The organism is Pseudosporangium ferrugineum (assembly GCF_003002065.1).
In the GTDB taxonomy this organism is placed as follows: domain Bacteria; phylum Actinomycetota; class Actinomycetes; order Mycobacteriales; family Micromonosporaceae; genus Actinoplanes; species Actinoplanes ferrugineus_A.
In genome coordinates, this window is sequence record NZ_PVZG01000004.1 from 451446 (window position 1) to 496243 (window position 44798).

The window sequence follows — 44798 nt, forward strand, 5'->3', positions numbered from 1 at the left end:
ATCAGCCGGGCCCGCGCCAGGACGACCTCCCGGGCCAGCCAGCGCGGTGTCCGCGGTGCCGCCCTCCGGTCCACGTCGTCGAGAAGCTTCGCCGCACCGCGCAGCTCGCCTCGCGCCTGTAACCGCCGGGACTTGACCAGGGCGAACGCGGCGTCGGTCAGGGGGTCGGCGTGGGGGTGCCGCTGATCGGCCACGCGCAGATGATGGCCGGCTCCGTCGACGTCGTACCGTTCCATCGCCACCCATGCCAGCACGACATGAGCCGTGACCGGCCGGCGTGCCGGTTCGAGGCCGGCGAGCCCCGCGAGCTCGACGGCCTCGCCGGCCAGGCGTTCGGCGTGCCGGAGCCGTCCCCGGTACGCCTCGATGACGGCCAGATGCTCCAGACATTGAATGCGTGGATATCGGCAACCGGATGCCTCCTGGGCCACCGCCCTCGTGAAGGCCACGGCCGCCGCGTCGACCGAACCCCTGCGGCTCTGCGCCCTGCCGACGGCGGCCATCAGCAGGACCGTCAGCTCCCGGTGCCGACCCGGTTGATCGGGCGGTACATGAGCCAGCGCTTCCTGCGCCTCGGCGCGGCAACCGAGCACCTGCTCCTCCGTGCCATGGGCGTCCGCCAGCATGACTCGCACGAGAATGTCGGCGAACGCCAGGGCGGTGCCGGTGCCGAAGCCGTCGGCGCTGTCCGTGCGGGCCCGCCGCAGATGTTCGGCACAGTCCTCGAAGGATCCGTCGGCCAGTGCCAGCGCGGCGGCCACCAGGGCCGACTCGGGAGCCCCCCGGTCCGGGGGAAAGCCGTTCAGCAGTGCACCGAGCCGTCCGGTCCGGCCGCCGAGCAGCACGTCAGCGATCGCACGATGCTCCACGACGATCGCGGCGGCGGCATCCCAGTCGGCCGCCTTCACCGCATGCCCCACGGCCTCGGCGGTCTGCTCCCGCTCGGCGAACCACGTCGCGGCACGGGCGTGCAACGGGCGTAGCCGCTCCGGCGCGACGCACAGCAACTGGGCGCCCAGGAGCTCGGCGAAAAGCCGATGGAAACGGTAGACCGCCGAGAATTCGGCGGCTCGCTGGACGAACGCATTGCGCCGTTCGAGCTCGGCGAGAATTCCCCGCGCGTCGGTCCGGCCCGTCACGGCCTCCGCCAGGTCGGCGGTGAAGGTGTCCAGGACGCTGACTTCCAGCAGGAACGAACGGACGTGCGCGGGCTGCGCCCGCAATACCTCGTCGAAGAAGTACTCGGCGATGGTGGCTTCGTTACCGGTGATCGTGTCGACCAGATCGTCCGCGTCCTGCCGGCCCTGCAACGCCATTGCGAACAGCCGCAGACCCGCCGCCCAGCCCTCGGTGTGCGCGAGCAGTGAGGACAGCTTCGCCGGGCTCAACTGCACGCCGTGCAGCCGCAGCAGTTCGGCGGCCTCGTCGGCAGTGAAGGCGAGGTCCGCACTGCGAATCTCGAGCAGCCGGCCGGCGAGGCGATAGCGATGAGCCGGCATCGGCGGATCCCATCGGCCGATCAGCACCAGCCGCAGGAGGGAGGCGGTATGGCGCAGAACGAACTCGAGTTCGGCCGCCCACTCGGTGCCCGTCAGGTCGGAGACTCCGTCGAGCACCAGGGTGACGGGCCTCCGCAGGCGATTCAGCTCGGCCGCCAGCCGGATGAGGAAGGACCGGTCCGCCGGCGCCGGCACCGGGGACGTCGCGAGCGAGGGATTGATGTCCAGGCCGGCGTGGCGTAACGCCTCGACGACGACGGTCCAGAACGGGCACGCCCGATCGTCGTCCTCCAGGGTGATCCACGCTACCGCGCCGGCCGCCGGCTCATCGGCGACCCAGGAGGCCACGAGTTGCGTCTTGCCGCTGCCCGGCGGGCCGACGACCATCGTCACCGGCGCATTGCTGAGGCGCAGCCGGTCGCGCAGCCGTGGCCGGGACACCCGGAACGGCGGGCGGTCCGGTATTTCGAACCTGGACCGGAGCAGCGGATCGTCGATGGTCGCCTGGCCGATCACCGGGATGGCGACGGAGGAATCAGCACGCACGGGAACCCCTTCCGTGGGGCCAAACAGGATTACAGCCTCGGGCCTGGCGAATATCCGGCGCATCCTCCGGATCGGATAATCCGCCCGGTCGGCGCTGCGGGAAAGATAGCGCGCAATTGGGACCTATCGCGCCACGCCGGCAGGTCGAAGGGCCTACCGGGTTCATCCGGAAGGTATGAGGCACGGCCGGCGACGCGGCGGCGACACTGCCGGAGGACCCGCCTGGAGGGAAGCACGATATGACCGGTCACGCCCGTCCCGCCCCAGCTCAGGCGCCGGCGCCAGCCGGCGCGGCCCGGGCCGCGCCGCGCTGGCTGGCCCGGCTCGCCCTTCTCGCCGCCGCGGCCGCCACCGTCCTCGTTCTGCTCGTCGGCATCCTCAAGGGCATCGTGCTCCTGGCGGTCGCGGTAATCGGCACGGCGGTGAGCCTGGCCGGCGCCTGGTGGTTCCTGACCCACCGGGGCCCGCGCCGATGGGCCGCCGGGACGGTGACGGTCCTGGGCCCGCTGACGGTGGCGATCCTGTTCGCCGGCCACCGGCTGATCGGCGTCGTGGCGGCCTTCGCGCTGCTGTGGACCGTTGCGGTGGCGGCCGGCAGGCGGGCACTCACCCTGTCCGGTGCGACGTCCGGTCCGGTGGAGTATGAGGTCCCGGCGCCGCTGCGCCCGTACCTGATCATGAATCCGCGGTCCGGTGGCGGCAAGGTGCAGCGGTTCGGCCTGGCCGAGCGGGCCAGGGCGCTCGGCGCCGAGGTGGTCCTGCTGGGCGGGCCGCCGGAGGCGGACGTGGCCGACCTGGCCCGAGAGGCGGTACGCCACGGCGCCGACCTGCTCGGCGTCGCCGGCGGCGACGGCACCCAGGCGCGGGTGGCCGCCGTCGCCGCCGAACACGATGTGCCGTTCATGGTGATCTCCGCGGGTACCCGGAACCACTTCGCGCTCGACCTGGGGCTGGACCGCGAAGACCCGGCCCGCTGCCTCGACGCCCTGGAGGACGGCGTGGAGATCCGCGTCGACCTGGGCCGGGTGGGTGACCGCACGTTCGTGAACAATGCCTCGTTCGGGGCCTACGCGGCGATCGTACAGAGCACCGCGTATCGGGACGACAAGATCGGCACTGCCCTGGACCTGCTGCCCGGCCTGCTCACCGGGCCTTCGTCACCGCGGCTGAGCGTACGGGTCGGCGGCATCTCCCTCGACGGGCCGCAAGCCGTGCTGATCAGCAACAACCCGTACGGTTCGGGGGACATCGCGGGGCTGGGCCGGCGAGCCCGTCTGGACGGGGCGATGCTGGGCATCCTGGCGGTCAAGGTGCGCGGTGCCGCCGACGCGACCGCGCTCGCCCTCGGCCGGCGGCGCGCGTCACGCGCGCTCACCGTGCTCACGGCCACCGAAGCAGTGGTGGACGTGGACGCGTCGTCGGTACCGGCCGGAATCGACGGCGAGGCGGTCACGGTGCCCGCCCCGGCACGCTGCACGGTCCGTCCGGGGGCGCTGCGCGTGCGCGTCCCCCGCGACCGCCCCGGCGTCCTGCCGCCCGAACTCGACTGGGTCCGCCTGCGCCGTCTGGCCCTGTCCACCAGCCACGGCTGATGCCGCGCGCACCTTCGTCACCCGTCGCGGCTCTGGCAGCACAGCAGCTCGAGTTCGACGCCGCACCGATCGAGCCGGTCGAGCAGGGCTCGAAGCTCCTCGTCGGACAGCCGGCCGCGAATGGTCGTGCGCCGGGTCGCCGTCACGCACCGCAGATCCGCGAATGCGGCCCGGAGCGCGGGTCCGAGCAGGCCTTGTACGTGTATCTCGTATCGGACGTCCATGGCGGCGAACTCTCCAGACGTGGTCGATCCGCTGTGCGTACAAGGCCGATGGTCCTCCGATCGGAGGGCATACAGGTCATCCATGACGGGTGGGCGAACGAGACAGACCTTCGCGAAGGATGTTGCCCGAACACCCGAATCCGTGATGCCCTGCCGTGGGGCGCGATCAAGACAACACGCCGTTCTTCCCGCCCCCTTGCTGAGCCATCCGCGACGAGACCCCATTTCTCGACGCGACCAGCGCGATGGTGTGACGCTCCCTGCGCGCCAAGCAGCGGAGCGTGCCACAAGTGGAGTTGAGGAGGCAGAATGGTGCGGCAGGATGGCGATCCGACATCTGTGGGCGGGTTCCGTGTCGCCTCCCTCGAGCCGGTGCCGGCCCCGCCCAAGCCGGCCCGCGCCCAGCCCGGCCGGTCGAACCTGCATCGTCCCCGTCTGACCGACCTGCTCGACAGCGGCGCGAGCGGGATGGTGACGCTGGTCAGCGCGGGTGCTGGGTGGGGCAAGACGACGCTGGTGTCGGCCTGGGCGGCGACCCGGCGGGAACCTGTGGGCTGGCTGACGCTCGAGAGCCACGACAACGATCCGCGGGTCTTCTCCGCGCACGTCGTGGCGGCGCTACGCGCGGCCTCCGGTGCGGCGGACGGATGGCCGGCGGCCCAGCGTGACGCCGTGCTCAACGACGGCATCGGACGGATCCGCGCGCTGGGCCGGATGCTCAGCCAGCTGCCGTTGCCGATGGTCCTCGTCCTCGACGACTTCGACACGATCGACAATCCACGGCTGCTCCGGGAGCTGGGCGGCATCCTGCGGGTACCCCGCGATCCCTTCCGGCTCGTCCTGATCAGCCGCACCGAGCCGGCGCTGCCGCTGCACCGGCTCCGTGCGGCCGGCGAGCTCAGCGAAGTCCGCACGCATGATCTCGCCTTCACGGCGGACGAGGCCGTCGACCTGCTCGCCGCCCAGGGCGTACGCCTCCCAGCGGAGGAGATCGCGCTGCTGGTGCGGCGGACCGAGGGCTGGGCGGCCGGCCTGCAGCTCGCGGCGCGGTTCATCACCGGCCCGGACGGCGGCTCGGTCGCTGATTTCAGCGGCGATGTGCGACCGGTCGACGAATACCTGTCGGAGGAGGTGCTGGCACGCCAGAATCCGCGCTTCCGTGCCTTCCTGCTGCGAACCAGTATCTGCGAACACCTCTGCGGCGACCTGGCCGACGCCGTCACGCAGGACTCCGGCGGGCAACGCATCCTCGAGGAACTCGAGCAGGTCAATCAGCTCGTCGTCCGGCTGGACTCCCACCCGTACTGGTTCCGCTACCACCATCTCATCCGCGACGTCCTGCAGCACCGGCTCAGGCTGGAGAGCCCTGAGCTGCTTCCCCAGCTCCACCGGCGCGCCGCGGACTGGTACGCCGGGAAGGGAATGGTCATCGACGCCCTCGGGCACGCGATCGCAGCCCGGGACTGGGGTCATCTCGGGCGGCTCGTCGTCGAGGCGGCACCGATGATCCTCTCCCGCGACCGCAGCCGCCTGGTCGAGGTCCTGAAACGGGTGCCGGCCGCGGAACTCGCCGGCACCGCCGAATTGATGATCTGCGGAGCGATCCTCCTGTTCGACGCCGGTGACTACGCGGGAATCCGTGAGCGCCTACGCGAGGCACTCGGCCTGCTGGCCGACCGTACGGACACCGACAGAAGGCCGGCCGAGATCGCCGTCCGAGCGCTGCGGGCGGCGGCGAACCGGGCGGCCGGTGACATGCCGGCGGTGATCCGGGACAGCACCAGCCAACTCAGCGACCTGGCCCGGGTGCCGGTCGCCCGGCTACCGTCGACGTTGCAGTACCGCGCGATCGCGCTGCACAACAAGGGCGTCGCTCTGCTGTGGACCGGCCAGCTCGAGGCTGCCGAGCGATACCTGTCCCGGAGCTCGGTCGCGGCCCGGACGGCCGGCGTACCCCTGGCCGAGATCAACGCGCTCGGGCATCACGCCCTGCTGGAGGTGATGTCCGGGTCGGTACGAGAGGCCGAACGCCTGGTGTGCCTGGCACGGCACCGAGCGGAGCGCGGCGGCTGGACGGATTCCGTCCAGGTCGTGGCGGCGCATCTTGCGGCGTCCGTCGTGGAGCTCGAGCGCAGCCGTTACGGGCCGGCTGAACGGGCTCTGCAACTGGCCTTGCGGGCTCACCGCGGCGACCCGGAGGCGGCGCAGTGGAAACTGACACTCGGCATCGAAGCCCGCCTCGCCATGGCTCAGGATCGGCTGCCCAACGCTCAGGCCTTCCTGAGGGAGGCTCGCCGGCGGCGCTATCCGGACGCGCGCACACCCGCGATCGACCGATGGCTGCTCGCGCTCGAGTCGGAGGCGGACCTGCTGGCCGACCGGCCCGAGCTGGTCCAGCGGCGGTACGGCTCGCAGCTGCGTTCCGTGGGCCTGACCCTGCCGGAGCGGAATCTCCTGGTGCGCGCCGCCCTCGCCACCCGTAACCCGGACGCGGCGCAGACACTGCTCACCGAACGGGGCTCACTGATGTCCGAGACCGTCGCCACCGTCGAAGCCCGCGTCCTGGGCGCCCTGACCGCCGACGCGATCGGCCGGGGGGTGGCGGCGGGAGAGCTGCTGGGCAAGGCGGTGGTGCTGGCCGCGGCGGAGGAGATCCGCCGCCCGTTCGCCCGCCTGGCCGGTGGGCGCCTGGGGTCGCTGCTCGCCCGGCAGAGCCTGATGACCGGCGACCACGCCGCCTTCGTCGCCGATCTTCTGCAACTCATCGGCGGCACGACCGTACCGGACGACATACCGGCCGGCGTCGTGGCGCTCAGCGGCCGGGAGACCGAGGTCCTGCACTATCTGCCGACCATGTTGACCGCCGCGGAGATCGGCGTGGAGCTGGGCGTGTCGGTCAACACGATCAAGGCTCACATGCGCGCGATCTATCGCAAGCTGGGCACCCCCCGTCGCCGGCAGGCGGTGTCCCGGGCCCGCGAGTACGGACTCATCTAGGCCGTCACGTTCGCAGCGTCTTGGCGGCTCCTCCGTGAACGACGAGCGCATAGATGGCGATGATGTCGAAAGACACGGCCAGGAAGGTCCAGAACGGGTAGGCCGCCACGAATCCCATGTTCACCAGCGCGTTCACCGAAGCGGACAGCACGCCGATCGTCCGTCCCCAGCCGTAGCCGGTCAGCACGCCGTAGGCCCCGGCGAGCAGCGCGGCGCCCAGCACCAGCAGCGCCGTCCCCCACGCCGCATAGCCGGCATCGACCGTCAGCCGGCCGGTGCCTGGTAGAAGTCCTCGTTCAGCAGCGCGACGAAGCCCTGGGCAATGGTGATCAGACCGGCGGAGACCATGATGATGCTGATGAACAGGATCCACCCCAGCCACGCGGTGGCTCCGGGCAGCCAACGGTGCGGACGGTGCGGAGTGGGCCGGCAGATGTCGCGCGACGGGAGGGGCCGCCGATCCGATGCCATGGTGTCCTCCGCTCATGTCATGTCGGGCCGCTGCCCGATCGCGCCGAGCCTGCTCGCAGTTCCGGGCCGCAGGCCTCATCCGGGCGGGGTGAAGGTCGCCGGGTCGCGCGACGCCCGGAAACCACGCAGCCATCCGAGCGGGATGAGGCGCCGGCGAGCCTGCGATGGCTGACTGAAGGGGACGCCGGCGACCACGATCCGTGGCGCGGACGCCGGGCAGATGTGGGGGCAGTGCACGGCGTCCCCGGAGGCGCGCCGGTTCGTAGTCAGCGGCGGGCCTCTGGATCGAGGTTCGGGTGTGAGTGGAGGGCGCACCCTTGACCGGCTGGATGCCGGCCCGCCGTGGGCGGGCCGGCATCGCCCCGGGCACATCCGGCACGCTCCTGAGTCGCCATGGTGGCGCGCCCCCAGTACGGTGACTCACGTGTACTCGTCCGGTGAACGGTGCCCTGCACGGATCGACCTCAGCGACTCCCAGATCCAGTGGCTCAGACGACGTACGTATGCGACCCACCAGGTTCGCCGCCATCACGAGTGCCGCCTCGAGTTCCGTCACGACGGTCCCCACGGCGACCTGGGCCAGCAGAGCGGCGAGATCGACTGGTGGGTCCGGTGGACGTTCACCTCGTCCGCGGTGGAGCAGGCCGGGGCCTGTGCCGCGGTGTGTGACAAGCCGGGCGAACCGGAGTCGGACGACATCACCTGTCTGCTGTTCGAAGGGCATCCCGGGCGGCACTCGTTCGACCTCGACCAGTCGTAGCACCCGCCGATCTCCTGGCCGCCCCGCGGCTCACGCGCGAGGGAGCCCCGAAGACACCCGCGCGAGCGTCCGGAAGAGCGGATACCCGCACAACACACCGAGCGCGACAGCCACCATCGAGCCGACCGCGCCGAGCAGGTCCTCGGCTCCCCGCACGACGTCCCGGCTCAGGTACTCGGTCATGCCGATCAGGCTCAGAGCACCCGGCACGAGCAACCAGAATCCCGGCAGGAAAGACACCAGGGCGGGTGGTCCGGACGGGAGGAGCTCCACCGTGTACGCGACGACGGTCAGGGTGACGGCGCCGACGAATCCGCTGAGATAACCACCCAGCATGAGACCACCGAGGTATTGGCCGATCCAGCCGGCGTAGAGCACGAGGCACAGCCAGCCCAGCGAGCGTCGCGGACCGCTGTGCAGGAGATAGCTGCCGATACCGACGATGAAGGCGCCGAGCCAGGGCGCCGCCGCGCCGGCCACGCCGGCCGTAGCTCTCGCACCGAGGTTCGCCGGCGGTATGCCCACAGCCTGCGCCGCACCGAGGATGCCGAAGGTGAGCAGCAGCAACTGCAGGAAGCCGGTCACGAGGCGGCTGGAGCCCGTGATCATCTCGGCGGCGGAGATCTCGATCACCGCCATGGTGAGCGTCGCACCGGGCAGGAAGGTGACCAGCGGTGCCACCATCGCCCGCAGATCCGAGCCGGCCCACCCGGGGCCGGCCAGCAGGAAGGTGAGCGCGGCGACCGAGAACGCCGCGATGACGGGCATGAGCATCTGTAGCCCGGTGAAGCGTGCGCCGGCCAGCCTGAGCAGGCCGACCAGCACACCGAACAACCCGGCGAGGATCAGGTCGCCCCACGTCGGATGCAGGATCAGGCAGATGCCCACGGTCAGTACGGCATGGCCGAGAACTCGGACGGTCACCCCGAAACGCGGCGGCATGTCGATGACGGCCTGCACTTGACGGCTGCCCTGATCGGGCGGCAGCCCACCTTGCTCCGCCGAGCGCAACACCTCGAAGAGAGCCGCGGTCTGATCGAGCCGCAGACCGCCACGCAGCTGCCTGGTCGGCTCGAGAGTCGCCGGACGCCCGGGCCGCAATGCCACCACCACATACGTGGGCAGGACGCTGACCCGTGCCTGCGGCGCACCGTACGCCGCGGCGACCCGGCACAGGCGCTCCTCGATCCGGTTGACGGCCTCCCCGGCGGCGGTCAGCGCGCTACCGAGGAAGAGCAGAAACTGCTGCAGGTCCTCGGCCTCGCCGACCACGCGGTCCGTCCTCACGGGAACGGACGCTAACTCCGCGCAGCCGGGCGGGCTTCACCCCGCGGGGATGAACCGTCCGCGGGGCGTCACTGCCGGACGGGTTCATTCCCGGCGGGTGAGGGCGGGCACAGCCCGCGGTTGTCAGGCTCGAGCCGGAGCGCCTGACGGCGTCGCGGAAGGGGTGGCCATGTCCGGCACAGCTGCACACGAACGGGCCGCGGGCCGCGGGGTGTTACTCGCTGCCTGCGTGTCAGCGCTGGTGGTCAACGCCAACACGTCCGCGGTAACGATCCTGCTGCCCGCGATCAGCAGCGACCTGGGCGCCACGGTCTTCCAGCTGCAATGGGCGGTGACCGGGTACATGCTCGTCGGCGCCGCGGTCATCGTGACCGCCGGAGCGATGGGTGACGTCTTCGGACGGAGGCGGATCTTCGTCGGCGGTCTTGTCCTGTTCGTCGCCTCCTGCGTGCTCATCGCCCTGTCCGGCAGCGGCGCCGGGGTGATCGCCGGCCGGATGGTGCAGGGGGCGGCCGGGTCCAGCATCCTCGCGTGCGGCATGAGTCTGCTGTCGGTCGCCGCATCCGGTGCCGCCCAGATGCGGGCGATCACGATGTGGGGTGCGGCATCCGCGGTCGGCGCGGCCGCCGGGCCGCTGATCGGAGGACTGCTGGCCGACACGACCGGCTGGCAGGGGCTCTTCTGGATCGACGCCGCCATCGCTGCCGCCTGCATCCCTCTGACCCTGCGCGCCGTCCAGGAATCGCGGGACCCGGGACGTTCCCGGTCCATCGACGTACTGGGTACGGTCCTCATCGCCGTCGCCCTGGTGCCTCTCGTCCTCGCCCTGAGCAAGGGCACCGACTGGGGCTGGTTCTCGATATCCACCGTCTTCTGCCTGGAGCTCTCGGTGCTGGGCGCGGTGGGCTTCGTCACCGTCGAGCGCCGGGCCGCCTCGCCCCTGGTCGATCTGAGGCTGCTGCGCAACCGGGTCGTGGTCGGCTCGACCGTCGCCATCCTGCTGGTGGCCGGCGCGATCAACGCCCTGATGTATCTCCTCAGCCTCTACTTCCAGGATCCTGCCGTATTCGGCATGAGCGCGCTGCAGGCCGGATTCGCCACCCTGCCCGCCGCCGCGGCGATGATCGCGGTGACCCCGCTGATCACGCCGCTGGCGGTGCGGATCGGCTCGCGGCAGGCGGTAGCGCTGGGCTTCGGCCTCGCCGCGCTCGGCTTCGCCGCGCTCGCCTTCCTCACGGTCTCGTGGACGTACGCCGCCTTCGTCCTGCCACTCGCCGTCATCGCGACCGGGCTGGGCCTGGCCAACGGACCGGCATCGTCGGCGTCCACCTCCGCCGTGTCGCCCGAGGAGGCCGGTCAGGCCTCGGGCATCTCCAACATGGCCCGGTACGTCGGCGGGTCGCTGGCGGTTGCCGCGGTGGCCACCATATCCACGGCGGTGTCGGCCTCGCACTCCGCGGGAGGCGCACCGGCCGCCGATGGGCTCGCCGCGGGCCTGGCTCGCTCGGCGCTGCTTCTCGCCGTCATGTCGGCCACGGGGATCGCCCTCGCCCTGCTGATGGGACGGCACCGGGGCGAGCCGTCGTCCGCCCTTCTCCGCTCCGCCGCCTCGGCGGCGGCCAGTCACACCATTCCGACACAGCCGCCGGTGTGCCGCTGAGGCAGGCGCCGCGCCGGCCGAAGGAGGCGCTTCGGCGATGACGACCATCATGTCCAGGACGAACAGCCACGCGCGACGCATGGAGCGCGCGGTCGAGCAAGCCACCGAGGCCGGGCTCAGCGGGGTGCTGGTGACTCCCGGGCCCGACCTCACCTACCTCAGCGGGTACCAGCCGACCGCTGTGACCGAGCGGATGACCCTGCTGATCCTGGACGCCGCCAGGGAACCGGTCCTGCTGGTCCCCGCACTCGAGCGTCCCGATGCGGAACCGGCGGCCGGCGCCGCCGGCGTCTCGCTCGTCGACTGGGCCGACGGAGAGGATCCGTACACCGCCGTGGCGCCCCTGATCGACCCGCTCGGCCACTACGCGATGTCCGACTCCGCGTGGGCCATGCACCTGCTCGGCCTGCAGCGGGTGGTGCCCGGGGCCCACTACAGCTCCATGACCGGAGCGCTGCCGATGCTGCGGGCGGTCAAGGACCCCGGCGAGATCGACCGGCTCTCCGCGGCCGGAGCGGCGGCGGACGCCGCGTACGAGGAGATCGTGTGCGTACCCTTCGCCGGCCGTACCGAGCGGGAGATCGGCGCCGACCTGGCCGGTCTCCTCCGGCAGCACGGGCACTCCCAGGTGGACTTCACCATCGTCGGATCCGGGCCGAACGGCGCCAACCCCCATCACGAGATGGGTGAGCGGGTCGTCCGGTACGGGGACATGGTGATCCTGGACTTCGGTGGCCTGTGCCAGGGCTACGGTTCCGACACGACCCGGACAGTGCACGTCGGGCCGGCGACCGACGAGGAGCGCACGGTCTTCGACGTGGTGCGCCGGGCCCAGCAGGCGGCTTTCGAGGCGGTCCGCCCGGGCGTCGCCTGCCAGGAGATCGACCGGGTCGCACGACAGGTGATCGGTGACGCGGGCTACGGCAGGTACTTCATCCACCGTACCGGGCACGGCATCGGGCTGACCACGCACGAACCGCCGTACCTGGTGCAGGGCGAGACCCAGCCGCTGGTAACCGGCATGTGCTTCTCCATCGAGCCCGGCGTCTACCTGCCCGGCCGGTTCGGCGTCCGGATCGAGGACATCGTGACAGTCACGGAGGACGGTGGACGCCGGCTCAACAACACCCGGCACCGGATGCACCTGGTCTCCTGAACAGCGGGGCGGGGCGGCGCACGCGGTTCTGCCGCCGCCCCGCCCCGCCGCCTCAGCACCCGGCGTACCTCTGCAGGAACAGCGCCTCGGTCAGCGCCATCCCGGCGATCTCGCCGGGATGGACACTCTCGTTCGGCGCGTGCATGCGACACAACGGATCCTCGACGCCCATCAGGATGATCTCGGCTTCCGGGTACGTGTCCGCGAACACCGTGCACAGTGGAATCGATCCGCCCTGCCCCAGAGCCGTCATCGGGCGGCCGAAGGCGTCGCGCATGGCAGCGGCCATGGCCGTGTACGCCGGCCCACCGGTACGGGCCCGGAACGGTTGCCCGACCGCCTCCTGCTCGACCGTCACGTGCACGCCCCACGGCGCCGCGGCCTGCAGGTGGCCGGCCAGGGCCTCGTACGCCTTGCCCGGATCCAGCCCCGGAGGGACGCGGAGGTTGAGCCGGGCCCGGGCATGCGGCTGGATCGCCGCGGCCGAGCCCACCACCGGCGGGCAGTCGATGCCCAGCACACTGATCGCCGGGCGGGCCCAGATCATGTCCGGCACGGAACCGTCTCCGAGCAGCGACACCCCATCGAGCAGCCCGGCGTCGGCACGGAACCGCTCCGCGGGGTAGTCCTCGCCGTACCAGGTCTGTGCGTTGTCCAGGCCGGCGATCGTGGTGTTGCCGGCGTCGTCGCGCAGGGTGGCCAGGATCCGCACGAGGGCGGCGAGCGCGTCCGGCGCGGCTCCGCCGAACATGCCCGAATGCAACTCGGAGCCGAGTGCCTCGACACCGACGACCACGTTCACCATTCCTCGCAGGCTCACTGTGACGGCCGGCGAGCCGACGGCGGCATTGCCCGTGTCGCACACCAGGATGGCGTCGGCGCGCAGCAGATCGGCGTTGCGCGGGACGAAGTCCTCCAGCCCGCCGGTGCCCTGCTCCTCGGAGCCCTCCACGATGAGCTTCAGGTTCGCCGGAATCCCGTCGCCGAGTGCGCGCAGCGCCGTCAGGTGCGCGACGATGTTGCCCTTGCAGTCGGCGGCGCCGCGCCCGTACCAGCGCCCGGCGACCTCGGTCAGGGTGAACGGAGGCGTGCGCCAGGCCTCGGTGTCCAGGGGCGGCTGGACGTCGTAATGCGCGTACAGCAGCACGGTCGGCGCGCCGGGGTCGAGGGCCGGTCGTGCGCCGTAGACCGCACGGCTCCCGTCCGCTGTCTCTTCGAGCCGCAGGTCGGTGAAGCCGACCTCGGCGAATCGGTCCCGCACCCAGTTCGCCGCCCGCTCGCACATCTCGGGCGGGAATTGGCGCGGGTCCGCGACCGAGGGAATGGCGACGAGCTCGGCCAGGTCGGCCCGGGCCCGGCCCATCAGTGCGTTGATGCGCTCCCGCAGGTCCATCCGGCTCACCCCCGCGCCACATCGGCGTACTTGAGGTCGTTCGCCACCTCGGCGAAGTCCTCCAGCTGCTCCGGGCAGTACACCTTGATCGCCAGAAGCTGCCCCTTGAGGACGTTGTTGTCGGCGATCACCGGCCGGGCGCCCGGACCGCCGGCGCCGTTGGTCAGCGTCCCGTACAGCACCGCGCGGCGCAGGCCGGCCGACGGGTCGTCGCACAGGGCTCCCCCGTCGTCGCCGAGCACCCGGACGATCTGCTCCTGGGTGGGTGTGCGCAGACCGTTCGCCGTCAGCTCCGCGATGTACTGGTCCGCTTTCGCCCGGGCCTGAGCGTCCGACCGTGCCGAGCGGAAGGTGAGCAGGGCGACGCCGGACAGGATCAGGAAGATCACACCGAGCACCACGTATGTGGTCAGCCGGGTCCGGCGGGAATCGTCGACGGTGGCTCTCATGAGACCGGCACCTCCTCGGCCTGCGCCGTCCGCCAGGACGGCTTGCGCAGCCGGTAGAACAGATAGGGCACGAGCAGGCCGAGGCCGAGGGCGCCGCCGCCCACGATCAGCAGGTACGTCCAGATGCTGCTGGAGCCGAACTGCGACGGCGGGATGAAGCCGATCAAGAGGGCCGCCAGCGACGCGGCGAAGCCGACCCCGCACAGCCCGGCGAGCATCGGGGCACGGTATCCGCGAGGATGATCGGGTTGCCGCTTGCGCAGCCGGGCGGCGGCGATGAACATCAGCAGGTACATGATCAGGTAGACCTGCGTGGTGATCACCGAGAAGATCCAGTACGCGCTGGAGACGTCCGGGATGAAGGCGTACCCGAGGGCAATGACGGTGGTGACCAGGCCCTGGGTGACCAGAATGTTCTGTTGCACACCGTGCTTGTTGAGCCGTTGCAGGAACGGCGGCAGGTAACCCTCCTGCCGCGAGATCAGCAGCAGGCCCCGGGAGGGACCGGCGAGCCAGGTCAGCATGCCGCCGAGCGACGCCGCGACGAGCATGATCCCGATGATCGGGGTCAGCCACTGCGATCCGAACTCGGCGAAGACCGCGTCGAAGGCCTGCATGATGCCCGCCGTCAGGGAGAGCTGCTCGGCCGGCACGATCCAGCTGATCGCCAGCGCGGGCGGGATGAAGATGAGCAGCACCAGGCCCATCGCGAGGAACATCGCCCGGGGGTACTGCTTCGCCGGGTCCCGCAGGGAGGACACGTGCACCGCGTTCATCTCCATGCCCGAGTACGACAGGAAGTTGTTCACGATGAGGACGAGGCTGGCCAGTCCGGCCCACGCGGGCAGCAGGTTGTCGGCGGTCATCGGCGCGGCCGACTCGTTACCCCGGCCGAGAAAGACCACGCCGAGCGTGACGAGCACGATGCCGGGGATGAGGGTCCCGATGACCAGGCCGCTGCTGGCCAGCCCGGCCACGCCCTTGGCGCCCCGGGAGGACACCCACACGCCGGTCCAGTAACACACCATGATGACGAGTGCGGTCCAGACGCCGCTCGAGGCCAAGTCCGGGTTGATCACGTAGGCCAGGGTCGAGGCGACGAACCCCAGCAGGCTGGGGTAGTAGAAGACCGTCATGGCGAACTGGCACCACACGGCCAGGAAGCCCATCGGCTTGGAGATGCCCTCGCTGACCCACCGGTACACACCACCGCTCCAGCCGGAGGCCAGCTCGGCGGAGACGAGCGAGGTGGGGATCAGAAACACCAGCGCCGGGATGAGGTAGAGGAAGACGCATGCCAGCCCGTACACGGCCATGGTCGGTGAGGGGCGGAGACTGGCCACCGAACTGGTCGTCATGAGGGCCAGTGCGACCCAGGAGATGTAGGAAACGGCAGGAGCGCGGGTTCCCGCGGGGGCCCGTACGTCGGCCGGCGGTGCCGAGCGGCCGACGGGAACGTCCTTCGTGCTCACGATGACTCCCTCCGATACAGCGGACTGGCCCCGGCAGATCGGCCGTGGCCTGGTGTTCCGACCTCGCACGCGGCGCGCACGGGGTTCCGGTCGCTCAGTACGGCGTGGGTATGTGGCGCAGCGGCATCGCCGGTTCCCGGTACCCGTCGGCCTTGTGGCGTTCCGGCAGGGATACTTCGCGGTGCATCAGCGGCTCGTACGGGACGTTGCCGAGCACATGCGTGATGACGTTCAGCCGGGCGCGTTTCTTGTCGTCGGCGCCGGCCACGTACCACGGGGCCCAGGAGGTGTCCGTCGCGCGGAACATCTCGTCGCGGCACCGGGAGTACTCATGCCACATCCCGTAGGACCGGAGGTCGAGCTCGGACAGCTTCCACACCTTGCGCGGATCGTCGATCCGGCTCTGCAGGCGCCGGGTCTGCTCGTCGGCACTGACCTCCAGCCAGTACTTCAGCAGAATCACCCCGGAGCGGACGATGGCGCGCTCCACGTCGGGTGCCGCCTGCAGGAACTCGGCCGCCTGCCCCTCGGTGCAGAAGCCCATCACCCGCTCGACTCCGGCGCGGTTGTACCAGCTCCGATCGAAGATGGTCACCTCTCCCGCTCCGGGCAGGTGCGGCACATAACGCTGCAGATACATCTGGGATCGTTCGCGCGGGGTCGGTGCGGGCAACGCCACCACCCGGAACACCCGCGGACTGACCCGCTCGGTGATCGCCTTGATGGTGCCGCCCTTGCCGGCGGTGTCCCGGCCCTCGAAGACGATGCAGATCTTGGCGCCCGTACGCTTCACCCACTCCTGCATCGCCACCAGTTCCCCGTGCAGGAGGCGCAGCTCCCGCCGGTATTCCTTGTTCTTCATCCGTGGGCGTGGCGGGCGTCTGTCGTCGATAGCGTTCTTCGGCTTGGCCATGGCTGTCCTCGGCCTTCAGCGGGGAATAGTCGGGATGAAGTCCAGAGCGGCCGGGCGGCGGGCCCGTTCCGGGGCAACGGTCCGCACCGGATCGGTGGCCGCCCGGAACACGTGGCGCCGGCGGACCAGTTTCGCCGTCTCGACCGCCACGGGCAGGGCGAGGCCGAGAGCCAGGCAGGTCAGCCACTGGTCGCCGGTCAGCGGCTGCGTCAGCAGGCTGTGCTGCAGGAAGTCGACCCGGGTCGCCACCACCAGCAGCACGACCGGGAGCAGTCCGATGGCGGCGGCCTTGACGATCGGCGGCAGCAGCCCGCTCGCCGGGTCCCGGCGGTTCGTGATCGCGTTGCCGACCGTGCCGAGCCCGAGCACCACGAACGCCATGGTCATGGCCGCACTGGGCGCGTCGGTGCGTGGTTCGTCGGGGCCGGCGACCAGCGGCACAAGAGCCGCCCCGAACAGCACCACGGCGTAGAGGAGCCAGAACAGCACAGCTCGCGCGTTGGTGATCGGCACCCCCGGATCACGCGGCGGCCGATGCATCACCTGCGGATCGCCCGGGTCCACCGCGATGATCAGTACGCCGACAGCGGTGGCGAAGAAGAACAGGTAGAGCACCATCGCCGGGGTCAGCGCCACGCCCTGATTGATGTTGAAGGCGGTGGCCGCCACGAAGAGCATCACCAGCGCGAGCAGCTGGGTCATCTGATAGCGCACGTACGCGACGATCTTCTCGTACACCCGGCGGCCGATCTCCACCGCGCGCACGAGCGTGCCGAAGTTGTCGTCGGTGAGGATCATGCGGGCCGCCTGCTTCGTGACCTCGCTGCCGCTGCCCATCGCGACACCGATGTCGGCCTGCTTGAGCGCAGCCGCGTCGTTGACCGCGTCACCGGTCATGGCGACGATCCAGCCCTGCCGCTGCATCGCCCGGGCGATGCGCAGCTTGTCCTCCGGTGAGACGCGGCCGAAGACGTGCAGCCCGGGCAGTCGCCGGTCGAGCGCCTCGTCGGAGAGCTCCCCCAGCTCGCTGCCGCTGATGGCGCCCGAGCCGAGCCCGAGCATGCCGGCGATCGCCTGGGCCGTGACCGCGTGATCCCCGGTGATGACCCGGACGTCGATCCCGGCCCGGAGGGCGGCGCGGACCGCGGACCGCGCCTCGGCCCGCAGCGGATCGATGATGCCGACCATGCCGACGAAGCTCAGACCCCGGGTCAGCGACATCGGGTCGGCGGTCACCGCGGGGACCTCGCCGGGTTCGACGATCCGGGCCGCGAATCCGAGGACCCGCAGGCCGTCGGCGCCCATCCGCTGGTTGGCGGCCTCGATCGCCGCGCGAACGTCGTCGATCGGCTGCTGCCGTTCGTGCAGCGGGCCGCCGGCCCGGTCGCAACGGGCCAGCACCACGTCCGGCGCGCCCTTGACCAGTTCGATGATCCGTTCACCGCCGTCCACCGGATACCGGTGAAAGGTCGCCATGAACTTGTAGTCGGAATCGAACGGGACCTCAGCCAGCCGGGGGTACGCCCGCCGCGTCTCGTCGGCGTCGACGCCCAGCTTGGCCGCGAGGACGACCAGCGCCGCCTCGGTCGGATCGCCGACCACGGTCCCGTCGTCCGCCACCGTTGCGTCGCTGTCGAGGACGAGGCCGAGGGCCAACCGGGTGAAGTCGGGCACCGGGATTCCCGCGACCGACGTGATGGCACCCGCCTTGCGATACCCCTCACCCGCCACCGAGAACCAGGCGCCCCCGGTATAGAGCAACGAGACCATCATCTGGTTCATGGTCAGCGTGCCGGTCTTGTCGGTATTGATGGCGCTCGTCGCCCCGAGGGTCTCGACATCGGTGAGGTTCTTGACGATCGCCCGCGCCGACGCCAGATTCTTCGCGCCGTAGGACAGCAGCCCGGCGACGAAGGCCGGCAGACCGGTAGGGATGGCGGAGATCGCCATCGCGGTGCCCAGCATGAGCAACTGCTCCAGCTCCAGGCCGCGCAGCGCACCCACCACCACGATGAACGCGACCGCGGTCCAGGCGACGATCCCCAGCACCTTGGTCAGCGCATCGAGTTCCCGCTGTAACGGCGACCGGGTCCGCTCGACCCGGGTGATCATGGTGGCCATCCGGCCCATCTCGGTCCGCATACCGGTCGCCGTGACCGCCATCGTCGCCGTCCCCCGGGTCACCGAGGTGTTCTGGAACAACAGGTTCGACCGATCGCCCAGCGCCACGTCACCCGGCGGCAGGACGCGTGCATCCTTCGCGACCGGTGTGCTTTCCCCGGTCAGCGCGGCTTCCTGGGTCTCCAGCGTGGCGGAACGCAGCACCCGTCCGTCGGCCGGGACCACGTCACCGGCCTCCAGGAGAACGATGTCACCCGGCACGAGCTCGGCGGCCGGCACCAGCACGGTCCGGGACTCGCGAATCACCCGGGCAGCCGGGGCCTGCATCTTCGCAAGGGCGTCGACGCTCGCCCGTGCGGCGAGTTCCTGCCGGGTGCCGAGCAGCACGTTGAGCAGCACGAGCGATGCGACGATGACGGCTGTCGGAATCTCGCCGATGACCGTCCCGGCGGCCACCACGAGCACCAGCATGACGTTCATCGGATCGCGCAACTGCCGCGTCGCCACCGCCCACGTGGACGGTGGCTTGACGTCGGCGATGCGGTTGGGGCCGTACCGCTGCAGCCGTACCGTCAGTTCCTTCCCGCTGAGGCCCTTCCGGGCGTCCGTGCCGAGCGCCGCGACCGCCTCCGCCGCCGTGCGGGAGTACCACGGCGGGCGGCCGGCATCGGCATCGGGCAACCGATCATCGATCGTGCTGGTCGCTTCTGTCATCGTTGGCCCCCAGGGTGCGGGCGGGCGAATCCCGCCCGGCCTACAGGTCCACGCTCACGTGCCGCCGACCGGCACCCCTCACCCCACAAGGATGGTTTCGATCGCCCTGCCTCGCCGCGACCTGCCTTCCCCCGGAACCGGACGGCGAGCCGTTCATCCCCGGCAGATGACGTCCGCCGGCAGTGGCACCGGCCATCCTGCGGACAGGGGTCCTGAGCACCCGGACGGGAAGGACGACATGCGGCCTGATCGCACGACGCGGCGAAGCTCCGAACAGGACGGCGACAAGGCACCGTGGACGATTCTCGCGGTGGCGGCCACGACCCTGGTCCTGTCGTGGGCCGGGTGGAACCGCATCGAGGTGCGGCCCCCGCACGGAGAGCCGCCGCGGCGTACGCCGGTCGTCGTGGCCCTGATGAACGACCCGCCCGGGCACCGGACCACTGCCGGCGACCCAGGAACGGCGCATCGCATGCCGGTCCGGGAGAGCAATCCCGGGTCCTCCGGCGCTTCGATGACCGGGCCCGGACGGGTGGCGACCGGCCGCTCGCTGGGCAGCCGCATCCTTGTCCCGGGCGAGTAGCCGGCAGACATGCGGGCGCCGAGCAGGAAGCCGCTCGGCGCCCGCGATCAGGGTCACCCCCGCGCCGTGTCGCGCGGCCGGAGAAGTGCGTCAGTACGCGGGCCGAACGGCACACCGCGCCACGCCACCATCCCGGCGGACGTCGCGGCCCTCGCCCTGGCCCAATGCCTGCGCGCCAGTTCGGACGGCGGAGTCTCCATCCGCGCCACGCGATGCCGGGTCAATGCCGCGACCGCGACCGTGCACACGGTCAGCCCCGCAAGACCCAGGACGCCTGCCGCCACCTCCAGCGCCGCCCCTGCCACGAAGAACCGGCGAGCCGATCGTCCCGGGTCATTCTGTGGTTCTCTCATCTCGAGCCTCCGCTTCACCGGTACGGTTCACACTTCCGTTCACCATCACAGCCACCCCCCGGCCTGGATTCACCCCGGTGGAGCGATTTCTGTGGCCTCCACCGGCCATGCGGTGCGACCGGGTGCCGGTCGCGGCCCGGGTGCCGGTCGCGGTCCGGGTGCCGGTCGCGGTCCGGGTGCCGGTCGCGGTCCGGGTGCCGGTCGCGTCGCCTCGCGGCACATCGCAACCAGTTCGCGGGCGCTGGGACGGCTGCGGGGATCGTGGGCCAGCGCCGCACGTACCACCGCTGCAAGGTCCTGATGCAGCCCCGAGAGGTTCGGCTCCCCCGAGCCGACGCGCAGGATCCAGTCGGCCTCGTACCGGCCGGCGAACGGATGCACTCCGGTGGCCAGGTAGGCCACCATGCTTCCCCATGCGAAGACGTCCGCGCTCGGCGCCAGCGGTTCACCGCGCAGCTGCTCCGGTGCGGCCCAGCCGCGACTGCACCTGACGAAGCTGTCATTCACGGTGCGTTCCCCGACGTACCGGGAGATGCCGAAGTCGATCACTCGGACATCGTCGTCGCCGACCAGCAGGTTGGACGGCTTGACGTCACAGTGCACGACGCCGCTGCCGTGCACTGAAGCGAGCGTTTCGGCGAGGTCGCCACCGAACGTCCACAGCTCGGCTATCGACATCGTCTCGCCCATCAGCACCGATCCGCACACGTGATCCGGCAGGTAGGCGGTCACCAGATAGGGGCCCATCGCCGCGACGCCGTGGGCGATCGGCACTGCCGTGCGGGCGGCATCCACGGCGGAGGCGATGGCGAACTCACGCCGGCAGGAGGCGATGCCCGTACCGTGGCGGAGAATTTTCACCGCTACCGGAGGGCCGCCGGCGAGTGGTGCTGCCAGAAAGACGGTCGCCGTCCCGCCCCTGCCGATACGTGACAACAGTTGAAAGCCATCCACTATGGACGACCTGCTCGAGCCGGACATCAGGTCTGGAAGGCACTCGTGCCGGGCTCCGCGGCGGGTGGCGGTTCGGGCTGTGGTTGCCCGCTGAGAACGGCGGCGAGCGCGCGGCCCGCCCGGTCGACCCGTACCCGTAGCATCGCCCAGTCCTGCCCGGCGCCGAGCGCCTCGGTCTCGACATCGACGGCGGTGATCAGCTCGTGCAGCAGGGCGGTCACGCGCAGCGACCAGTTCCGCCGGGCGTCACCTGTCGCCCGCTCGGCCAGCGCGTCCCACCGGTTCTGTACGTCGAGGAGGTCGGCTCGTACCGGCCCCCAGACCAGGAACCGCCGCTCGGCGGTGGTCGTGTGCAGTACCGGAGGGAGCCGGGTGGCGGTGATCCCACGGGTCTCCGACTCCAGGGCGCGGGCCTCGGTGTCCCACCCCGCTCTCCGCTGCGAGCGTCCGACCAGCACCCAGGCGACAATCAGCGCTGCGGCCAGGGCGAGCAACAGGAACCAGCCCAGCAGGCCCAGACCCTCGGCGGTGCCGGCGGCGGGAACGGCGGACGCGGAGGCCGTGGGCGTCTGCTCGGCCTGCGTGGTGGTCGGGGCCGGCACTGTGGTCCGCGTGGGGCGGGCCGGCGCGGGTTCCGTGTCGGCCGGTGGAGGGCTCGTGGTGGGCGCCGGAGCGGTGGACCGGGTGGGACGCGTCCGCTCCGAGGTCACGACGCTGGTCTCCGGGGCCCGGTTGGCCTTTGTCGCCCCGGTCGTCCGCTCGGGCGTGGGAGTATCCGGCACGCCGGAGGCGGAACGTTGCGCCTCCCGCTGTTCGGCACGCGTCGACGGCAGGCCGGACGGTCTCTCGCCGCCCCCGGCCCCACAGGCGGTGAGCCCGACAACGATGCCGAACAGCAGCCCGAACAGAACGGTGAGGCGCGGTCGGCGACGGTTACGCCCAGGTCGCATCAGTGGCTCCTTCCGCGGCGGTGATGGGAGGCCTTGGCCCAGCGTCACAGCACGGTGCGGGCAGGGCCCCATCCGCGAGGGATGAGCGCGCCCGCGAAGCCGGCCCACCTCCCCACGACACCGCCCCCTCGGCGGGTCGTTCGGCCGTTCAGCCGGCGTCGGGGGCGAGGCGGCGGGGCGCCAGGCGGAAAGCGCCGGGGGTCATGCCGCGGTCGCGGACGAAGGCGCGGGTGAACGACGGCACGGACCGGTATCCCACCCGGGCGGCGACGGCCTCGACCGGGTCGCGGGTGTCCCGGAGGTCGACAGCGGCGAGGTCCATGCGCCACTGGGTGAGGTAGCTCGCCGGGCTGCGGCTCATGGCCGTCTGGAAGCGGCGTGCCAGGGTCGCCCTGCTGACGTGCATCGAGGCGGCCAGCGTCGTGGTCGTCCAGTCCGCGGCCGGGTCGGCGTGGATGCGTTCCACCGCCTCGCGCACCACGGGGTCGTCGACCCATCCCAGCCACGTGCCGCGCGGCTGCGCCGTGCGGCCGGACAACCAGCCCCGGACCAGCTGGATCAGGATGAGGTCGACCAGGCTCTCGATCACGGCGCCGGTGGCGAGCTGCGGGCGGGCGAGTTCCCGGCCGAGCAGGCGCACGATGTCGTCCAGGTACGCCGCGCCGGACTCGCCGCCCTGGAAGTGGAAGGGGTCGGGCAGCTCGTCGAGCACCTGCGTCCTGGTCAGGTGGTTGCAGTCGTAGTAGATGGTGAACAGTCGCGTGCGTGCCGGACCGGAGCCGAGGAACACCGTCCGGCCGTCCCGGGGCGGGCAGACCGTTGCCTCCCGCATCGAGGGGCCGCCGTCGGGAACATCGGTCAGCCCGTGCGGCGCGCCGGGTGGCACCAGCACGACGTCGCCGGCGGCCAGCCGCACGTGCCGCCCGTCGCCCATCACCAGCCACGCGCCTCCACTGAGGACCGCGTGAGCGGCTATCCCTCGATAGTTCGCCAGCTCGGCGTGCCAGTGGGTGCCCGCTTCCATGCGTGCCCCCACGGAGCCCTTCATGCCCGACACCCGAAGCACCTCGGTGACCAGATCCACGCCGTGAGCTTAGCGGTATGCGTCACCGAGTGAGTCATACGGATAAGAGATATGCGTCAGACGAGCATCGACTGTCGCAGGCGATGCTTCATAGCATGACGTCATCCCATTCGATCCGATGGCAAGGCGAGGCAAGACATGCAGCTTCAGGGACGTACCGCGCTGGTGACCGGGGTCGGGGCCGGCAACCTCGGGCACCACTTCGTTCAGCAGCTCCTCGAGCGGGGAGCGGCGCGGGTCTACGCCACCGCGCGCCGCCCCGAGAACATCGACGCCCCCGGCGCCGAGGTGCTGCGGCTCGACATGACCCACCAGGAGTCGGTCACCGAGGCCGCGGCCGTCGCGCACGGCGTCGACCTGCTCATCAACAACGCCTCCGTCGCCTTCCCCGGGCTCACCTTCCTCGGCGGCGACCCGGAGATGATCCGCCGCCAGTTCGACACCAACGTCTTCGGCACGCTCGCCATGATCCGGGCGTTCGCCCCGGTTCTGGCCGCCAACGGCGGCGGCGCCATCCTCAACGTGCTGTCGGCGGCGGCCTGGTCGGCCACCGAGGGACTCGGCGTCTACGGCGCGTCCAAGGCAGCCCTGTGGAGCATGACGGCCAACCTGCGCGGCGAATTGTCGAGGCAGGGAACGTTCGTCAGCAGCCTGGTCTTCGGCATGGCGTCCACCCCCGTCATGAAGGCGCTGGTGGACAGCGTCGCCGGCCCCGGGGCCCTGGACGACCTCATGACCGATCCGGCGGTGATCGTCGCCCGGGCCCTGGACGGCCTCGAGGCCGGCAGCATCGAGATCGTGGCGGACACGCTCGCCGTGGACGCCAAGGCGGCGCTGACCGGCGACGGCAAGTCCGCGTACGGCTCGCTCTCGGACGACTACTCCATCCCGCAGCCCACGAGCGCCGTGCCCGGCGAACTCTGAACACACCGGCGTTGTCCTCATCGGCACCAGCCGCTACGTTCCGGGAATGGACAGCTCCTATGTCGTACGGGCGGCCCATGCGTTCGACGGTGAGGCCTTCCTCGCCGACGGGGTGCAGGTTCACGTCGAGGGCGGTCGCATCGCCGCGGTCCGGCCGCGGCACGCGCCGGTGCCCCCGGGCCTGCCGGTATGGGATCGGCCCGGCGCCACCGTCCTGCCCGGCCTGATCGACACCCACGTCCACCTCGTGGCCGGCGACGAACCGGACGCCCTCGTGCTGGATGCCGGGCGATCCGCGGCCGAACGCGAACAGGTCATCCGCCGGGCCCTGCTGGCGCAGGTCCGCGCCGGGGTGACCACGGTGCGGGACCTGGGCGACAACCGGTTCGCGGTCCTGGACCGGACGGTCCGCGACGATGAGCCCTCGGTCGTCGGATCCGGGCCGCCCATCACGTCGGCCGACGGTCACTGCGCCGCGCTCGGCGGCGCAGTGACCGGACGGGATGCGCTGCGGGCCGCTGTCGCCCAGCGACATGACCACGGCGCCCAGATCGTCAAAGTCGTCGTGAGCGGCGGAGCGATGACGGCCGGGTCCGATCTGCTGCGATTGCAGTTCGAGGTCGCCGACGTCCGCGTCGTGGTCGACGAGGCTCACCGCCGCGGGCTGCCGGTGACCGCGCACGCCCACCCGGTGTCCGCCGTCGAGGTGTGCCTGGCCGCGGGCGTGGACGCGATCGAGCACTGCACGTGCCTGACTCCGTACGGAATCCACACCCCGGACGCGGTGGTCGCCGGGCTGGCCGAACGCCGGGTCCGGGTGTGCCCGACGTTCGGCCGGTTGCCCTCGCTTCCGCCGTCGCCGCAGGCGATCGAGGTCATGCGCCGCACCGGGATGACGCTGGAGGCCCGGTTCGCGCAGGTCGGCCGGCTCCACACCGCCGGGGTGCCCCTGCTCGCCGGCTCGGATGCCGGCATCCACCCCGCCAAGCCGCACGGGGTGCTTGCGCATGCGGTCGGTGAGCTGGTCCGGTCCGGCCTACCGGTGTCCGCCGCGGTCGCTGCCGCGACCTCGGAGGCCGCGGAGGCGTGCGGGCTGACCGGCACCGCGGGACGGCTTCGCCCGGGCATGGCGGCTGACCTTGTCGTGGTGGACGGTGACGTGCAACGCGACGTCCTTGCCCTCACCCGGATCCGGGAGGTGGTCCTGCGCGGCCGGCCCGTCGTCAGCGCCGCCGGGCCACCAGCACCGAGTTGATCACCTCCCCCAGAGGGTGCAGGAGGAGCTCCGGCACCAGTCCGGCGTCATGGACGTCGCCGGTGTCGACCACGGGGTACAGCAGCGACCTCAGGCCGTCCGCGCTGCGGATGACGACGTGGGTTCCGGGCTCGACGGACAGTGCGACGGCTCGCAACGCCGCCCGCTTCTGCGCCTGCGTGGTGCCGACCAGCGCGGCGACGACCACGACGTCGCAACCGGCGACCGCGGGTGCCATGTCGGCCGGGGAGGCCGCGTCGGCCAGGAGGACGCTGATCCGATGCGCCGGGACGAGCCGATCGACGAGGCGGCGGGAAAGCTCGACGGCCTCGCGGTCCCGGTCCACGACCGTGGCCTCGGCTCCCAGGGCGCGGCACAGCAGGATGGCGCTCAGCGGCAACGGACCACCGCCGACGAAGCAGAGCCGGCGGGTGCTCCCGGGCGGGTGACCCGCTCCCGCCAGGGCGTGCACCTCGAGCCGGGCGAGTTCCTCGTAGTTGCGGAGGTACGGGAAGGCGGCCGTCTCGGCGTCCGGATCGGCGGCGGCGAGCACCCTGCGGGCCCAGGCCTGTTCGAGCAGGGATTCCCCCTGCGCGCACAGCCGGATCAGCTCCGATCGCACGCCGCCGATGCGCGGGTCGGACAGCGCTGACGCGACTTCCCCGGCATCGGTGTGGAGGCAGGCGCTCACCAGATCGGCGAAGAGCGCGTCGACCACAGCCGACGGGGCGAGATCGCGCTGTGCCCGCAGCCTCTCGTACAGGCCGAGAATGCGGCCGGACAGTGAACCGGCTGAGGCGATGTCCCAGTCGCGAGCGGTGGACAGGCTCAGCATCCGGGTGCCCGCAGCACCGCGTCGACGTCGATCTCGAAGTGCACCGTGTGGAACGGGTCAGGCCTGGCGTCATGGATCTCGCGGGTCGGCATCGAACGCCAGAACGCCTCCGCGCCGGGGACGCCGGCATCGGTGTGCAGGTACACCCGGCGGTATCCGCCCGGGCCGGCACTCCAGGCCACGGCCCGCCCGGCAAGGGCACGACCCACACCGCGGCGACGCGCCCTCCGGGCGACCCACACCCGGACGAGCTGGCACACCTCCGGCCGGTTGTATTCGCGCGCGAGCCACTCCGGGTTCGGCGGGCTGGTCAGCACGCACGGCTTGACGGCAGCGGTGCCCACGACGCCGGCCACGTCCCGGGCGACGAGCAACACGCACCCCGGGCGGCGCAGGTAGGCCGCCTCCAGATCATCGAGATCTCGATGCCACTGCTCGCGGTATCCGCCGAGGTCGGTGCGCAACACCTCCCGCATGACCGCCTCCGCCTCGAGCAGATCCGCCGGCGCGGCCGGCCCGACGATCAGGTCCGAGGACTCGACCAGGCCCGTTCCCTGAGGGCTCGACATACTTCGGGTTCTCCCATCGGTACTTCGACATTCTCCGGTTCAAGCGATGCCCGGACGACCTCGGCCGGCCGGGCATCGTTAATAGCAACGATTTTCATTTGCTCAGGTGACGGAGGCGTACCTCAGCACCTCGTTCACGAGCCGCCCGGTCGCCTCATCGTGCAGCGCGTAGAAGACGTGCCGGCCGCGGCGCTGCCGCCGCACCAGCCCGGCGTCCTTCAGGAAACGAAGGTGGTGCGCCAGGGCCGTCGGATCCGCCGGTACGGCATCGGCCAGCTCCGCGGGCGTGAGTTCGCCGGACCGCAACAGGACGAGAATGTGCAGCCGGTGCCCGTAAGCCATGCCACGCAGGACGATGACCGCGCGTTCCAGCTCCGGGTGGGAAGAGGCGGTGGGCGCCGCGTTCATGCTGTGGCCCTCGGCCGGAGATCCCGCACCCGGGCCAGCAGCGACGACAGCATCAGGATCGCCGTCGCCGCCAGGGCGATGCTCGCGCCGGCGGCGACGTTCCAGTGGCTGGAGGCGTACAGGCCGGCGAGCCCGCTGCCGGCACCGATCGCGACCGCCAACGCGGTCATGACCGGCAACCGGGTGGACCACATCCGTGCCGCCGCGGCCGGTGCCACGATGAGCGCCAGAGCCAGAACGGTGCCCACGGCGGGCACGATCGTCACGACGACGACTTCGATGGTGAGCAGCAGTACCAGATCCCAGGCGCCGGTGGCGTAGCCTGCCGCCCGCGCCCCGGCACGGTCGAAGCCGGTGAACAGCAGGGGACGAGCGAAGGCCAGCAGCACCAGCCCCACCGCCAGAAGAACGACCGCGGTGATGACCAGGTCGCGTTCGCTGACGGTGAGAATCGATCCGACCAGGAATGCGGACAGGTCGCGGCTGAACCCGCTCTGGGTGGCCACCAGTCCGGCGCCGAGGGCGAACCCGGCGGAGATCATGACACCCGTCGCCGCGGCGGCGTCCTGGCCGCGGCGCCGGCTCAGCGCCGCGACTCCCACGGCGACGGCGGCGCCCGCGACGACACCGCCGATGACGATGTTGACGCCGATGATGGAGGCCACCACGACGCCGGGAAAGGTGGCGTGGGTCAGGGCCATCGTGAAGAACGACAGCCGGCGCAGCACCACCTGCACGCCGACGAGGCCGGCCAGAGCGCCGACGAGCAGCACCTCGGCCGCCGCCCGGTGCACCGCGTCATCCCACCAGCTCATGCGGGGAGGTCCTTTCCGGGCGGACCGAACCGGACGGGTGCCGCCGCAGGCGCAGCGCACCCAGGGGCAGCAGCACGTAGGCGAGGACGAGGATCAGGACGACCGCCGACGCCGACGTCAGCGAGATGCCGTGGTCGACTGACGCGGTCCAGCTGAGCAGCAGACCGCCGTACCCGGCGAGCAGGACCAGGCCGCTGCCGAGGACGGCCATCACCGCCAGGCGCGACGTGATCATGCGGGCGGCCGCGGCGGGCACGATGAGCAGGGCCACCACCAGGATCGTGCCGACGGCACGGACCGCGGCGACCACCACGAGCGCGACCACGACGTTGAGCCACAGGTCCAGCCAGACGATGCGGAAGCCCGCCGCGGCGGCGCCCGCCGGGTCGAAGGCCCGGAAGATCAGGGCACGGGCGCCGACCAGCAGCACGCCGAGGATGATCACCGCCAGCACGGCGGTCTCGGCGATCTGGCGCGGTGTGACGGTCAGGATGCGACCGAACAGGAACGAGGTCAGGTCGGACGTGTACGAGGACCGCCGGGAGACGATCACCACGCCGATGGAGAACATCGCCGCGAGCACGACGGCCGCGGACGCGTCGTCGGACAGGGCGCCGCCGCGAGTCAGCACCGTCAGGAGGACCGCGGTGACGACCCCGGCGATCAGCGCGCCGGCGAACAGACCCTCGGCGCCACCGGACACGAACCCGATGACGACCCCGGGGAAGACGGTGTGGGTCAGCGCGTCGGAGACGAAGGACAGCCGCCGCACGAACACCAGGACACTGACCGGGCCGCAGATGAGCGCCAGCAGTGCGAGCTCGGCCAGCGCCCGGCCCATGAACGGAACGGTGAACGGCTCGATCACGGTTCCACCAGCACCGTCCGGCCGTCGTCCACGTCCACCGCGTGTCCGCCGTACGCGCGCCGCAACGCGCTCGCGGTCAACGCCTCGGCGGGGGTGCCCAGTGCCCACTGGCGCCCGTTGAGCAGACAGACGAGGTCGGAGAATTCCCGGGCGACGGCAAGGTCGTGAGTGCTGAGCACCACGGTGGTGCCGGCCGCGCTGAGGTCGTGCAGCACCCGCAGGATCGCCTCCTGACTCACGGCGTCGACGCCGTTGAACGGCTCATCGAGAAGCAGCAGCCGGGGTTCGGCCGCGATCGCGCGTGCCAGCAGCACGCGCTGGCGCTGGCCGCCGGAGAGCACGCCGAACTGACGCTGCGCCTTGTCGGCAAGCCCGACGCGCTCCAGGGCCTCCCGCACCGCGGCGCGGTCCGCGGCCCGGGCGGGGCGCCACCAGCCGATGCGGCGGTAGCGGCCCATCATGACGACCTGCCGGGCGCTGACCGGGAAGGCAGCGTCGAGGGATCCGGTCTGGGGCACGTAGCCGGTGACGCTTCGCGCCTGAGCGGGCGGCCGGCCCAGCACCGTCGCGCTGCCGTGCAGGACCGGCACGAGGCCGAGCACCGATCTGATCAGCGTGGACTTGCCGGCGCCGTTCGGGCCGACCAGGGTCAGGCGCTGACCGGCGTGCACGTTCAGCTCGATGTCGGTCAGCACGGGACTACCGTGGTAGCCGACGCTGACCCCGCTGAAACCGAGGGTGGCGTCGGCCATCTCAACCGGCCAGGGCGGACGTGATCACTCGGGTGTTGTGTTGCTCGGCGCCGAGGTAGGTGCCCTGCGGAGTGCCTTCGGCGCCGAGGCTGTCGCCGTACAGGGCGTCCTCGCCACCCACGACCTTGACGCCGGCCTGCTGGGCGATGGCCTCGGCGCTCTTGGGCGGCAGCGAGCTCTCGGTGAAGATCGCCCTGGTGCCGGTCGCCCTGATCCTCGCGACGAGGTCGTTGAGCTGCTGGGCGGACAACTCGGCGGAGGTGTCGAGGCTGGGGATCACCGAGCCGACGAATTCCAGCTTGTAGCGGTCGACGTAGTAGCCGAACGCGTCATGGTTGGTGACCAGCTTGCGCTGCGCCGGCGGGATCTTGGCGAAGGCCGCCTCGTTGTCGGCGTCCAGCTTGTCGATCTTCGCCGTGTACTCGGCCCGGTTCCTGGCGAAGGTGGCGGCGTGCGCGGGGTCGGCGGCGGTCAGCGCCTTCTCGATGGTGATGACCATGATCTTCGCGTTGCGGGGGTCGTGCCAGATGTGCGGATCGTGCTCCTCCCCTTCGGCGTGCTCCTCCCCTTCGGCGTGCTCCTCGCCTTCCTCCTCGTGCTCGTGGCCACCCTCGCGCAGCGTCACGCCCTGGCTGGAGTCGACCACCGTGCCTTGGAAGCCGGCGGACTCGATGGTCCGGTCGAGCCACTCCTCGAGGCCCACACCGTTCTTGACGACGATCTTCGCCTTGCCGATGGCCCGCAGGTCGGCGGGGGTCGGCTCGTAGTCGTGCGGGTCCACATTGGGCTTGATGACCTGGGTGACCGCCACGTCGTCGCCGCCGACGTTGCGCACAAAATCGGCGACCTCGGGGGTGGTGGCGACCACCGCCAGCCGCGTACCGGAGGAAGACGTGCTGTTCGCGGCGGCGTCGTCGCCGCCGGATCCGCACGCGCCGAGAAGAACCAGAGCCGCGGCGGTGGCCGCGGCCGCGAGAATGCGATGCCGATGTTCCATCTGAGGACTCCGTTCCTGAGGATCAGAACGGTAATCGTTTTCATTTAGTATCGTCTAATGCTGAGATGACCATGCATGCACACCGGATGGGCGAATGCGCTGTGCGGCGCTCTACAGAGCGACGAAGCGCAGTCCGCGCGCCTTGAGCCGGGGCAGAACCGTCTTCAGGGCGTGGTACGTCTGCGACCGGTCGCCGCCGCCGTCGTGGCACAGCAGGATCTGCCCCGGACGCGCGGCCAGCATCGCGTGCTCGATCCTGCCCACGCCGGGCCGTGACCAGTCCCTCGGATCATTGGTCCAGTCCAGCGGGAACAGCCCCGCCATCGCCACCTGCCGCAGCACCTTCGGCGACCAGACACCGCCCGGGGAACGGAAGAGCTTCGGCGCGTACCCGGTGGTGTCGTGGATCTTCTCCTGGGCCCTGAGGATCTCGCGGTGGATGGTGGTGCCGCTCCTCTTGCTCAGCACCCCGGGGTGGCTCCAGGTGTGGTTCGCGAGTTGATGCCCCGCGGCGGTCACCATCTTGGCGACGTCCTCATGACCCAGCACCTGGTTGCCGATCATGCAGAACATCGCGGGCACGTGATACCGGTCCAGCAACTTCAGGATCTTCGGCGTCCAGACCGGGTGCGGGCCGTCATCGATCGTCAACGCGATCGCATCGGCCGGGAACGGTGCCGCACCGGTCGCCTTCCGGTACTGCGCCAGCGTGAAGATCGGCGCCCGCTGCACCGCGACCGGCGGCGGCGTGACCCGCGTACTCTCGGGCTGCCTCGACCGCACGGCGGTCACCGGGCCCGCGGGGCGCGGCCCGGCGACGTCCGGCTCATCACCGCCCGTTCCCACAGCGATGCCGCCGGCGACCGCCGCCAGGGCCGCCCCCGCACCCGCGATCAGCAGGCGCCGGCGATCGAGGAGCGGGCGCCCGGGTTGCCGCGGCGGCGGCGGGTCACCGCCGGCCGCCTCCTGGGTGTCAGGCTCAGCGGGAGCCGGGATCGGCGCGCTGGGAGGCTCTACCCCGGCCGCGTCCGCCGAAGGCCCGCTCGCAACGCCGTCCTCCGGTTCCGGTTGCTCAGCCGGGGCGGCGGGGGCCTCGGACGCCTCTGCCGTCTGCCCGTCGGCGGGCGCCGGCTCCGCCGGTCCTGCGGCCGGCCCTGCGGCCGGCGCAAGGTCCTCGTCGGTCTGCCCGTCCTCGTCCGGCGCCTCTACCGTCCGGTCCTCCGGTACCGACCGCTGAGGTTCATCGGACACTCGAACTCCTCACGACCCCGGGAGGCCCGGCCCACCGCCGCCCGGCCCCGACAAGATCAATCTCCGTCGCCAGCGGACGAGGCTAGCACCGCTCGGCAATCCCCGGCCGGCACCGAAAAGAAGGCCCATCCACATTGATCGTGGATGGGCCTTCCGGTGGCGCTGGATCAGGCCAGCGCGCGCTTCAAGGCGTCCACCCGCAATGCCCACGTCCGCCGCGCCAGCGCCGCCTCCGCCGCGAACGTCTCCGCCGCGTGGTAGCTGCCCGGGTGCACGTGCAGCTCGGTCGGCACCCCGGCGGCCATCAGCCGCTGCGCGAACGCGATGTCCTCGTCGCGGAACAGGTCCACGGTGCCGACGTCGATGAACGCCGGTGGCAGGCCCGACAGGTCCTCCGCTCGGCTCGGGGCGGCGTACTGATCGGCCGGTTTGCCGCCCAGGTACCAGGCCCAGGCCTCGGCGTTGCCGTCGCGGTCCCAGATGCCGATGTCGGTGATCTCGTGGCTGGACGCGGTCCCGTTGCGGTCGTCGATCATCGGGTAGATCGGCATCATGAACCGCAGCGCCGGCCCGCCCCGGTCGCGGGCCATCAGCGCGGTCGCGATGGCCAGGCCGCCGCCGGCGCTGCCGCCGTAGATCGCCAGCCGGTCCGGGTCGATGCCGAGTTCGGCGGCGTGGGCGGCGGTCCATTGCAGGCCCGCGTAGCAGTCCTCGGCCGGGGCGGGGTGCGGATGCTCCGGCGCCAGCCGGTATTCCACCGACACCACGACCGCGCCCACCTGGTCGCACAGCAACGTCGCGGTCGGATCCTCGCCGGCCACGGTGCCGAGAATCATTCCGCCGCCGTGGATGAAATAGATTCCGGGCAGCGGCGCGGCGGCATCGCGCGGCCGATATATCCGTACGGAGATGTCGGGCTCACCCTGCGGGCCCGGAACCGTACGGTCCTCCTTGACCACATCCGGGTTCTCGGGCACCTCGATGGCCCCCAGCAGCGCCTCCACGGCGGCCCGGCGCTGCACGATGTCGCCGATGGCATTGAACCCACCGGGCATCGCTTCCAACAACTGATCCAACGGTACGCGGACCTCGGGGTCGATCAATTCACGACGGGACATGGCAACTCCTCAGACGGTGAGCCGGAAACCCTCGTAGCCCTTGGCGGCGACCTCATCGCATTTCTTGCGGTACGCGCCGACGCCGCCCGCGTACGGCATGAACACCCGCGGTTTGCCCGGCACATTGGCACCCATGTACCAGGAATTCGCCTTCGGATAGAGCGTGTAGCCGGCGATCTCGTTGACGTGCGCGACCCACGCGTCCTGTGCCTCCTGGGCCGGCTCGATCACCCGCAGCCCCTGCGCGTCGAGGTGCGTGATCGCGTCGACCACCCAGTCGACGTGCTGCTCGATGGAGACCACCATGTTGGACAGCACCGAGGGGCTGCCCGGCCCGGTGATCATGAACAGGTTCGGAAAACCGGCGGACCCGATCCCGAGATACGTACGCGGCCCCGCGTTCCACGTCTCTTTGAGCGACAGCCCGTCGCGCCCGCGAATGTCGACATTGGTCAGGGCTCCGGTCATCGCGTCGAAGCCGGTGGCGTAGACGATCGCGTCGAACTCGTACTCCCGACCGGCGGTTCTGATGCCCTTCTCCGTCACCTCGACCAGCGGGGTGCGCTGCAGGTTCACCAGATGCACATGCGGCAGGTTGTAGGTCTCGTAATATCCGGTGTCCAGGCACGGCCGCTTGGTGCCGACCGGATATTCGGGGCTGAGATCGTCGGCCACCGCGGGATCAGCGACGATGTCGTGAATCTTGCGGTGGATCCACCTGCGGGCGGTGTCGTTGGCTGCCTGGTCGGTGGCCAGATCCTTGTACGCGGTGAGCAGATTGACCAGGCTCCCGCTTTCCCACGCGGTCTCGAAGGTGGCATCCCGCTCGGCCTCGGACACCTCGAGCGCGGACTTCGTAGGCTCGGGAACGGGAACCCCGAACCCGGATTCCCGCTGCGCCCGCCGGAACTTGCGGTAGTTCGCCTTCATCTCCTTGATCTCGTCGGACCGCAGGGCCCGATTCCGCGCGGGCAACGAGTACGCCGGCGTCCGCTGGAAAACGGTCAGCTCGGCGGCCTGCCGAGCGATCACGGGAATCGACTGCACCCCCGAGGATCCGGTCCCGACGATCCCGACCCGCATCCCGGTGAAGTCGACGCCCTCATGCGGCCAGTGCGCCGTGTGGTACGTCGCGCCCTTGAACGATTCCAGGCCCGGAATCTCCGGCATCTTCGACGCGGAGAGGCAGCCGGTGGCCATCACCAGGAACCGGGCGGTGACGGCATCCTGATGCTCGGTGCGCACCAGCCAGGTCCTGGCCTGATCGTCCCAGGTCGCCCCGCTGACCCGGGTCCGGAACACGATGCCCCGGCGCAGATCGAACCGGTCGGCGACATGCCGCGCATACCGCAGAATCTCGGGCTGAGTCGGATACCGTTCCTGCCACTCGTACTCCTGCTCCAATTCCTCGGAGAACGAGTACGAGTAGGCGAGGCTCTCGACATCGACCCGGGCCCCGGGATACCGGTTCCAGTACCAGGTCCCGCCGACATCGGTCCCGGCCTCGAAAACCACCGCACTGAGATTCTGCCGGCGAAGTCTGTGGAGCAGATACATGCCGGAGAACCCGGCACCGACGATCACCACATCAACGGAACGATTCTCGGTCATAGATGCCTCCAAGGGGGTTTTGGCGGCGAACAATCCTCCAGCCCTCACGCCCGCCCGCCGCCGATCCGGCCGGGCCCCACGCGAGGTACGCCAGCACCCAGCCACTCCCGCCGGGCCCGGCAGCCGCTCCCGCGGCGTCCCAGGTGACCTGAGCCACAATATAGGATGCATTCTCTCCCCCGGTCAACGTTTCCAACCGGTAAAACCCCAGGTCAAGATCGTGTTCCCCGCCCGCCGGCCGCCACCCCGACCCGCCGGGGTGGGCCCGATGCAAACCCGGCACGAGGCCGTGTAAAGTTCTCTCCTGTGCGGCCCGCCGGGGCCCACCGACAGCGGACGCCAACCGCCCGTCGACCCGGCGCGACCACACAAGCAGGTCCGGGTGGCGGAATGGCAGACGCGCTAGCTTGAGGTGCTAGTGCCCTTTATCGGGCGTGGGGGTTCAAGTCCCCCCTCGGACACACATTAAGCACACGGCCGAGATCGGTAGACACGATCTCGGCCTTCAGCGTTTTCGGGCCTGGTTTGTAGGTCATCCGCAGGCCGATCCGGCTGTAAAGCTCCGCCTTGTCCCGTGGCTCCGCGCACCGCAGGACGGTGAGCAAGCTGCCCAGGCCGTCGACAAGCGCCGCGATCTGATCGTCGTTGAGCCGCTGCGGCGGTGCCTCGCTCGTCCGTAGCGCGGCCTCCGCGGTCCCTCGAACGGTCGAGGCCTCGCGGATCCAGCCGGCGATGAGCGCGGGATCTGCCCCGGCGTCCAGCGCCGCGCGGTAGCGCTCGATCTTGGCGTCGCAGTCGGTGATCGTTTGGCGCAGCTGGCTGGTCTGGTCCTGAGCGCGGTAGGCGGCGAGTTCGGCGCGGTGGTGGGCGTCGGCCAGGGCGCGGAGGTTCGCGGCCAGCGTGCCCGCGTTGAGTTCCTGGCGAAGGAATCGGTCAACGGGATCGGTGATGGTGTCTTCACGCAGGTACAGCATCGGCGGGTGGGCGACCTCGTGCTGGCGCACGAAGTCGCGTGATGCCTTGCACCGGTAGTACAGGCGGCCGTGGTTGAGGTTGCCGACCATGTGGCGTCCGCAGAGCCCGCAATTGATGAGTCCGCGGAACAGGTACGGGCGAGTGCTGCGACGCGGCGCCCGGCCCTGCTCGCCGTTAGTTCCGCGGACCTTGATCGTCGTCTGCGTCCGCTCGTAGAGGTCGGCCGTGATCAGAGGCGTGTGGGCCTCGGCCTTGGACCAAACCCAATCGCTTTCGTCGTTCCACCGGTGCCTGTTCTCATGGCCGAGGGCGATGTCTTCCACGTCGAGCAGCACTTCGTCCGTGCGTTGCTTGTTCCACACCTGGCGACCGGTGTAGCGCGGATTGCGGAGAATCGCGCGAACGGCGCTCGTCTCCCACACCTCGGTGTTGCGGTGCGGGTTCCGGGCCCTGTCGTAGGCGGAGGGACACGCGATGCCGTCATGTGTCAGTCCGCGGGCGATGGACGTCATGCCCCGGCCCGCCGCGTACTCGTCGAAGATCCGGCGAACGACCGGAGCGGTGACGGGATCGGGTTCGAGTCGGTGCAGGCGCTTGCCTTCAGCGGCCTTGCCGGGGTTCGGGTGCGGGCCGGCCTCGGCAAGCCGGTATCCGTACGGCGGGCGACCGCCGAGGAACCGTCCTTCCAACTCGGTCTGCGACTTCATCGCCGAGCGAACGCGGATCTTGATGCGATTGCGCTCGCCCTTGCTCATGCCGCCGTAGAGAGCCATGACGAGATCGTGCGCATCCGAGCCGGGATCGATGGCGCCGCCGACCTCGGGCACCCAGAGGCCGACGCCGTAGTGGACGAAGACCGGGAATGTCATGCCAAACTGGCTGCCGTAGAAGGCGCGCTGCGGCTCGCCGATGACCACCGCATCGAAGTCCCGGCTGGGACTCTTGATCGCGTCCAGCAACCGCAGGGCCTCCGGTCGGCGCTTCCAGGGCAGCGACCGAGACAGGCCGATGTCGAAGAACTCGGCGACGACCTCGCCGCCGGCCGGCTCGATCAGGCTGCGAGCGCGAGAGAGCTGCCAGCCTTTCGACGCCTCGGGATCCTGCTGGTCCTCGGTCGACACACGTCCGTAGAAGGCGAACCTCGTCATGTCGATCGATTCTTCCGAGCCCGGTCGATGATGCGCCACAGCACATCTGCGGCCGCCTCAGACAGCGGGACTTCTAGGGACGTCTTGACCTGGGCATCCTTGACGACCAGCGTCTCTGCCCTTCGTATGCTGCGATTTCTCCCTTCGTCGTCGGGCTGATTGGTGGTGATGACATGCCTCCTCTCTGCTCGAAAGTGGAGCCTGCGCGACGTCCGTCCGTCGTCCGTCCGCGCGCTTATCAGCGCAGACGCGCGCGTGCGGACGGACGTCCGCACGGACGATCAGGTCAGGCTCTCCAGCGTCCGCGAGTGACCTGCCGGGCATGCCCGGCGGCGGCGTGCGCCTGAAGCCGCTCGTAGATCCACGTCCGTCCCATCCCGATGAGCCGCATGAGATCGGCGACCCGCAGGCCTTCGTCTGGCGCTCCGGCCAAAGCCGCTATGAGCGCTTGTTCGGGGTCGGGACCGGTTGCGATCTCAGCCGGTCGGCTGACGGGGTTGTCAATCGCGGCCTGGGACAGCGCATCCAGCTCGGGTCGCTGGTCGGCGTAGCGGGCGGCCGTCGTCCGGACATCGTCGTCCGTGACGAGGTAGGCGCGGGCCCTTCTGGGCTGGTTGTGGCCGTCGGCCAGCAGGTAGAACTTGCCGGGCGCGTCCAGGGTGTGGGGGTGCCAGCCAGCGGCGAGCATGCCCTTGTCGAGGATGAGGTCGACGTCGCGGCGTTCCCGCACCCGCAGGCAGACCCGGACGCTCATCTGCGAGCGCAGCGCGCCGCCGCCCATCGCCTTCTGCGTGGGTCGCTGCGTGGCGGTGAGCAGGTCGACTGCGACCGCGCGCCCACGCCGAGCGATCGACTCGGCGTGCGTCACGGCGGCCGGTGCCGTGTCGGCCAGCTCGGCGTACTCGTCAATGACGATCACCAGTGCCGGCGCGGACGCCGTGGGTTCCCACACGCGGCTGTTGTCCCGGCTGGATGCGTGGGCGCGGGCGTCGAGCACGGCCACCGCGTCGGCCAGGAGCCGTGTTGCCTCTTCCGGCGTGGTGGCGAGCCGGGCAAGGCACGACGCCCACGGCCGAAGTTCCATGCCGCCCTTGAGGTCGATGCCCCACAGCACGACGTCGGAGCAGGCAGCGAGGTTGCCGAGGACGACGTTCAGCACGCCGCTCTTGCCGGAGTCGGTGGTGCCGCCGATCAGCGCGTGCCGTCGTAGCAGCGGCACCCGGACGGGCGTGGCGTCCTCGAAGACGCCGAGTTCCATCGGGTCCGCCAGCGACCGCGCCACCGGGCCGGGCCACGGGATGGCGCCGGCGTGCGGGTCGAGCGCGACGACCCGCATCGTGCAGCGGCCGGCGTGCGCCGGGTCCTGCTCGACGCGCACCGCGCCCGGTCGCGTACCGAGTGCTGACTCGATGGCTGGCACTCGTGCGACGACGTCCGAGATGCTCTGGCCCGGGCGAAGCTTCATCAGAGCGCGCCAGCCCCAGGTGTCCACGACGGCCGACATGAGCCGTGAGCCATTGAGCCCGACCGCCTCGGCAAGGTCGGGCCAGGCGTGGATGACGCGGTCGACCCGAACGCGCGCTCTGCGGCGGCGATGCGCCCACCACGGAACACCGAATCCCGCCACTGAGACGACCAAGACAGTGGGCAGAGGCGTGCGGCCCGGGCCGAGCGCCGTCGCGGCAGTAAGCCACATTCCCCCAACGGCGCATGTCGTAGCGGCGTACCCGCGTTCTTCGGTGCGCGCAAGGTCCCAAGGCCGGCCTCGCAGCCCGGCCGTCAGTGCGACAAGAGCCGTGAGTACGGCTACCACCGGCCATGCGCCGGGGTGCGTCCGGTGCAGCAAGAGTCCGGCGACAGCCAGCGAGAGTCCGGCGATGATTGGTGCGAGTTCCGACCGGTACCGGAACAGGACTCGTCCGATCGCGGCCAGGCCGGCGACGAGGAGCGGTTCGTCGGGTACGAGCAGGAGCGGTTGCGGGTCACGGCGGCTCCACCGGCGGTGCCGGCGTCCGTACGCTCTCATTCGGCGATTCCGGCGTGGGCCGGCGTCCAGAGGTGGTGCTCGGCGACTGCATCGCGGAGGTACGTCAGCGGGTCGTGCTCGCCCTCGTCGTGGGCGGCGAGGGTAGCGCGGGCAGCGGCGAGGAGGTCGGCGAAGTCCCACCGCGTGCGGCTCAGCAGGTGCGCGAGGCGCTCAATCTCGGCGAGCAGTACAGGAACGTCGGCGATGGCTGTCCATAGGGCGACGGGCGTGGGCTGTCGGTGGGCGGCGCGTAGATGGGTGAGAACGGCCTCCTGATCGACTGTCGGGCGCGGGACTTGCGGGTGCTTGGTCATGGGCGGCGTGCAGCCTCCTTTCGGTCGGGCGTCTCGGCGGCCAACTGGCGCCGAAGCTCTGTTGCCTTGGGTCCGGCGATACGCAGCGCCGAGCGCAGTCCGTCTCGGCTGATAGGGCGTCCGTCGTGTGCGGCGCGGTGCCGGGCGTCGGCCTCCCTGGCCGCGTTCAGCAGGGCGGCATCGGTCCGGCGCTTCGCGCGCCGGGTCCGGATTCCGGTACGGGTCTGAGGACGCTCATCGGCCGGTAGCGGTGAGGTGGTCTGCGGCGGCACGAACGCGGTCAGCGCGTGCAGGTGTGCGGTCAGTCCGAGTACGGCGGCCGGTACGGCGCCGACGAGGACGATGATCGGCCAGGAGATGGTGAGGAGGCCGGCCACGATGAGGTGAAAGCCGGCGTTGCCGACGATGCTCGTTGCGATGGCGCCGATCGCGTTCGCGCGGGCGAAGTTCCGGGCCCCGCCGTCACCGAGCGTTCCGGCGAGCCACACTCGCGCTGAAGTCATGGCGTACGCGTCGATGGTGACCGGTAGGAGCCACGCAAGCCGGTCCGGCCAGCCGGCGACCAGAGCCAGACCGCGAAGGCCGGCGAAGCTCGCCACCGCGGCGGAGATGGCGGCAACAGACATGCCGACGATCACCCACCAGTCGCGCCGTTCAGCGGTTGGCGGGTCGCCCACTTCAGAGGTCAAGGCCGGCGACGAACCGGGCGAGAGCGCGGAGTCCGTCGCCGATGTCCGGTCCGATGGACGACGAGGCGAGGAAGTAGCCGAAGGCCGCGCAGATGGCGGCCTGCCACAGCGGCAACCGTGCGTACCGCCACAGCAGGTAGACGAAGACGCCGAGCAGGATGACGGCGGAAACGGCGATCGTCACACGTCACCGCCGTTGCGGTTCCGCCGACCTCGGCGCGTACGGACGGCTCGGTCGGCGCCACCGTGTCCACCGCGCGGCTGATGGCGTCGAGTCCAGCGCAACCGGGCGACGCACTTGCGGCACAGAGTCTGATGTCCGTCGCCGAGCATGGCGCCGCAGGAGCAGCTCGGGACCTGATTCGTGAAGTGCTGGGTGTCCATTGCTTGGGGTCTCCTCTCGTTCGGCGATGCGCGGTCCGCATCGACGCCACCGAGAGTGCGGCCAGAGGACGGGACGTGATCAGGTCGTGGCTGGACGTGTCCGAGACGTCTCGAATAGGGTGGTCGGGCTGCCGGACGTCCTGACGGGAAGACGATGCCGAACGACCGACTACGCACGGCGATGTTGGAACGGGGCCTCACGCCGGCCGCATTGGCCGAAGTGCTCAACGTCGATCCGAAGAGCGTCGAGCGATGGATCAGCGGACGCACGCCGTACCGCCGCCATCGGTATGCGGTCTCCGCTCACCTCGGCGTCGACGAGGTGTACCTGTGGCCGGACGCGCTGAGTTCGGATCAGGTCGCGAGTGCCAGCGAAAGCGAGATCATCAACATTTATCCGCACCGCTGGACCGTTCCGTCCGAGCTGTGGCGCACCATGTTCGACAACGCCGAGGAAGAGATCGGCGTCCTGGTCTACAGCGGCTTGTTCCTCTCCGAGGACGCCGGCATCCACCGAATCTTCCGCCAGAAGGCCGACGCCGGCGTGCGCGTACGCATCCTGTTGGGTGACCCGGACAGCGAGGTTGTAGCGCAACGCGGCGCCGATGAGGGCGTGGACGACGTCCAGGCCGCGAAGATCAAGAATGCGCTCGTGATGTACCGGCCGCTGCGCGAGGTCGACGGCATCGAGTTCCGGCTGCACCGCACGGTGCTCTACAACTCGATCTACCGCTCCGATGACCAGCTGCTGGTCAACACGCACATCTACAGCTTCACCGCCGCTCAAGCACCGGTGCTCCACCTCCGCCGGGTGGCCGGCGGAGGCATGGTGTCCACGTACCTCGACAGTTTCGAGCGTGTGTGGGACGAAGCCACCCCGCTGGACTGAGGCCAGCATGGGACGGCGCATCGACTACTACGACGATCCGGACGCTCCTCGCGCGGCGTCGCTCGTCCCCTCAGCGAACGTGGTCGTCACCAACGACTTCGGCGAGATCCTCCTCATCCGCCGTTCCGACAACGGCAACTGGGCGCTGCCAGGCGGCGCCATGGATCTCGGGGAGTCCCTGCCCGACGCGGCCGTACGCGAGACCGCGGAGGAGACCGGAGTCGACGTCGAGATCACCGGCCTTGCCGGCCTTTACACCGACCCCCGCCACGTCATCCTCTACACCAGCGACGGCGAGGTGCGCCAGGAGTTCTCCGTTGTCTTCGTCGCCCGAGCCGTCGGTGGAACGCCGAAGACCAGCGCCGAGAGCACCGAGGTTCGGTGGGTGCCCGTCCGGGAGATTGGGGCGCTTCCGATGGACCGGTCGATGCGCATGCGGCTCGACCATTTCCTGGATGCACCCGGGGACGTACACCTTGGATAGCGACTGGCTCAGCGCCTTCGCCGATGTCTTCTCCGCGGTCGGCACGGTCGGCGCCTTCCTGGTCGGCTTCCTGCTCCTACGTCGCGAGCACCGCCGGGAGGCGGACCGTGCTGAGGATGAGCGGCGCGCCCAAGCGGAGCGCATCAGCGCGTGGGTCGAGCTGATCCGCAAAGTCGACGGCAGTCGCGACCTCTCCTTCCACGTCCACAACGCGAGCGACATGCCCATCTACGAGGTGGAACTGCCGATGCCGACGCGCGACGGCGAGGACGCCGGATCGGAGTTCGTCGGCCTGGTGCCGCCCGGACGTACCATCCAACGAGCCGCGCCGACAGACTGGCTGCGGACGTATGTCGAGCCTGAGCCCGTGCAGATCGAGTTCTTGGACAGCGCCGGCCGCCGGTGGAGCCGCGACGAACAGGGGTCGCTGAGTCGGATGGAATGACCTCAGCGTTCGTTGAGCGCAGCCGTGACGACTCGAACCGAGTTGACGATCAGCGGACTCGCCTCGCGGATCGACTCCGCCACGACGTCGCCGTCACCGTATCGGGTGAGGATTTCGGCTAGGCGTTGCTCGACGTCGGTCGGCTCACCGACGGGCGTCGTTGTCATGTCCGCATACGTGATGGCGTCGGACACCAGACCCTCGACCAGCGGGAACTCGTCGATCAGTTGGCCGGCGAGGCCGCGGTTGCGGGCCTCGATGAACGCGCATGAGTGGTGTGCGACCAGTCGGCAAACCACCTCGTCGGCGCGGGCCACATCGCGCAGATAGCGGGCGCCGTCGAGCTGGTGCATACCCGTCACCACGAGGTCGGGGGCATATCCGACGTCGTGTAGCCACGCAGCGGCGACCAGTGCCGGGCCTTCGTCACCGACGAGACGGGCGACCGCCTCCGCCTTGCGCCCGACACCTTGGCTGTGTGACCAGCGGCGCGGGATCGACTCGGCCAGCAACTGGCGCGCAAGGTGGCGGGCATGTTCGATCTGCTCCACGGGAGCAGACTAACGAACCGCCCGTCCGGCGCCGCCGGACTTGCTACCTGTTGTCGCCCTCTTCGACGTGGCTCTCTTGAGAGGCTCCGGCCAGCAGCACGACGGCAAGCCGATCCGCGACGGGCGGCGAGATGTCGCCGACGCGAACAACCGCGGTGCCCTGACGCCCGATGGCGTCATACAGCGCCGGGAACTCCTGTCCGACGTCGAAGCCGGCGTCCTCCAGTGCAAGCGCCAGGCGTTCCGCGGACGTTCGCGCCAGTTCTTCGTCAGCTCTCGCCATCGCCGCCCGTCCGCCCAGTCCTCTGTGCCTACTCGATCGACTTTGCACCGCGCGTAACAGAAAGGGGACCACGCCGTTAGGACGTCTTGGGACTTCTTGGCTAGGATGGCGGTCTCGCCAGCGATGGGAGTCGTTGCGTGAACCATCCACTCGCCCGCGCCCTACGCGGCGCTGGCATCAACGCCGTCGACGTCGCGTCACGTCTCGGCGTCGACCCGAAGACCGTGCAACGGTGGATGACCGGACGCCAGCCGTACCCCCGCCACCGCGACGCACTGGTCAAAATGACCGGCTGGTCCCCGCACGACCTCTGGCCGGAGATGTCCAGGCCGACCGATCCCGCAACTCAAGCGGATGAGGTGCGTATCGTCTACCCGCACCGCTCCGCGGTGCCGGCCGATGCATGGGTACGGCTGCTGAGCAGGGCCGATCACGAGATCGCAATCCTGGCGTACAGCGCGCTCTTCCTCGCCGAGAACGTCGCAGTCACCGATCTGCTGCGCGAGAAGGCACGGCAGGGCGTACGGGTGCGCATTGCGCTGGGCGATCCTGCCGGTCGGCACGTCGCCAGCCGGGGAGACGAGGAACGCATCGGCGCCGGCATGAGCGCTCGCATCCGTACAGCTCTGGTCGGCTTCGGCCCGCTTGCCGCGGAGTCCGGAGTCGCGCTGGGACTGCATGACACCGTGCTCTACAACTCGATATGCCGCTCCGATGACGAGCTACTGGTCAGCTCACACATCTACGGCCGCCCGGGGGCCCACGCACCGGTACTGCATCTCAAGGGGAACCGCGCAGACGGAATGGTGGCGACCTATCTGGCCTCGTTCGAGCGTGTGTGGTCCGTGGTGAAGCCCGCCATCGGCTTGTAACCTCCGGCCGTCCGGACTCCTCCCGCACCCGGTCGGCGTTTGGGCAGGACACCGTACCGAAGGAGCACGTGCTGCGCTGCGTACCTACCTCTGCACGGCTCAGGTTCAGAGCAAGTGACGCACAGGCCGCACGGCGTCACGGGAAGGTGGCAGTACAGGTCAACCTCGGCAGCCGCGATCTCGGCACGGGCAACATGGGAGAGGTACACCGTCGAGGTCATGATGCATTCCTTGACGACGGCCAGTGCGGCAGGTGCCGAATGACCTCCAGGCGTACCTGCGCATACCGCACCTCCCCCTCGAAGCCGTTGCTCCAAAGCGGAACACCATCAACCATGACCCACGGACCGTCGTCGAGATAGACGAGGCCATGCACTTCGGTAACGCGCAAGGTCACGCTTCCCACCCCGTAGCAGCAGCCCGGCTCTTCCACCTGGATCACGTCTCCGACCTGGAGCGGCACCAGACTGGTCACGGCTGGCCGCCCTTATGGTCGATCTCCTCGGCAAGCTCCACCGTCGATGTGATCGAACGCCCGGGAACCATGGCCAATCGCGCGGACGCATACCGCAGGTCTTCGCAGCCGGAGACCCGGCAGACGAGACACGCGCCGACAACCGGGTCGTCGGTGTGGGCGATGACGACCGCCCGGTAGTAGGCCACGAGCCGGGCGGCGAGAGGTACGTACTCCGGTTCGAACTGTCCAAAAGTCATCGAGGGTTCCTCCGTCGGCTGGCAGCCCGGCCGCCCGGAGATCACTGTCACGGACGGCCGGGGCCTTCAGGCAGCCGGTGTCCCAATGCGTATGCGATCTACTGAGCTTCTGGGGTTGAGGTCACTCTCAAGTCCACATCGTCACTTTGGGTGATTCCTGCCGGTTCGGGACTGCTGTCTAGTTAGGGCATGCGATACGGGGATGGCGGCGGGGTTGGACCGCAACAACGCGCCCGCCGGGAGCAGGTACGACGGCAAGCGGCACGGATGTTCGCTGCCGGAGCGAGCGCGCCGCAGGTAGCCGCCGATCTGGAGATCTCCACGAAGTCGGCGTACGCGTGGCGGCGGGCGTGGAAAGCCGGCGGCGAACAGGCCCTGGCCTCACGCGGAGCGCCCGGACCCGACCCGGTGCTGTCCGAAGTCCAGGTCCAGAGGCTGATCAA

General features: G+C 70.4%; 45 protein-coding genes and 1 tRNA gene (1 of these 46 only partly in view). 14 read left to right on the top strand and 32 right to left on the bottom strand.

Annotated elements, in window-relative coordinates; all coding sequences use genetic code 11:
* A protein-coding gene (locus CLV70_RS11745) for a winged helix-turn-helix domain-containing protein (protein ID WP_106126446.1) crosses the window boundary here: on the bottom strand, positions 1-2108 show its 5' portion. 622 nt of this gene lie to the left of the window's left edge; 2108 of the gene's 2730 nt are visible here — the first part of the coding sequence; it begins with the start codon at positions 2106-2108; its stop codon lies beyond the left edge, outside the window.
* Between the two features lie 176 nt (positions 2109-2284).
* Here CLV70_RS11745 and CLV70_RS11750 point away from each other — a divergent pair, with 176 nt between their 5' ends.
* Positions 2285-3637, top strand: a complete 1353-nt coding sequence (locus tag CLV70_RS11750) for a diacylglycerol/lipid kinase family protein (protein ID WP_106126447.1) — start codon at positions 2285-2287, stop codon at positions 3635-3637.
* Between the two features lie 17 nt (positions 3638-3654).
* Here CLV70_RS11750 and CLV70_RS41700 read toward each other — a convergent pair whose 3' ends face one another.
* Positions 3655-3783 (bottom strand): hypothetical protein, encoded by a 129-nt coding sequence (locus CLV70_RS41700; protein ID WP_281260442.1) that lies wholly within the window; start codon positions 3781-3783, stop codon positions 3655-3657.
* Positions 3784-4170: 387 nt separating this feature from the next.
* On the opposite strand from CLV70_RS41700, the gene CLV70_RS11760 reads away from it, so the two are divergent.
* Positions 4171-6858, top strand: a complete 2688-nt coding sequence (locus CLV70_RS11760) for a winged helix-turn-helix domain-containing protein (RefSeq protein ID WP_146164038.1) — start codon at positions 4171-4173, stop codon at positions 6856-6858.
* 4 nt (positions 6859-6862) lie between these two features.
* On the opposite strand, the gene CLV70_RS11765 is transcribed toward CLV70_RS11760, so the two are convergent.
* Positions 6863-7126 carry a DUF7144 family membrane protein gene (locus CLV70_RS11765; protein ID WP_425440140.1) on the bottom strand — a complete coding sequence of 88 codons (264 nt, stop codon included), beginning with the start codon at positions 7124-7126 and terminating at the stop codon, positions 6863-6865.
* Positions 7123-7329, bottom strand: a complete 207-nt coding sequence (locus CLV70_RS11770; RefSeq protein ID WP_106126451.1) for a hypothetical protein — start codon at positions 7327-7329, stop codon at positions 7123-7125. Before CLV70_RS11770 ends, CLV70_RS11765 begins: the two co-directional genes overlap by 4 nt.
* Positions 7330-7753: 424 nt before the next feature.
* Between CLV70_RS11770 and CLV70_RS11775 the strand changes: the two genes are divergently transcribed.
* A complete protein-coding gene (locus CLV70_RS11775; RefSeq protein ID WP_106126452.1) occupies positions 7754-8089 on the top strand; it encodes a hypothetical protein in 336 nt (111 codons plus the stop codon).
* A gap of 30 nt (positions 8090-8119) precedes the next feature.
* Here CLV70_RS11775 and CLV70_RS11780 read toward each other — a convergent pair whose 3' ends face one another.
* On the bottom strand, positions 8120-9376 hold the full coding sequence (locus CLV70_RS11780; protein WP_106126453.1) for a threonine/serine exporter family protein: 1257 nt from the start codon (positions 9374-9376) through the stop codon (positions 8120-8122).
* Positions 9377-9605: 229 nt separating this feature from the next.
* Here CLV70_RS11780 and CLV70_RS11785 point away from each other — a divergent pair, with 229 nt between their 5' ends.
* Entirely contained in the window at positions 9606-11036 is a 1431-nt protein-coding gene (locus tag CLV70_RS11785; RefSeq protein WP_245908173.1) for an MFS transporter, read from the top strand.
* A gap of 37 nt (positions 11037-11073) precedes the next feature.
* Positions 11074-12192 (top strand): aminopeptidase P family protein, encoded by a 1119-nt coding sequence (locus CLV70_RS11790; RefSeq protein ID WP_106126455.1) that lies wholly within the window; start codon positions 11074-11076, stop codon positions 12190-12192.
* A gap of 52 nt (positions 12193-12244) precedes the next feature.
* On the opposite strand, the gene CLV70_RS11795 is transcribed toward CLV70_RS11790, so the two are convergent.
* The 5 genes from CLV70_RS11795 to CLV70_RS11815 form a co-directional block, all read right to left on the bottom strand.
* Positions 12245-13585 carry a dipeptidase gene (locus CLV70_RS11795; protein ID WP_106126456.1) on the bottom strand — a complete coding sequence of 447 codons (1341 nt, stop codon included), beginning with the start codon at positions 13583-13585 and terminating at the stop codon, positions 12245-12247.
* A gap of 5 nt (positions 13586-13590) precedes the next feature.
* Positions 13591-14034 carry a hypothetical protein gene (locus tag CLV70_RS11800; protein WP_106126457.1) on the bottom strand — a complete coding sequence of 148 codons (444 nt, stop codon included), beginning with the start codon at positions 14032-14034 and terminating at the stop codon, positions 13591-13593.
* Positions 14031-15506, bottom strand: a complete 1476-nt coding sequence (gene gadC, locus CLV70_RS11805) for a glutamate/gamma-aminobutyrate antiporter GadC (RefSeq protein ID WP_106126458.1) — start codon at positions 15504-15506, stop codon at positions 14031-14033. The genes CLV70_RS11800 and gadC overlap by 4 nt, the downstream gene beginning before the upstream one ends.
* 94 nt (positions 15507-15600) lie before the next feature.
* Positions 15601-16419 carry a polyphosphate kinase 2 gene (gene ppk2, locus CLV70_RS11810; RefSeq protein WP_106126459.1) on the bottom strand — a complete coding sequence of 273 codons (819 nt, stop codon included), beginning with the start codon at positions 16417-16419 and terminating at the stop codon, positions 15601-15603.
* A gap of 15 nt (positions 16420-16434) precedes the next feature.
* Positions 16435-19254: a cation-translocating P-type ATPase gene (locus CLV70_RS11815; protein WP_106126460.1), complete on the bottom strand. Its 2820-nt coding sequence runs from the start codon at positions 19252-19254 to the stop codon at positions 16435-16437.
* Positions 19255-19492: 238 nt separating this feature from the next.
* Between CLV70_RS11815 and CLV70_RS11820 the strand changes: the two genes are divergently transcribed.
* Positions 19493-19837, top strand: a complete 345-nt coding sequence (locus CLV70_RS11820; RefSeq protein ID WP_146164039.1) for a hypothetical protein — start codon at positions 19493-19495, stop codon at positions 19835-19837.
* 422 nt (positions 19838-20259) lie between these two features.
* Here CLV70_RS11820 and CLV70_RS11830 read toward each other — a convergent pair whose 3' ends face one another.
* From CLV70_RS11830 to CLV70_RS11840, 3 genes are all read right to left on the bottom strand, one after another.
* The gene (locus CLV70_RS11830) at positions 20260-21144 is read right to left on the bottom strand and encodes a protein kinase domain-containing protein (protein WP_158277755.1); all 885 of its coding nucleotides are present in this window, start codon (positions 21142-21144) and stop codon (positions 20260-20262) included.
* Between the two features lie 26 nt (positions 21145-21170).
* On the bottom strand, positions 21171-22094 hold the full coding sequence (locus CLV70_RS39100; protein ID WP_146164040.1) for a hypothetical protein: 924 nt from the start codon (positions 22092-22094) through the stop codon (positions 21171-21173).
* Between the two features lie 148 nt (positions 22095-22242).
* Positions 22243-23178, bottom strand: a complete 936-nt coding sequence (locus CLV70_RS11840) for an AraC family transcriptional regulator (RefSeq protein WP_211303733.1) — start codon at positions 23176-23178, stop codon at positions 22243-22245.
* A gap of 138 nt (positions 23179-23316) precedes the next feature.
* Between CLV70_RS11840 and CLV70_RS11845 the strand changes: the two genes are divergently transcribed.
* Positions 23317-24102 carry an SDR family NAD(P)-dependent oxidoreductase gene (locus CLV70_RS11845; RefSeq protein WP_106126465.1) on the top strand — a complete coding sequence of 262 codons (786 nt, stop codon included), beginning with the start codon at positions 23317-23319 and terminating at the stop codon, positions 24100-24102.
* A 46-nt stretch (positions 24103-24148) separates the two neighbouring features.
* A complete protein-coding gene (locus CLV70_RS11850) occupies positions 24149-25357 on the top strand; it encodes an amidohydrolase family protein (RefSeq protein ID WP_106126466.1) in 1209 nt (402 codons plus the stop codon).
* Here CLV70_RS11850 and CLV70_RS11855 read toward each other — a convergent pair.
* From CLV70_RS11855 to CLV70_RS11900, 10 genes are all read right to left on the bottom strand, one after another.
* A complete protein-coding gene (locus CLV70_RS11855; RefSeq protein WP_106126467.1) occupies positions 25326-26192 on the bottom strand; it encodes a nicotianamine synthase family protein in 867 nt (288 codons plus the stop codon). The two genes, CLV70_RS11850 and CLV70_RS11855, sit on opposite strands and share 32 nt — an antisense overlap.
* Positions 26186-26761 carry a GNAT family N-acetyltransferase gene (locus CLV70_RS11860; RefSeq protein WP_106126468.1) on the bottom strand — a complete coding sequence of 192 codons (576 nt, stop codon included), beginning with the start codon at positions 26759-26761 and terminating at the stop codon, positions 26186-26188. Before CLV70_RS11860 ends, CLV70_RS11855 begins: the two co-directional genes overlap by 7 nt.
* A 102-nt stretch (positions 26762-26863) precedes the next feature.
* A complete protein-coding gene (locus tag CLV70_RS11865) occupies positions 26864-27169 on the bottom strand; it encodes an ArsR/SmtB family transcription factor (protein ID WP_106126469.1) in 306 nt (101 codons plus the stop codon).
* A complete protein-coding gene (locus CLV70_RS11870; protein ID WP_106126470.1) occupies positions 27166-27984 on the bottom strand; it encodes a metal ABC transporter permease in 819 nt (272 codons plus the stop codon). Before CLV70_RS11870 ends, CLV70_RS11865 begins: the two co-directional genes overlap by 4 nt.
* Positions 27968-28852, bottom strand: a complete 885-nt coding sequence (locus CLV70_RS11875; protein ID WP_106126471.1) for a metal ABC transporter permease — start codon at positions 28850-28852, stop codon at positions 27968-27970. Before CLV70_RS11875 ends, CLV70_RS11870 begins: the two co-directional genes overlap by 17 nt.
* Positions 28849-29604, bottom strand: a complete 756-nt coding sequence (locus CLV70_RS11880) for a metal ABC transporter ATP-binding protein (RefSeq protein WP_106126472.1) — start codon at positions 29602-29604, stop codon at positions 28849-28851. The genes CLV70_RS11875 and CLV70_RS11880 overlap by 4 nt, the downstream gene beginning before the upstream one ends.
* Position 29605: 1 nt before the next feature.
* Positions 29606-30601 (bottom strand): metal ABC transporter substrate-binding protein, encoded by a 996-nt coding sequence (locus tag CLV70_RS11885; RefSeq protein ID WP_106126473.1) that lies wholly within the window; start codon positions 30599-30601, stop codon positions 29606-29608.
* 111 nt (positions 30602-30712) lie between these two features.
* Positions 30713-31384 (bottom strand): polysaccharide deacetylase family protein, encoded by a 672-nt coding sequence (locus tag CLV70_RS39660; RefSeq protein WP_158277756.1) that lies wholly within the window; start codon positions 31382-31384, stop codon positions 30713-30715.
* A gap of 635 nt (positions 31385-32019) precedes the next feature.
* Entirely contained in the window at positions 32020-32970 is a 951-nt protein-coding gene (locus CLV70_RS11895; RefSeq protein WP_106126475.1) for an alpha/beta hydrolase, read from the bottom strand.
* A 9-nt stretch (positions 32971-32979) separates the two neighbouring features.
* Complete coding sequence (locus tag CLV70_RS11900; RefSeq protein ID WP_106126476.1) at positions 32980-34581, bottom strand: flavin-containing monooxygenase; 1602 nt, start codon at positions 34579-34581, stop codon at positions 32980-32982.
* 376 nt (positions 34582-34957) lie between these two features.
* Here CLV70_RS11900 and CLV70_RS11905 point away from each other — a divergent pair.
* Positions 34958-35042: transfer RNA gene (locus tag CLV70_RS11905), tRNA-Leu, on the top strand.
* Here the strand turns inward: CLV70_RS11905 and CLV70_RS11910 are convergent.
* The 5 genes from CLV70_RS11910 to CLV70_RS11930 form a co-directional block, all read right to left on the bottom strand.
* The gene (locus CLV70_RS11910) at positions 35007-36704 is read right to left on the bottom strand and encodes a recombinase family protein (protein ID WP_106126477.1); all 1698 of its coding nucleotides are present in this window, start codon (positions 36702-36704) and stop codon (positions 35007-35009) included. The two genes, CLV70_RS11905 and CLV70_RS11910, sit on opposite strands and share 36 nt — an antisense overlap.
* Before the next feature lie 286 nt (positions 36705-36990).
* Positions 36991-38331: an FtsK/SpoIIIE domain-containing protein gene (locus tag CLV70_RS11915; RefSeq protein ID WP_245908174.1), complete on the bottom strand. Its 1341-nt coding sequence runs from the start codon at positions 38329-38331 to the stop codon at positions 36991-36993.
* Between the two features lie 395 nt (positions 38332-38726).
* Positions 38727-39044 carry a hypothetical protein gene (locus CLV70_RS11920; RefSeq protein ID WP_106126479.1) on the bottom strand — a complete coding sequence of 106 codons (318 nt, stop codon included), beginning with the start codon at positions 39042-39044 and terminating at the stop codon, positions 38727-38729.
* On the bottom strand, positions 39041-39733 hold the full coding sequence (locus tag CLV70_RS11925; RefSeq protein ID WP_211303734.1) for a DUF2637 domain-containing protein: 693 nt from the start codon (positions 39731-39733) through the stop codon (positions 39041-39043). Before CLV70_RS11925 ends, CLV70_RS11920 begins: the two co-directional genes overlap by 4 nt.
* Positions 39723-39917 carry a hypothetical protein gene (locus CLV70_RS11930; protein ID WP_106126480.1) on the bottom strand — a complete coding sequence of 65 codons (195 nt, stop codon included), beginning with the start codon at positions 39915-39917 and terminating at the stop codon, positions 39723-39725. The genes CLV70_RS11925 and CLV70_RS11930 overlap by 11 nt, the downstream gene beginning before the upstream one ends.
* Before the next feature lie 354 nt (positions 39918-40271).
* Between CLV70_RS11930 and CLV70_RS11935 the strand changes: the two genes are divergently transcribed.
* The 3 genes from CLV70_RS11935 to CLV70_RS11945 are packed head-to-tail and all read left to right on the top strand — an operon-like array spanning position 40272 to position 41935.
* Entirely contained in the window at positions 40272-41006 is a 735-nt protein-coding gene (locus tag CLV70_RS11935; RefSeq protein WP_106126481.1) for an XRE family transcriptional regulator, read from the top strand.
* Positions 41007-41013: 7 nt separating this feature from the next.
* On the top strand, positions 41014-41490 hold the full coding sequence (locus CLV70_RS11940; RefSeq protein ID WP_106126482.1) for an NUDIX hydrolase: 477 nt from the start codon (positions 41014-41016) through the stop codon (positions 41488-41490).
* Complete coding sequence (locus CLV70_RS11945) at positions 41483-41935, top strand: hypothetical protein (RefSeq protein ID WP_146164041.1); 453 nt, start codon at positions 41483-41485, stop codon at positions 41933-41935. The genes CLV70_RS11940 and CLV70_RS11945 overlap by 8 nt, the downstream gene beginning before the upstream one ends.
* A 2-nt stretch (positions 41936-41937) precedes the next feature.
* On the opposite strand, the gene CLV70_RS11950 is transcribed toward CLV70_RS11945, so the two are convergent.
* Complete coding sequence (locus tag CLV70_RS11950) at positions 41938-42486, bottom strand: HD domain-containing protein (protein WP_106126484.1); 549 nt, start codon at positions 42484-42486, stop codon at positions 41938-41940.
* A gap of 43 nt (positions 42487-42529) precedes the next feature.
* Complete coding sequence (locus CLV70_RS11955; RefSeq protein WP_106126485.1) at positions 42530-42769, bottom strand: hypothetical protein; 240 nt, start codon at positions 42767-42769, stop codon at positions 42530-42532.
* A gap of 137 nt (positions 42770-42906) precedes the next feature.
* On the opposite strand from CLV70_RS11955, the gene CLV70_RS11960 reads away from it, so the two are divergent.
* Entirely contained in the window at positions 42907-43641 is a 735-nt protein-coding gene (locus CLV70_RS11960) for an XRE family transcriptional regulator (protein ID WP_106126486.1), read from the top strand.
* Positions 43642-43858: 217 nt separating this feature from the next.
* On the opposite strand, the gene CLV70_RS11965 is transcribed toward CLV70_RS11960, so the two are convergent.
* Entirely contained in the window at positions 43859-44116 is a 258-nt protein-coding gene (locus CLV70_RS11965) for a hypothetical protein (RefSeq protein WP_106126487.1), read from the bottom strand.
* A complete protein-coding gene (locus tag CLV70_RS11970; RefSeq protein ID WP_106126488.1) occupies positions 44113-44355 on the bottom strand; it encodes a hypothetical protein in 243 nt (80 codons plus the stop codon). The genes CLV70_RS11965 and CLV70_RS11970 overlap by 4 nt, the downstream gene beginning before the upstream one ends.
* A gap of 189 nt (positions 44356-44544) precedes the next feature.
* Here CLV70_RS11970 and CLV70_RS11975 point away from each other — a divergent pair.
* A partial coding sequence (locus tag CLV70_RS11975; RefSeq protein WP_146164042.1) for a helix-turn-helix domain-containing protein occupies positions 44545-44798 on the top strand: 254 nt, incomplete at its 3' end.

What these genes read in the sequence shown, in the direction of transcription:
- CLV70_RS11870 (WP_106126470.1), bottom strand. Translation starts at nt 27,984, where the DNA reads ATGAGCTGGTGGGATGACGCGGTGCACCGGGCGGCGGCCGAGGTGCTG.
- CLV70_RS11855 (WP_106126467.1), bottom strand. Translation starts at nt 26,192, where the DNA reads ATGCTGAGCCTGTCCACCGCTCGCGACTGGGACATCGCCTCAGCCGGT.
- CLV70_RS11815 (WP_106126460.1), bottom strand. Translation starts at nt 19,254, where the DNA reads ATGACAGAAGCGACCAGCACGATCGATGATCGGTTGCCCGATGCCGAT.
- CLV70_RS39100 (WP_146164040.1), bottom strand. Translation starts at nt 22,094, where the DNA reads ATGCGACCTGGGCGTAACCGTCGCCGACCGCGCCTCACCGTTCTGTTC.
- CLV70_RS11880 (WP_106126472.1), bottom strand. Translation starts at nt 29,604, where the DNA reads ATGGCCGACGCCACCCTCGGTTTCAGCGGGGTCAGCGTCGGCTACCAC.
- CLV70_RS11940 (WP_106126482.1), top strand. Translation starts at nt 41,014, where the DNA reads ATGGGACGGCGCATCGACTACTACGACGATCCGGACGCTCCTCGCGCG.
- CLV70_RS11860 (WP_106126468.1), bottom strand. Translation starts at nt 26,761, where the DNA reads ATGTCGAGCCCTCAGGGAACGGGCCTGGTCGAGTCCTCGGACCTGATC.
- CLV70_RS11900 (WP_106126476.1), bottom strand. Translation starts at nt 34,581, where the DNA reads ATGACCGAGAATCGTTCCGTTGATGTGGTGATCGTCGGTGCCGGGTTC.
- CLV70_RS11955 (WP_106126485.1), bottom strand. Translation starts at nt 42,769, where the DNA reads ATGGCGAGAGCTGACGAAGAACTGGCGCGAACGTCCGCGGAACGCCTG.
- CLV70_RS11790 (WP_106126455.1), top strand. Translation starts at nt 11,074, where the DNA reads ATGACGACCATCATGTCCAGGACGAACAGCCACGCGCGACGCATGGAG.
- CLV70_RS11935 (WP_106126481.1), top strand. Translation starts at nt 40,272, where the DNA reads ATGCCGAACGACCGACTACGCACGGCGATGTTGGAACGGGGCCTCACG.
- ppk2 (WP_106126459.1), bottom strand. Translation starts at nt 16,419, where the DNA reads ATGGCCAAGCCGAAGAACGCTATCGACGACAGACGCCCGCCACGCCCA.
- CLV70_RS11865 (WP_106126469.1), bottom strand. Translation starts at nt 27,169, where the DNA reads ATGAACGCGGCGCCCACCGCCTCTTCCCACCCGGAGCTGGAACGCGCG.
- CLV70_RS11920 (WP_106126479.1), bottom strand. Translation starts at nt 39,044, where the DNA reads ATGACCAAGCACCCGCAAGTCCCGCGCCCGACAGTCGATCAGGAGGCC.
- CLV70_RS11970 (WP_106126488.1), bottom strand. Translation starts at nt 44,355, where the DNA reads ATGACTTTTGGACAGTTCGAACCGGAGTACGTACCTCTCGCCGCCCGG.
- CLV70_RS11885 (WP_106126473.1), bottom strand. Translation starts at nt 30,601, where the DNA reads ATGGAACATCGGCATCGCATTCTCGCGGCCGCGGCCACCGCCGCGGCT.
- CLV70_RS11850 (WP_106126466.1), top strand. Translation starts at nt 24,149, where the DNA reads ATGGACAGCTCCTATGTCGTACGGGCGGCCCATGCGTTCGACGGTGAG.
- CLV70_RS11845 (WP_106126465.1), top strand. Translation starts at nt 23,317, where the DNA reads ATGCAGCTTCAGGGACGTACCGCGCTGGTGACCGGGGTCGGGGCCGGC.
- CLV70_RS11910 (WP_106126477.1), bottom strand. Translation starts at nt 36,704, where the DNA reads ATGACGAGGTTCGCCTTCTACGGACGTGTGTCGACCGAGGACCAGCAG.
- CLV70_RS11800 (WP_106126457.1), bottom strand. Translation starts at nt 14,034, where the DNA reads ATGAGAGCCACCGTCGACGATTCCCGCCGGACCCGGCTGACCACATAC.
- CLV70_RS11820 (WP_146164039.1), top strand. Translation starts at nt 19,493, where the DNA reads ATGCGGCCTGATCGCACGACGCGGCGAAGCTCCGAACAGGACGGCGAC.
- CLV70_RS11750 (WP_106126447.1), top strand. Translation starts at nt 2,285, where the DNA reads ATGACCGGTCACGCCCGTCCCGCCCCAGCTCAGGCGCCGGCGCCAGCC.
- CLV70_RS11895 (WP_106126475.1), bottom strand. Translation starts at nt 32,970, where the DNA reads ATGTCCCGTCGTGAATTGATCGACCCCGAGGTCCGCGTACCGTTGGAT.
- CLV70_RS11795 (WP_106126456.1), bottom strand. Translation starts at nt 13,585, where the DNA reads ATGGACCTGCGGGAGCGCATCAACGCACTGATGGGCCGGGCCCGGGCC.
- CLV70_RS11760 (WP_146164038.1), top strand. Translation starts at nt 4,171, where the DNA reads ATGGTGCGGCAGGATGGCGATCCGACATCTGTGGGCGGGTTCCGTGTC.
- CLV70_RS11770 (WP_106126451.1), bottom strand. Translation starts at nt 7,329, where the DNA reads ATGGCATCGGATCGGCGGCCCCTCCCGTCGCGCGACATCTGCCGGCCC.